The organism is Aeromonas caviae (assembly GCF_000819785.1).
Classification (GTDB): Bacteria; Pseudomonadota; Gammaproteobacteria; order Enterobacterales; family Aeromonadaceae; genus Aeromonas; species Aeromonas caviae.
The window spans coordinates 1,264-54,998 of the sequence record NZ_CDBK01000004.1 but is presented as its reverse complement, the minus strand read 5'-3'; the positions used below and the strand labels follow the sequence as shown (position 1 = coordinate 54,998).

Below are 53,735 nucleotides of genomic sequence, written 5' to 3'. Positions count from 1 at the left end.
GGAACTGCCCAAACCGCCGCCCCCGAACCGCCCGCCGCCCCCGCCCGAGATGGAGGTGGCGAGCACGGACAGGCCGCAGATGGAGAGCTCCCCCATGGACATGCCCAAACTCGACATCCCGGTCAACATCGGTGGCGGCAACGCCCTGGGTGCCTACAGCACCGGCGGCGGTGGCGGCGGCATGGGTGGCAACAACGGCGCCATCCCGATGGCAACCTTCGAGCCCATGATGCCCCGCAAGGCGGCCCTGGCCGGTCTCGCATCCGGCAAGGTACTGGTGGAGTTCACCGTCACCGAGCGCGGTACCGTGAGCAACATCCGCATCGTCAAGGAAGAGCCCCGCAGCTATGACCTCGGCAAGGCGGCGCGCCAGACCATTGCCAAGTGGACCTTCAAGCCGGCCATGGTGGACGGCAAGCCGCAGGCCAGTCGCATGCAGCAAGAGATCGAGTTTGCGACCAACTAAGGAGGGTGGCGATGAAAAAGTTACATACCCTGATCCTCGCCCCGGTGGCCATGGCGGTACTGCTCAGCACCGCCACCTGGGCCGCCGAACAACCCGCCCTGTCTGACCGCGCCTACCGCGCGGTCAACAAGGCCCAGGCGTTGATCACCGAGAAGAAATACGGCGAGGCCAATGCCAAGCTGCAGGAGGCGCTGTCCGGCGCCGGCGAGCGGGTCTACGACAAGGGGGTCATTTTGCAGACCCTGGGCTTCGTGGCGGCGCAGCAGGAGAAGTACGGTCAGGCGACCAAGTACTTCGCCGACGCCATCGCCACCGGCGGCCTGCCGCCCCCGGTGGCCCAGCAGGTGCGCTACAACCTGGCCCAGCTCTACATGGCGGAGGGGAACTTCAAGGGTTCCATCAACACCATGAAGGAGTGGTTCGCAAACCTCGGCAAGGACGAGAAGCCGACCCCGCACGCCTACATCACCCTGGCCAACGCCCATGTGCAGCTCAAGCAGTACCGGGAAGCCATTCCGGCGGTGGACAACGCGATCAAGCTCTCCGCGGGCAAGGCGCCGGAGTCCTGGTACCTGCTGAAGATGGCGGCCCACTACGAGCTGAAACAGTACAAGCCGGCCACCGAGGTGCTGACCGCCCTGGTGGACCGCTACCCGGAGAAGAAGAAGTACTGGACCCAGCTCTCGGCCATGCACATGCAGGCGGGCAACGATGCCAAGGCCCTGGCGGCACTGGAAGGGGCCTACAACCTCGGCATGCTGACCGAAGCCAACGAGTTGCAGCGGCTCGCCAACTACCTCGCCTTCGCCGGCATTCCCCACCGCGCCGCCCGCGTGATGGAGAAAGCCATGAAGGAGGGGCAGATCGAGAGCACCGCGGCCAACTACAAGACGCTGGCCAACTACTGGCATCAGGCCAAGGAGCTGGACCCGGCCATCGACACCCTGGCCAAGTCCTACAAGCTGGCCCCCAATGCCGAGCTGCAGCTCAAGATGGCGCGCATGATGATCCAGAGCAAGCGCTACCAGGATCTGGTGGCCTTCGCCGCCAAACCTGCCGCCAACGCCAGCGGCGAGCAGCGGGCGGACCTGAAGTTCCTGACCGGGGTCGCCTATTTTGAGCAGCAAAAGCCCAAGGAGGCGCTCTCCGCCTTCACTCAGGCCGCCCAGAATGGCAATGTCAGTGGTCGCGCTTCCCCCTGGATCAGCTTCTTGAAAGAGCAGCAGGGCGGCGCCGTCACCCAATAAAGCTGCGCGGCCCGGCTGGCGGGGCGGGGATCTCCCCGACTCGGCATCCGGGCCGCGACACATCGACAAGGGGGTCACCCCGCAGATTGCCTTGGTGGCAATTGGCCGCTCTTCGGAGCGGTCTTTTTTATGGCACCGCCCCTGCCCTTTCCCCCCCTTCTCCTGATACAAGGCACAAAAAAATCCGGAGCCTGGGCTCCGGATTGGGTCGTTGCGTTGCGAGAAAACAGGCCATGCAAAGTGCCGGCCTGCCGCTCAAACGGTCATCAGTAGCTGCACACCAGCTTCCAGCTGCCGTCGCCCACTCTGAGTTCGCTGCTGGTATAGCAGCCTGGACAACTCAGTAGCTGCACACCAGCTTCCAGCTGCCATCGCCCGCCTTGGGCTCGCTGCTGGTCCACCAGTTGGCCTGCCACACCGCCTTGCCGTTGGTCATGCGGTCGTTGCCATTGGCGTGATCCCCGCGCGGCCAGGTCGGATAGGCATTGTAGTCCGCCGGGTTGACGTTCTGGCTGGCACAGGTGGTGCCACCGCTGCCGCCGTCACCACCGCCACTGCTGCCCAGCACCGCCTCGGCCAGGGCCGGGAAGTCGGACTTCAGGCCTATGGTCTGACTGCCGGCAATCAGGCGCATGCCACTCGGCACGCCAGCAGCCGGCAGGTAGTAGGTCATGGCCACTTCCACGTCGGTGCCCGGCGTCCAGGCTTTCCAGGCCGGCAGCGTCAGAGCCACCTTGTGGAAGTCCTTCTCATTGGCGATGCCGTCCGAGTTCTGGTTGCCACCGCTCTCCACCACTTTCAGCCCCATGCCGCTCTGGTCGGTGATGGTGTCTGAGGTGGAGGTGGGGACCAGGAACTCGATGCGGGTACCGCCCGGAATGGTCTGGGTCGACTTGTTGGTGAGCTTGAGGGTCGGGTTGATCGGGTAGTTGGAGTCCCCTTCCTTGAATCCGGAGAGGCTCACGCCGATGTCGAGCTGGGCAGCCGGAGCCGGCAGATCATTCTGCTTCAGGGCCGCCTTGTCGGCCTTGCTGAACTTCTCGTAGGCGAGGCTGGTGAGGGTGCTGCCCATCACGTACTCGTTCTTCGCTGCGTCGAAGTCATAGTCCCCCGCCATCTCCCAGAACATGACGCCCCCCAGGCCCCGCTTGACGATGTAGTCGAGCTTGTGACCCATGGACTCTTCATCTTCGGTGGAGAGGAACACCTTCTTCTGCTCGTTCCAGAGCCAGGGCGCATGGGCCTTGTCGTCGTAGTAACGCACATACTGGCCTTGCATCACGTGGGCCGGGTTGTTGGGATCCAGACCCCAGGCCTGGCCGTAGCTCGGCAGGGTGGTGATGCCGAGGCTGGCCGCATGCTCCAGGTTCTTGGCATGCCACATGGGCACGGCGCCACCGCCAATCTCCTTGCCGTTCTTGTCAAGGTCATGCCAGATGTTGTCGATGCCCACCGCCCCGTTGCCGCACGGAATGGTGCTGCCACCGGTGCCCGGCTGGCAATCGCTCTGGCTCGGCAGCGCCGCCTTGCCACCCAGACCGTGGGTGCCACCGGTGACCCCCTGCCAGCCACGGGTGTAATAGGGCACCCCTATGTTGATCTTGCCCGCCGCCAGGGCACCACGGAAGTAGTGGGCCGCCCAGGCGGAGTTGAGATAGCCGATGCCGCCAAACTGGGCCTGGGTGTAGACACCCCACTGGGACAACTCGGGATCCGCCTTGTTGTCGAACAGGGCGGCGTTGTGACCGACGAAGTGGTTCCAGGCACCGTGGAAGTCATAGGTCATCAGGTTGACGTAGTCGAGGTACTGGGTGACCTGGAAGTTCTCCATGCCGCGCAGCAGGTAGGCCGAGGCCGGCGAGGCGATGGTCAGCATGTACTTGCGACCGTCCTCGGTGCCGGCGCTGTCGAGCTTGTTGCGCAGGGTCTTCATCAGCACTTCATAGTTCGCAAAGAGCTTGCCGCGACACTGGTTGGAGAGCGGGAAATCGTTGGGGTTGCCCGCATCCTTCATGGAGGTGGGGTACTCGTAGTCGATATCCACCCCATCGAAGCCGTACTGGCGGATGAAGCCCACCGCCGAGTCGGCAAAGGCGTTGATGCCGGCGGTGTTGACCGAGCAGTCGCCCTTGGTGGTGGCGGCGTAGAAGCCGCGGGTATCGGCCCAGCCCCCGACGGAGATGAGGGTCTTCACGTCCGGGTACTGCTTCTTGTACTTCGACAGCAGGTTGAAGTGACCCTGATAGGCAAACTCCGGATCCATCTCGGCGCCCGGCACCCCGTTCCAGGTCAGCTTGGTGGCGGCGTCATCCACCTTGATGGTGTGACTCTGCTCGTCCACCGCCGCGAAGGCGTAGTTGATGTGGGTGATCTTGTCCCAGGGAATGTCGCTCACCAGGTAGGCGGGCAGGCCGTTCTTGCCGGTGCGCCAGGAGGTGAAATACCCGATGACGCGGCGGCCGTGGTCATCCCCCATGCACTCGCTGCCGTCAGCGCGGTAGATCTGGCGCACGTCGCAGGAGAGGTTGCCGCCGGTGGGGGGCAGCGCCGCCTCTTCCACCTGCACGTCCACCTGGGCCGACTCGCCAGAGCGGTTGGTCTTGTCGGTCGCCACCAGCTTGAGGCCGGTCAGCCCCTTGTTCTGGGGCGTCCAGCTCAGCTGCCAGGGGGCGCTGGTGTCCTCGCCCACCTTCTGGCCATTCACGAAGAGCTCGACCTTGGCGACGTCGTCATTGGCGTCGGTGACATTGCCGCTCACGGTGAGGGCGCGGCCCAGGGTCACCCTGGCACCGGCGGCCGGGCTTGCGATGCTCACCCTGGGCGCCTCCGGCGCCACCACGGCGGCGACCTTGAAGCTCGAATCCGCCTCGCTCAGCACCTTGCCGTCTTTATCCAGCGCCCGGGCCTTGAGGGCGTGATTGCCCGCACCGGCGGCAGACCAGCTGGCACTCCAGGGAGAAGCCGTGGCGGTGGCGACCAGAGCGCCGTCGATGAGGTATTCCACCCGGGCGAGCGCCGTGACCGGGCCGCTCAGCGTCACCGCCAGGGCCACACTGGCCCCCTCGCTGACGCTGGCACCCACGGCGGGGGAGCCGATGGCGACGACCAGGGCCGGCGGCGGCACCTCGCCACCATACAGCTTCCAGGCATCGGCCCAGACCACCCCCACCCCGGGGGCGTAGTGGTAGGGGGACGCGCCGCACCAGCCGGAGTAAGGGAATTCCTTGCATTCATAGAGGGCGCCTGCGTTGCTGACGATGTCGCCAGCCTTGTAGGCTGTGCCGGCCTGATAGGCGGGGTAAGCGGCCTGCGCCCAGGCAGGGACGGCCGCAAGGGCGACCAGCATGGCAAGCCTGCTGGGCCTCAAGATCTGTTGCATATTGTTATCTTCCTTGTTTTGTCTTGGCTTCAATACCGGGAAAAGCGCAATCGCAACAGGGAACAAGGGAGCGACAACAGGCCATGGACGGGCCACAAACCCTCAAGTCACCCTGGGTAACCCCGCTGTCTGGCCCGGATGGGACAGATCGGAGGCTTTGCGTCCCGGCATCACTGCCGGTTTGCCCTTTGCCTGGGTTCCGTGAGGAACGGCTCGAGTATAGGAAGCAAGTGACCACTGCTCAATCTTTATTCTCGAAGGAAAATATGTGAATGCTGGCCGCCTCACACTTTTCGCTCCCACCTGATGACAAATAGATCATCAATATCAAACTGTTAGCCACGTCAAAAAATGGCAAATGGGCTCCTTTGTCTCCTCATAATGTGCGTTGGTTCACTGGTCAGAGCTGCCAGAAATGTGACAATGCGCGCCCTTGGCCACGATGCCAAGGCTATGGAAACACTGGCAAAAATAAAAAAGGAATACCCATGAAAGGAACACCTACCCTGCTGTCGCTGGCCGTGGGGCTCGCGCTCGCGTCCCCGTCTCTCTACGCCGCCAGCTTCAGTTGCCCGGCCGACAGTGCCCTCACCCCCATCCCCGCCATCCAGGGCAGCGGCGACAAGAGCCCCCTCGTCCCGGACGATCAGTTCGAAAGCGCCCAGAGCGTCTCGGTCAAGGCGGTGGTCTCGGGTCTGGGCGAAAGCCTCAACAAGGGCTTCTACCTGCTGGATGTGCAGGGGGACGGCAACCCCGAGACGTCGGACGGCATTTTCGTCTACCTCAACGACAAGAACTTCGCCAGCAAGTACCCGGACATCCAGCCGGGCGCCCTGGTCTGTCTGGAGGCCAAGGTCGAGGAGTATTACGGCCACACCCAGCTCAAGCCCCTGTTTGACGGCAGCACGCCGCGCCTGACGACCCTGGCCCAGGGCGCCGCCCCGGCCGCCAGGGCGCTGCGGGTACTGGAGGGGGAAACCCTGGCCCGAGCCCTGGAGCGTCACGAAGGGATGCGGGTACGCCTTGACGCCGACAGCGCCCTCAAGATAAGCCGCAACTTCAGCTACGACTATGCCGCCCGGCGCAACAACCTGGTGCTCGCTCACGGCGCCCCGCTGATGAAGCCGACCCAGCTCCATGTGGCAAGCAGCCCCGAGGCCGTCGCGCTGGCCGAGGCCAACGCCAGCAACCGGGTCTTCCTCGAGTCGGACGTCAAGGCGGGGGACGGCAAGCTCCCCTGGCTGCCCGCCTGGGAGCCGGAGCAGGGTTACCTGCGCATCGGCGATGCCCCGGTCAACCTGGAGGCCATGGTCGGCTACAGCTACAACGAGTACCGCCTGATCGTGCCCCGGGATCAGACCATCACCGCGGGGGATCTGCTGCGCACCGGCGACAACGACCGCCAGAGCGCCCCGGCCCGCCTGGATGGCACTGACCTTCGCATCGGCAGCTTCAACGTGCTCAACTACTTCACCAGCCACTCCAGCGTGGGGGGTGCCCTCAACGTGCTCTGCGCGGATCAGGCGGATGCGGACAGCGCCAAGGGCTGCAACCGCGGCGCCAAGAGCCTGGAGGAGTTCCAGTTGCAGCGCGCCAAGATCGTCAACGCCATCACCGAAATGGACGCCGACCTGCTCGGCCTGATGGAGATGGAGAACAACGGCTTTGACGAGCACGCCGCCCTCCACGATCTGGTGGAGAGCCTCAACGCCAGGCAGAAGGAGGCGAGCAAGCACTACGCCTTCGTCACCCTGCCCAAGGCCCTGCTCACGGAGGATCGCTTCTTTGGCGGCGACGCCATCATGGTGGCCATGATCTACCGCCCCGCCCTGCTCACCCCGAGCGGGGATGCCGACGTCATCCCCCTGCCCCAGCAGCGCTACACCACGGGCGGCGTCACCAAGAGCGCCGGTCAGCGGGACTCCCTGGTCCAGCGCTTCACTGTGGCGGGCAGCGACGCCCCCCTGACCCTGGTGGTCAACCACCTCAAGTCCAAGGGGTCGGGCTGCTATGAGAACGGGGATGGCAAGACGGAGCCTGCGGATCTGCAGGGCAAGTGCACCGAGTTTCGGGTGAGCGCCGCCAAGGTGCTGGGGGAGGCGGTGAGCAAGATGCCGGGGCAGGTGCTGCTGGTGGGGGACTTCAACTCCTACGCCAAGGAGGATCCCATCCGGGTGCTGACCGACTATGCGCCGGTCGCGGGGGAGCGCCAGATCCGCTCCGCCTCCCACACCTACATCGGCGACAAGCCCTATGAGCAGATGGGCCAGACGGTGGCCAAGGGCTACGGCCTGGTGGATCTGAACGTCAAGTTCAACCAGGAGAAGGCCATCTCCTACAGCTACGAGGCCGAGCTCGGCACCCTGGATTACGCCCTCGCCAACCCGGCGCTGGCAGACAAGGTGGTGGCGGTGGCCGACTGGCACATCAACTCGTTCGAGAGCAACCTGTTCGAATATGGCAGCGCCTACACCGGCGATCTCATCAAGTCGGACAACCCCTTCAGCGCCTCGGACCACGACCCCGTCATCGTCGACCTCAAGCTCAAGGAAGCGAGCAAGGGGGGTGGCGGCGCCATGGGCGCCCTGCTGCTGGCCCTGTTGCCGCTCGCCTGGCGGCGTCGTCGCTAAGACGCGGCATCCTCGATGCCAGGTGCAAAGCCCGCGATGATCGCGGGCTTTTTTTGTGCCAAGGCCATTTGAAAAACAAATGTAAAAGGCCACATCATGGGATGAATAAATGCCCTGTTGCCCCGCCTCACCCCTTTCCCAGGGGGCTGGCACCCTGCCGACGGGGAAACCCGGTGCTGACACCAGGGGCCGGATAGCATATCCCGCAGGCTGCCGAACGAGCCAACCGCCACGCGGCAGAGGATGGCACCGCGCAGCCCGCGTCATGGCCATGGCGGCATCGGCGCCAATCCCCACCCTCACTCCCGTCAGCGGCGGCCAGGGCCGCTGATGCCCTCGCGGACAGGGTGAAGCACCATCACAGGCTGCCGAACGAACCAACCGCCACACGGCAGAGGATGGCATCGTGCAGCCCGCGCCGTGGCCATGGCGGCATCGGCGCCAATCTCCACCCTCACCCCCGTCAGCGGCGGCCAGAGCCGCTGATGCCCTCGCGGACAGGGTGAAGCGCCATTTGCCAGACAAATGCAAAGGGCGAGATCATGGGAAATCCAAATGACAGGCAAACAAAAAGGCCACCGCGATGCGGTGGCCTTGGTGCTTTCTTGCGAAAGATGGTGGAGCTACGCGGGATCGAACCGCGGACCTCTTGCATGCCATGCAAGCGCTCTCCCAGCTGAGCTATAACCCCGATGTGTGTGAGTGACGCTGAATCACTCTGAATTTGGTGGAGCTACGCGGGATCGAACCGCGGACCTCTTGCATGCCATGCAAGCGCTCTCCCAGCTGAGCTATAACCCCAAATTCGGTACTCAATGAATGGTTCTGGCGGCCATTCATCCTCAATAATGGTGGAGCTACGCGGGATCGAACCGCGGACCTCTTGCATGCCATGCAAGCGCTCTCCCAGCTGAGCTATAACCCCACAAAGGTCGGCCTGGGTGATACACACCGCACTGCCCTGGGTACTTCATGTCAATCGGGAACCTGGTGGAGCTACGCGGGATCGAACCGCGGACCTCTTGCATGCCATGCAAGCGCTCTCCCAGCTGAGCTATAACCCCTTGGATTCCAGATTGTTCGAGGAGAATTTGGTGGAGCTACGCGGGATCGAACCGCGGACCTCTTGCATGCCATGCAAGCGCTCTCCCAGCTGAGCTATAACCCCAACTCACCTCGGCGCTACCAAAGTTATCTCTGGCAACGGAGGCGCATGATAGGCATCACCCGCTTTGCTGTCAACCCAAAATTCTCGCCCACTGGAGCGTTTAGTCAAAATTCAGGCAGTTAGCTGTTTTTACCGCCAACCTCATCGCTATGTCGCTGTTTTACGTCGCAAATCCGCTTGAGGCCAAAATACGAAGGGCCCCGTCAGGGGGCCCTTTTCATGCCATGGCCGATGTTTACTCAGCGGCCATGCGCGCTTCGATATACGCCAGGGCGCGATCGATACGGGCGAGGACCCGCTCCTTGCCCACCAGCGCCATCACGGCATCGATGGCAGGGGAAAGATGACCCCAGACCGGTGACGGCAATGTGCGGCGGCAAGCTTACTCGGCGGCCATGCGCGCTTCGATATACGCCAAAGCGCGATCGATGCGGGCGAGGACCCGCTCCTTGCCCACCAGCGCCATCACGGCGTCGATGGCAGGAGAAAGACTACCCCAGACCGGTGACGGCAATGTGCGACGGCTAGCTTACTCGGCGGCCATGCGCGCTTCGATATACGCCAAAGCGCGGTCGATACGGGCGAGGACCCGCTCCTTGCCGACCAGCGCCATCACGGCATCGATGGCAGGGGAAAGATTACCCCAGACCGGTGACGGCAATGTGCGACGGCAAGCTTACTCGGCGGCCATGCGCGCTTCGATATAAGCCAGGGCGCGGTCGATGCGGGCCAGTACACGCTCTTTTCCGACCAGCGCCATCACGGCGTCGATGGCAGGGGATTGACCCAGACCGGTGACGGCCACACGCAGCGGCATACCAACCTTGCCCATGCCCTGACCCAGCTCGGCGGCGGTCGCTTCAATCAGCTCGTGCAGCGCTTCGGTAGTCCAGCTATCCAGTGCAGCCAGCTTGGTTTTGGCCAGCGCCAGCGGCTCGGCAGCCACGCCGCGCAGGTGCTTCTTGGCAGCGGCTTCGTCAATGGCCTCGTACTCTTCGAACAGGTAGCGGCTCTGGGCAGCCACCTCCACCAGGGTGTTGCAGCGCTCGGCCAGCAGGGTGACCACGTCGGCCAGCGCCGGGCCATTGCTGGTGTCGATCTTCTGGTTTTCCATGTGCCATGCCAGATGCTTGGCAACATAAGCCGGATCCAGGCTGCGCATATAGTGGTTGTTCAGCCACAGCAGCTTGTCGGTGTTGAAGGCAGAGGCAGACTTGGAGATGGCATCCAGGCTGAACAGCTTGATCATCTCTTCCAGGCTGAAGATCTCCTGATCGCCGTGGGACCAGCCCAGACGCACCAGATAGTTCAGCAGCGCTTCCGGCAGGTAGCCGTCGTCGCGGTACTGCATCACGGAGACGGCACCGTGGCGCTTGGAGAGCTTGGCACCGTCGTCACCCAGGATCATGGAGACGTGGGCAAATTCCGGTACTGGCGCGTTCAGCGCCTTGTAGATGTTGATCTGGCGCGGGGTGTTGTTGATGTGGTCTTCCCCACGCACCACGTGGGTGATCTCCATATCCCAGTCATCGACCACCACGCAGAAGTTGTAGGTCGGCGCGCCGTCGGTACGGCGGATGATCAGATCGTCCAGCTCGGTGTTGGCGAACTCGATGCGGCCACGGACGTGGTCATCGAACACCACGGAGCCTTCGGTCGGGTTGCGGAAGCGGATCACGTGCGGCGCATCGGCCGGGTGATCGTGGGCGCCATCCCGGCACTTGCCGTCATAGCGGGGCTTCTCGCCGTTGGCCATCTGGCCTTCACGCAGCGCTTCCAGCCGCTCCTTGGAGCAGTAGCACTTGTAGGCGCGGCCGTCAGCCAGCATCTCGTCGATGAGGCCGTTGTAGCGATCGAAGCGCTTGGTCTGGTAGTAGGGGCCCTCATCCCAGTTCAGCTCCAGCCATTCCATGCCCTCAATGATGGCGTCGATGGCCTCCTGAGTGGAACGTTCCAGATCGGTATCCTCGATACGCAGCACAAACTCACCGCCCTGGTTCTTTGCAAACAACCAGGAATAGAGTGCGGTACGGGCACCGCCGACATGCAAAAAGCCGGTCGGGCTGGGAGCAAAACGGGTTTTGACTTTCATCTTTAAGCCTTGTGTAGAGGGCCTTGGGCCAATTCGTTAAAAAAACCGTCGCATTTTAGCACCGACAATGACGGATGGGAAAACCATGGCGAGGCAGAGGGGAAAATAGGGTCTATTCCCGCAAAAACCGCTGTTTTAGAGTGATGTCTCAGAATTTTCCCTTTTTTCCCGCTTAGCTAGGCGAGGTCGCTGGAGAGATCTCCCGCACAGCCGATACTTCAGTCACCCCGTCAACGAACCCTCAACGATACAAGGAACGCGCGATGCAGTTTCGTTCTATCCAGAATCGTATCCTGGTACTGGCCGGTGTCGCCATGACCACGGCCCTGGTCATCCTGATCCTGCTCAACCAGTATTCAGGCCGGCAGACCCAGCAGCTCACCATCGACTCCAGCCGCGCCGCCCTGCAACAGGAGGCGTGGCAGAAGGTGAGCGCCAACGCCCGTGCCGAGGCCGCTACCATCACCCAGCTGCTGCAAAAGGGGCTCTCCTACACCCAGCAGATGGCCAGCGTCTTCGCTCGCCAGCAGGAGGGCAAGCTGCCGCTGGATCGCCAGCAAGCCACCGACCTGCTCAAGGCCCAGCTTGCTTTGGAGCCCCAGCTCTATGGCGCCTTCGCGGGCTTCGAGCCCAACGGCTTCGACGGCCAGGACGAAAGCTTCGCGGGACAGGCAGCCCTTGGCAGTGACGACAAGGGGCGCTTCGTTCCCTACTTCTACCGCGACAAGGATCAGATCGGCAGCGATCTGCTGCTCTCCATCGAAAAGAGCGATCCGGACGAGTTCGGCAACCCGGCCAACGACTACTACGCCTGCCCGAAACGGGAGGGGCGCCCCTGCCTCATCGATCCCTTCAAGGTGGACATCAACGGCCAGCAGGTGCTGGTGAGCACCATCACCACCCCCATCCTGGTGGATGGCCGGTTCAAGGGCATCGCCGCGCTGGATCTGGCGGTGGACTCCATCAGCCGCCAGGCCCAGTCCCTCAACAGCAACATCTATGACGGCAAGGGGGAGACCCTGATCGTCAGCGCCGCCGGCGTCATCACCGGTACCAGCGGCGACGCCAGCCTGCTCGGCAGCCGCGCCGACAAGGTGCTCGGCAACGGCTGGCAGCAGTACCTCAAACCGGACGTGCAGCGCCAGGAGCTCACCGACGCGTTTCGCATCTCGGTGCCCATCGCGGTGCCCGGCATGGCCCGCAACTGGGCCATCATCGTCACCCTGCCCTACAAGGTGGTGCTGGCGGGAGCGGACGAGCTGGCACGCCAGCTTACCGACATGAACCGCGCCGCCATGACCCAGCAGCTCATCGGTGCCCTGCTGGTGCTGGTGCTGGCCCTTGGCACCATGCTGGTCATTGCCCGCAGCATCACGGGCCCCATCCGCCAGATGGTGAGCCTGGTGGATGACATCGCCGACGGCGAGGGGGATCTCACCAAGCGTCTGGAGAGCCGCTCCCGGGACGAGCTGGGGGCCCTGGCCCGGGGCATCAACCGCTTCATCGACAAGCTGCAGGCCCTGCTCGGGGATGTGCAGAAGACCGCCAGCGAGGTCCATCGCCACGCTGGGGATACCGATCGCATCGCCGGCCAGACCGACAGCAACCTGCAGCATCATCAGGCCGAGATGGAGCAGATGCTGACCGCGGTGCAGGAGATGTCCTACGTCAGCCAGGAGGTGGCCACCCACGCCAACAACACCGCCGACTCCGCCAAGCAGGCCCAGAGCGCGGCGGACGAGGGCAAGGTACGCTTCCAGCGGGTGATCCACTCCATGCACAAGGTGGCCGCCGAGGCGGGCAAGGGCGCCGAAGTGGTGGAAGGGCTGGCTCACGACAGCGAGCAGATCACCAGCATCCTCACCGTCATCCAGGGGATCGCCGATCAGACCAACCTGCTGGCGCTCAACGCCGCCATCGAGGCGGCCCGGGCCGGCGAGCAGGGGCGCGGTTTTGCGGTGGTGGCCGACGAGGTGCGCAAGCTGGCGGGCAACACCCAGCAGGCGGTGCAGAATACCCAGGAGCTGATCGACAAGATCCGCCACAGCTCCACCAACGCGGTCAACGCCATCCAGCAGAGCCAGCAGCTGACCCATCAGGCGGTGGGGGAAGCGGATCAGGCGGAGGCGGCCCTCGGCAGCATCTTCCAGGCCATCGCCACCATCAACGACATGACCTACCAGATCGCCTCCGCCGCCGAGGAGCAGAGCTCGGTTTCCGAGACTGTCTCCGGCAATCTGTCAAAAACCAGCGCACTGGCCAACGACATCGCCAGGGACGCCACCAGCACGGCCAACGCCAGTCAGGCCTTGCGTCAGGCGGCGGAACGTTTGCAGCAATTGTTGGGTCAGTTTCGTCTCAGCTGATAATTTTCATGCTCCGGACTCTCCCCCTCGGGGACGAGTCCGTTTACCATAGGCGGCATATTTGCCTGATGGCAGGCAATGTAGTGAGAGGTAAATGCCGTGCCCACCCCGGACCGTCGCCCACGTGGCCATAACAGACGAGCCCAGCAGCGTCGCCAAGACGAATCACAAGGAACCCTGCTCCAACGTATCAACGCGGCTACCCTGCCCCTGCGCCAGCGTCTCGGCCAGGGCATGAGTGGCCTGGGTCAGCGCAACAAGGAGCCGAAGGCGGCCTCGTTCAAGCTGGCAAGCCCCCTGCCCCGCAAACACACCATAGGGTTGCTGGTGCTGATCCCGCTCTGGCTGCTGGTGCTGGCCTGGGAGCCCGCCCCCGCCGCCCCGACCACGGCGCCATCAGGCTCTCTGGCTGTGCCCCTGGCCGTGCCGGCCCAGGCCCTGACCGTCGGCAACGCCGGTGAGCCCCAGGCCGCCAAGCCCGTCGAGGAGAAAGTGGATGGCACCTGGTTGCAGCACGACGTGCAGGCCGGTGAAACCCTCTACTCCATCTTCCGCAAGTTCGAGCTGCCGGGGGCCGAGCTCAGCCGGCTCATCGCCATCGAAGGGCCGGACAGGCCGCTGACCCGGCTGCAGTCGGGCAAGTCGGTGTTCATCCTGGTGGACACCAGCCGCCGCATCCAGCGGGTCGAGGTCCGCTCTCTCGGTCAGGTCAGCTACCGCTACGACCGCCAGGGGGAAGGGTTCGCCCTCAAGGAATAAGGGGGCTCGACCACCCCCTTATGCAGACGGGAGGCCATGGCCTCCCGTTTTTTTTGATGTGAAGCATGAAACAAGCTGCTGACTTCACAATACTTTTAGCTCGCTCAAAAAATGAAAAGTGCCAAATTGACAAGGGATCGGGCTCCAGTACAATCGGTCAGGCTTTAGACAGGGATTGTGCTACATGCTACTGGGACAAAGAGACGTGGTCAGTCATGCTTCAACCCCTGACTTCCAGGCAAATGCTGCCCAACCAGGCTTAGTTTCATTTTGTTATAGATAGGACTTACCACATGTCTGACATTCGCACCGGCCAAGTAAAATGGTTCAACGAAACCAAGGGTTTTGGCTTCATCGAGCAATCCCAGGGACCGGACGTTTTCGTTCACTTCTCCTCCATCCAGAGCGCAGGTTTCAAGACCCTGGCTGAAGGTCAAAAAGTCCAGTTCACTGTGACCCAGGGCAAAAAAGGTCCTCAGGCCGAGAACGTCACCGTTATCTGAGCCAGCGCCAGTGAACCCGTAGGAGGAGCCATCGCCCCTCCTATTTTTTTGCCCGCAATTTCCCCTCCTCGATCGGCAGAGCTCTTGCCGGGCTTGCCATCCCCACCTGCAAGCCGTTTATGGCCGCCACCAGCCGCTATAAATCAAAATGATGAGTTTTGGTTAAATGCCCCGGTTTTAACTTATACCGAGCCACTGTCTGTCATTCAGGCCCTGCCAAGCCTGTTAGCCGACCGCAAAGGGTTGTACCCGATCTCCGGGAGGCTATTAGCAAGCAATACATTTTGGTCTTATGACTTGGGATGTGCGGGGAAGAGAGAAATCAGGCAAACGCCGGATACGACAAATCATCGCAGCGCGATGTGATGGGCAATTCAAAGGGATTATGAGGACGTCGAAGAGAGATTGGAGCGGGAAACGAGACTCGAACTCGCGACCCCAGCCTTGGCAAGCGCGGATCATGCTCTACCAACAGGACGCGGCAGTGATGGTACTGAGAAACTGGATTCGTGTACTTGGGGGAGAGATTGAATTCGAAGGGTTCGAAGAGAGATTGGAGCGGGAAACGAGACTCGAACTCGCGACCCCGACCTTGGCAAGGTCGTGCTCTACCAACTGAGCTATTCCCGCAACAGGATGTCATCTGCAAGTGATTGGAGCGGGAAACGAGACTCGAACTCGCGACCCCGACCTTGGCAAGGTCGTGCTCTACCAACTGAGCTATTCCCGCAACGGAATGTCACTTACACATATCTACCGGACACTGTTTGGAGCGGGAAACGAGACTCGAACTCGCGACCCCGACCTTGGCAAGGTCGTGCTCTACCAACTGAGCTATTCCCGCAACAGAATGTCATCTGCAAGTGATTGGAGCGGGAAACGAGACTCGAACTCGCGACCCCGACCTTGGCAAGGTCGTGCTCTACCAACTGAGCTATTCCCGCATCGGAATATCACTTACATATTTTTGGAGCCAGCAACGAGACTCGCGCTCGCTACCCCGACCTTGGCAAGCACTGAACATGCTCTACCAACGCGGTGACTCCGGCACTGCATATTGGAGCGGGAAACGAGACTCGAACTCGCGACCCCGACCTTGGCAAGGTCGTGCTCTACCAACTGAGCTATTCCCGCAACATGGATTGTCTTGAGGCTGTGCTGATGATTGGAGCGGGAAACGAGACTCGAACTCGCGACCCCGACCTTGGCAAGGTCGTGCTCTACCAACTGAGCTATTCCCGCACCGGAACGTCATCAGCAAACATTTTGGAGCGGGAAACGAGACTCGAACTCGCGACCCCGACCTTGGCAAGGTCGTGCTCTACCAACTGAGCTATTCCCGCAAAACCTGAAAACAGACCGTACAGCATTTGGTTGCTTGCGCTACTGTACGGGAGCCGAATTATAAGAGCAGACATTCCAATTGCAAGGGCTTTTTTGTCTGGTTGCAGCCGTTCGCTCAAAAGCTGGCCGAACTGCTGATTTTAGCAACCGAACGACGGCAAACCCTTGCCAGCCACTCAGATTTTGAAGACGTGGGCGCGGTAGAACTGCAGTTCGGCGATGGATTCGCGGATGTCGTCCAGCGCCTGGTGGGAGCCGCTCTTCTTGAACTGATCCAGCAGTTCAGGCTGCCAGCGACGGACCAGCTCCTTGATGGTGCTGACGTCCACGTTGCGGTAATGGAAGAAGGCTTCCAGATCGCTCATGTGCTTGACCATGAAGCGGCGATCCTGGCCGATGCTGTTGCCGCACAGGGGGCTGGTGCGCTCCGGCACCCACTGGCGAATGAAGGCGAGGGTCTCGGCAACGGCCTTGGCCTCGTCGTATTCACTCGCCTTGACCCGGGCCACCAGCCCGCTCTTGGTGTGGGTGTTGACGTTCCAGTCATCCATCTTGCCCAGCTCTTCCTCGCTCTGGTGGATGGCGATGACCGGCCCTTCGGCCAGCACGTTCAGGTCCTTGTCGGTGACGATGGTGGCGATCTCCAGTACCACGTTCTCTTCGGGGTCCAGACCCGTCATCTCCATGTCGATCCATACTAGGTTCTGCGCGCTGACTGTCATGATTGCTCTCTCTATTGGGAGGAATGGCGGAATTTTGCCAATTTGCATGTATCATACTGGCTTTGAATCTGTTCATAAACTGGCAAACCCCGTGGCAAAGAAAGCAAAACTCAATCTGGGTCAACAAAGGCGCGTCCAGGCCAACCGCGAGCGGCGGCTGCAAAAAGAGCACACCACAGTGGTAGATGACACCCTGTTCGGCCCCGCCATCGAAGGGGTGGTGATCAGCCGTTTCGGCCAGCACGCGGATGTCGAGGCAAGCGATGGTGCCATCCACCGCAGCAACCTGCGGCGCAGCAGCATCAGCAGCCTGGTGTGCGGCGACAAGGTGGTGTGGCGCCCCGGCCTCAATGCCGCGACTGCCGGCGTCATCGAGGCGGTGCACCCGCGCCACTCGGTGCTGACCCGGCCGGACTTCTACGACGGGGTCAAACCCATCGCCGCCAACATCGACCAGATCATCATCGTCTCGGCGGTGATGCCCGAGTTCTCCACCAACATCGTCGACCGCTACCTGGTGGCGGCAGAAGATGTGGAGATAGCGCCCCTCATCGTGCTGAACAAGGTCGACATGCTCGATGACGCGGCCCGCGCCCGTATCGAGCATCAGCTCGAGACCTACCGCAAGCTCGGTTACGAGGTGCTGCTGGTGAGCTGCGAGAGCGGTGAGGGCATCGACGCCCTCAAGGCGGCGCTCACCGACAAGATCAGCATCTTCGTGGGCCAGTCCGGGGTGGGCAAGTCGTCCCTCACCAACGCCCTGATGCCGGGGCTGGACGTGCTCACCGGCGAGATCTCCGAGAACTCGGGGCTCGGCCAGCACACCACCACCACGGCGCGGCTCTACCACTTCCCGAGCGGCGGCGATCTCATCGACTCCCCCGGGATCCGCGAGTTCGCCCTCTGGCACCTGGAAGCCGACCGCATCACCTGGTGCTTCGTCGAGTTTCGCGACTACCTGGGTGGCTGCAAGTTCCGCGACTGCACCCACAAGGATGATCCCGGCTGCGCCCTGCGCGCCGCGGTCGAAGCGGGCGCCATCAGCGCCGATCGTTTCCACAACTACCACCGCATCCTGGAAACCATGCAGGAAGCCCGCCACGGTCGCCAACAGGCGCGGCTGTGACCCGTTCAACTCATTCCCAGATGAAGATCATGAGCATCACTGACAACCTGAAAATTGCCGGTCAATACTGCCTGCCCAAACACGCCCTCTCCCGCCTGGTGGGCAAACTTGCCGCCGCCGAAGCGGGCAACCTCACCACCAGGGTGATCGAGGCCTTTATCAAGCAGTACCAGGTCGACATGAGCGAGGCGCTGCACGAGAGTCCGGCCCACTACAAGAGCTTCAACGAATTCTTCACCCGCGAGCTCAAACCCGGCATCCGCCCCGTGGTGGAAGACGCCATGACCCTGGCCCTGCCGGTGGATGGCACCGTCAGCCAGCTCGGGCCCATCAGCCAAGGTCGCATCATCCAGGCCAAGGGCCACGACTACAGCGCCCGCGAGCTGCTGGGGGGCTATGAGGATCTGGTGGCCCCGTTCAAGGATGGCGACTTCGCTACCATCTATCTGGCACCCAAGGATTACCACCGCATCCACATGCCGCTGGACGGCGTGCTGGAGAGCATGGTGTTCGTGCCGGGGGATCTCTTCTCCGTCAACCCCCTCACCGCCGAGAACGTGCCCAACCTGTTTGCCCGCAACGAGCGGGTGGTGGCCACCTTCCGTACCCCCCACGGCCCCATGGCCCTGGTGCTGGTCGGTGCCACTATCGTCGCGAGCATCGAAACCATCTGGGCCGGCAACATAGCGCCGACCAAAGAGAAGAAGGTGGTGCGCTGGGACTACACCGGCGATGAAGCCATCACCCTGCAAAAGGGGGCCGAGATGGGCCTGTTCAAGCTGGGCAGTACTGTCGTCTGCCTGTTTGGCCCGGGCATGCTGGCCGGTTTCGAGCCGCACCTGGCCAACGGGGTCACCACCCGCATGGGTCAGCCCTTTGCCACCCTGGCGGCGCAAGCATGAGCGATCAACCCGCTTCCCAGAAGAACAACCCGCTGCACGGGCTGACCCTGGAGGCCATCGTCACCGCTCTGGTCGCGCACTATGGCTGGGAAGCGCTGGGGCAGCAGATCAATATCCGCTGCTTCACCGATAATCCCAGCATCAAGTCCAGCCTGAAGTTCTTGCGCAAGACCCCCTGGGCCAGAGAGAAGGTCGAAAGCCTCTATCTGTACGTCCAGCGCAAGCAGGCCAAAGAGAAGGAGTGACGCCATGGCGTTCAAGATTACCTACACCTACAAGAAGCAGGCCAGGGAGATTGGCTACGCCAATGACAAGTTCAACAGCATCTATGATGCCGTTGCCGCCGCCGAGGGGATCGATCTGACCCGCTTCCACGCCATGGAAGAGCAGTTGGCCCAGGTGTGCCGCCGCGACAAGAAGAGCGTGAAGGATTACCGGGAGAACTACTTCAAGGAACTGGGCTTCTCCAACATCGTCATCGAACGGGACGCCAAGGAGTAACCATGCGCACCCTGACCCTGATGGCGGCCACCCTGCTGCTGGCCGCCTGCAACACGACACCGAAGGAGCCCCTGGTCGGCGCGGATCGCGACGAACATGGCTGCATCGGCAGCGCGGGTTATCAATGGTCGGCGCTGGCAGGCCAGTGCGTGCGGCTGTTCGAGCAGGGCATTCGCCTCAATCCGACCGATGCCGGTCAGACCGTCAGCGCCTTCGTGCTGTTCAATGCCGATCAGAGTCAGGCCGAGCTGACCCTGCCAGAGGGCGAGCCGATCCGGCTGATCCGCCAGGGCGAAGAGGGCAACTGGTCCTGGCAGGGCGGTGGCTATCAGCTCTTCCCCTGGAAGGGCTATGTGCTCAAATCCGGCGACCATGTACTCTATCACGGCGATCTGACCCCCTGATCCTCGTCATCCCTCCCCTCACGCCCTGATGGGCGCGGAGCAGGCATAAAAAAACCCCGTTGCACGCAACGGGGTTTTTCATGATACCCGGCAGGATCAGTTGCCGAGGGTGGAGAACAGGCTCTGTTCCAGGCTGCCGCGGGAGACGCACACCGGGGTGATGGAGGGAGCCAGCACTCGCTCGCCGGAGGACTCGACGAAGTAGAGCTGGGTATTGCCCTTGACATTCACGGTGGCGACGCTGTTGTTGCCGCTCTGGGTGATGATCAGGTTGATCTGCAGGTTGGGGTTGCCCAGCGCCACCTTGGACCCCATGGTGCCGCAATCCAGCCACTCCAGACCATCGGCCGAGTTTTCCACGTTGGCGGTCATCAGACCGGCACCACGCTGGCTGTTCTCGATGTTCAGGCCGTGATCGCCGAACCACTTCTCGGCACGGGCCCACACCAGATCCACCGGGATCGCCATCTCCTGGGTGTTGTTGGTTGCCTTGGCAACCGGCGGGGTATAGCGATACTGCTCGCCGCCGTTGTTGTCGCTCGCACAACCCACCATCAACAGGGCCAGGGCGCCCCCCATTATCTTCTTCATGCTGCTTCTCTCATCCATAAGGCCATAGGCCAACCGGCGGCTATTATGGCGATCGCGACACAGGCTGTCAGCAGGGATCCGCACAAATGGCGTACTCTTAACCCAGGCTTTACAAAACCCACCTGTTATCATAGATTTGCTCGAAGTCTCCCCCGTGAGTGCTCTCGTGACTTCTTCGCTCTCCCTGGCGCTGCTGCAGCAGATCATCGACCAGTTACCCATGAATATCTTCTGCCGGGACAAGCACGGACGGTACCTGTTTGCCAACAAGGCATTCGCCAGAGAAGCCGGCCTGCAAGACCCGAGCGAACTCATTGGCAAGAGCGATGCCGAGATGCCCTGGGGGGATGTATTCCGGGAGGAAGATGACCGCCTGCTGGCCGACGGCAAACCCCTGCTGCACCAGCAGCTCCATTGCCACAGCGGCGAAGGCGCCAGCTGGATGGAGATCAACAAGGTTCCCCTGTATGACGAGCACGGCGATCCCATCGCCCTGTTTGCCATGGTCAGCGCCATCGATCAGCGCAAGGAGCTGGAGCAAACCTTCCGCCAGCAGCAGTTGCTGCAACGCCGCCTGCTGGATGCCATTCCCGACCTCATCCGTCTCGAGGATCACCAGGGCGTGCTCATCGACTGCAACCAGGCCTTTCTCGACTTCATGGGGCTGGTGGCAAGCGAGGCTCTGGGTCGGCGCGTCCCGCCCCGGCTGCCCGTCGAACAAACCCTGGGTCAGGGGGAGTATTGCGTGGTGGATGCTCAGGGCAGAGGCCGCCATCTGGAGGTCACCCGGGTCGAGGTGCCGGATGACGAGGGCAACTCCCTCGGCATCCTTACCCTTAGCCGCGACATCACCGGGCTGCGCACCACCCAGGCCCAGTTGCAGCAGGAGCAGCACTACGACAGCCTGACCGGCCTGCTCAAGCTCTCCCACTTCCTCCAGACCAGCCGTCATCTGGGCGCCCGCAAAGCCAGCCTGCTGCTGGTGGATCTGCAACATTTTCGCGAGATCAACGATCGCTTCGGCATCCGGGTCGCCGACCGCCTGCTGAGCCAGGTGGCCCGTCGCCTGCAACGACTGGCGCCGCCCCAGTCCCTGCTCTGCCGGGTCGCGGCGGATGACTTCGCCCTGCTGCTGCCCGAGCTCCCCCTCTCTCTGGATACGTGGAGCCGCAACCTGCAGCAGGAGCTGATGACGCCCTATCAGGTCGAGGAGCACAGGATCCAGATCCCGGTGTTCCTCGGCATCGCCCATGGCAAGGCCAAGGATGCCGAGCGTCTGCTGAGCCACGCCGAGGCCGCCCTGGCCCAGGGCAAGCGCCAGCAGCAGCACTGTACCCTGTTCGACCCCGCACTCGATGCCAAGCTCAAACGCCGCCAGCTCATCGCCGCCCAGTTGCCACTCGCCATCAAGTCCGCCGAGCTGACCGCCGTCTACCAGCCCATCATCTGTACCCACAGCAACCGGCTGCACGGGGCAGAGCTGCTCTGCCGCTGGCCCCATCCCGAATTCGGCATGATCTCCCCCGACGAGTTCATCCCGCTGGCGGAGGAGCTGGGGCTCATCGGCCAGCTCGGCCAGCTGATGCTGGAGCTCGGCTGTGCCCAGCTTGCCCGCTGGCAGGTGGCGGCCCCGGACCTGGTGCTCTCCATCAACCTCTCGCCCCTGCAGTTCCGCGATCCCGAGCTCTGCCCTCAGATCTTCGACTGCATCGCGCGCCACGGGCTCGCCCCCTGGCAACTGGAGCTGGAGATCACCGAAGGGGTGCTGATGGAGAATGCCGACGAGATTGAGAGCAACCTGGCCAGCCTCATCGAGGCGGGCTTCCAGCTCGCCATCGACGACTTCGGCACCGGCTACTGCTCCCTCGCCTACCTTCCCAGGCTGCAGGTGGCGACCCTCAAGCTCGACAAGAGCTTCACCCAGGGGCTGGCCACCAACCAGGCCACCACCGCCATCGTGCGTTCCGTCATCGGGTTGGGCCATGAACTTGGCATCAAGATCACCGCCGAAGGGGTGGAGACGCCGGAGCAGCAGGCCTGGCTGGTGCAGGTCGGTTGCGATCGGCTGCAAGGCTATCTGTTCAGCCGCCCCCTCCCACCGGCCGAGTTTGCCCGCAGCTACCAGCTGCCGGAGCAGTAAGCCAGCAACAACAAGGCCACCCGAGGGTGGCCTTGTTGTTTTTGCAAAGCGTGCGTGATCTGGCGCACTTACTCCTGGAAGTAGGTACCCCAGCCGTCGTAGTCCACCCCGTATTTCTCGAGGATGGGCAGCATCTTCTCGATGTCGGCGACGATGGTGTCGATGTCCAGCTTGCACTCCACCATGGCGTCGAAGCAGAAGATGGTAGCGCCGTCGTCCAGCTCCATCTCCTCGGCGTCGGTCACTTCGAAACCGGCCTTGAACAGATCGACCGCCGCCTTCTCCAGCAGATCGAACTTCTGGCAGGCAAAGTGGTGCTCAATCTCGTAATCCAGATCCGGGTTGCTGCCATCGGCCAGCAGCTCGTTGACGATGGCGGCGGTCTCTTCGCGCCACTCTTGCATATTGGTATTCATATAAACCCCAGGCGGTGTTGGATGGATGTCACCCCTGCCAGCCGCGTCGGCCCGGACCATGGCCAGGGGATGAGTGCGGCAAAGCATACCCGCAGAGCGCGGCAGGCTCAATCGATGGGCCAAGATAACTGGCGCCTCTTCCGGCTTGGCGCCAACGGGCAGCCCTCGGCACGTCAGGCAGCCCGCCATCCTTCATGATGTTCTGCTGGCCGTCGGCCCGCCCTGCCGCACAGGCGCCCCTCTTTTCATGGTTAAAACCGGGAAACCGGTCCAATCACGGGAAGATTGCTCGGATATCGAGCGAACGGTACATCAATCTGCGGCCTGTGGTTGACACCCCAGTCCAGAAAGGGTTTGATGCGCGCCGTTGCCCAGATAGCTCAGTCGGTAGAGCAGGGGATTGAAAATCCCCATGACAGATTCCATACCACAGCTCTGGACAGCACACCCTACAAGGCTTCGCTTACAATGCGAGGCCTTTTTGTTATGCGCCTCTGGTCAATCTCTGGCAAGGTTGCTCACCGAGCTCGGGACTAATAATCCCCACCCCCCTGCTCCGCTGCTTCATCTGACAACAGATAGCAAGATACGTACGCCCCCTCCTCCGTAATGACCTCCACTTCCCACGAACAGCTCTTTCCCTCGCAGCCAACTCTTGCGTGATACAGGTTGTGTCGTGAGCCGAATCCCCGTTATTATCGGCTCACCATGTGAGCCAAATACGCATCCAATTTGGCTCGCATACTGAGCCAAATATGCATTCGATTCGGCTCATCGGTGACGTTGCTTTGTAACAATAAGGGGATGGGCAAGCAGATGGCTGAAAATTGGATCTGGCAACATAAGGGCTGGCCACACTTTTGCTGGCAAGATGAACCGCTACAGCCACGGCTACGCACCGCGCAACGCAACCTGGGGATCCTGCTCGGCACCCATTCCGTTCACGGCTCTACGCAAACGCAGCAAGCCCAGGCGCTCGATACCCTTCTGGCAAATATCCTCGCCTCATCGGCCATTGAAGATGAACGGCTCAATGCCCAATCGGTGCGCTCATCGCTGGCCCGTCGCCTCGGCGTATCCGAAGAACAGCCCTACCCCATCTCGGATCGCTCCGAAGGCCTGGCAGCCATGATGCTCGATGCCATCGACAATCGACATCAGCTGCTAACGCTAGAACGCCTGTTGCAATGGCATCACTGGCTATTTCCTGCCGACGACTGGACATTACAGCGTGTGCGAGTGGGCCAGCTACGCGGTGAAGAGCCGATGCAGGTGGTATCCGGGCGACTGGATCGGCCCACAGTGCATTTCGAGGCCCCGCCACGCCAGGGTCTGGAGCAGGCACTCACCTGCTTTATCGACTGGTTCAATGCTAGCCTGAACGACCCCAGCCAAGATCCACTGCTGCGTGCCGCCATCTGCCACCTGTGGTTTGTCACCCTGCACCCGTTTGATGATGGTAATGGTCGCATCACCCGTGCCCTCACCGATCTGGCGCTCTCTCAGGCCGACAGCCAGAGCATCCGCCTGTATGCCATGTCGGTGGCGATCCTCGAACAACGAGCCGATTACTATCGTGCTCTGGAACAAACCCAGAAAGGCGGACTGGATATCACGGCTTGGCTTGTCTGGTTTCTGGATACGCTCAATGCCACGTTGGAGCAGGCCCAACAAGCGATCACCCGAACCTTGGCCAAGAGCCGTTTCTGGCAGCAACAAGGCGGCGAGCCGCTGAGTGCCGAGCAAATCAAGGTGTTGAACAGGATGCTGGACGGCGGCGAGAACGGCTTTTTGCAGGGTATCAGCGCCAGCCAGTATCAGAAGGTGGCCAAGGTTAGTAAAGCCACCGCGACCCGCCATCTGGCCGACTTGTTAGAGAAAGGCTGCCTTGAAAAAATGCCTGGGGGCGGTAGAAATACCCGTTATCAGATCAAGTTGGCGCCGTCAGGATTGTGATTTTGGTCAATGTGCGTGTTCTAAACCGAAGAGCATCCGAGCCTGGCGCGTGACGGACGAGCAGTGGTAGGCATGTCCCTCAAGGAGGCCGGGCAGCGATATTGGAGGGCAGAAGCGCTTGATATGGATGTGAAATCTGGCAAGTATGAGTACCAGTTGCTCCGGCGCAGGCTTGCCGGGGAGAAGCGATTTTGCACCTGGATGACCAACTTACCACGAGAGGCATGGCCGGCTGGACGGGTGATGAGTCTGTATCGCTGCCGCTGGCAGGTGGAGTTGCTGTTCAAGGAGGGCGTTAATGGGATGGTCGAAATCGTGAACTCCAAACACTAAATGATTAATGTGATCGAGTTTGCATCGTGAACAGTGCTTAGCCATGTAATGCTTTTATATCAACGGAATCAATAATTTTAATTAAGTCACGGGACGGAAAATGGACAGGACCACACAGGGGTTTGCATCATACTGGCGCAACTCCTTAGCCGATGCCGAATCTGGTAAAGGGGCATTTGAGCATAAAAATGCGGATAATTTCACCCAGTGGATGGACATTACTTCAGGGCAGCTGAATAAGGAAATTGTTCATGCGTTCTTTGAGGGGGAAGGCGAGGCGGTTAAAACAGTCGAGGTGTTGTTACGACCAAAAGTTTGGCTCCGCCGACTAAAGCATGGCAAAGAGCGGATGGCAGGTGCGCCAGGTATAGTGACACCGCTGGTGACCCCCGCTCTCCTGAACCGCGACGGTTTCTTGTTCCCCACCGCGCCAACCACGATCCCACGAGACCTGCTCGAACCGCTCCCGAAAGGTACTTTCTCAATTGGTGAGATGGCTCAGTACGACAAATACAAAACCACGCATAATTCGACCACCTTTGAAGTCGATGACGAACCACAATGCCACGCGGAAGATGACGAGCAACGGGCAGAGCGACATGCTCAGTATCAACAACGCTGGCAAAAATATCTTGGCGAGGCCGATGCTCTCTTAAACAATGTTGCAGGGGTATGGAGCACAACTCACGAGCAATACGAGCTGGCCGGATATGGCTATCTTATCAAAGCAAATCAACCAGGCGGGGCCAGTCGCCATATTATTGCCCTTTACGATCATCTGCTGGTGTGTAAAAAGGAGGTTCCGCTGTTGTCGCGCTTTGCCTCAACAGTCCGCCCCCCCATAGCGCCGCTTCTTTCCGCTAATGCGAAATTCAGTGATCGACTAGGTCATTCCGGAGATGAATTCCCGCTGGCTGTGGCGCAGCGCGATGCTCTGAGTCATTATCTTACCCTGCAACAGGGTGAGATCCTCGCAGTCAACGGCCCACCGGGAACCGGAAAAACAACCCTGATTCTCTCTATTATTGCCACCGAGTGGGCAAGAGCTGCACTTAACAAAAGCGAGCCACCGGTCGTGATAGCTACCTCGACCAACAATCAGGCCGTGACCAACATCATTGAAGCCTTCGGGAAAGACTTTGCCACAGGTTCTGGAGTAATGGCTGGACGCTGGTTGCCAGAACTGAAAAGTTACGGTGCTTATTTCTCATCCCAAAGCCGTAAGGCCGACGCCGCGAAAAAGTACCAGACTGATGATTTTTATAACCGCGTTGAATCAATGGAGTACGTTGAAGATGCGCTGGTTTATTATCTTGAGAAGGCAAGGCTGGCTTTCCCGGCAGAGGAATGCACCACTCCCGAGCGTGTTGTTGACCTATTGCATAACCGCTTAAGCGCGTTGTTCGCTCAGCTCTCACAGATGGAACAAACTTGGGACAACCTGAACCGAGCCCGGCAGGAACGGAGTGCTATTAGCGAAGATCTCGACCAATATATTCTGAATAAAAGCAAGTTATTGCAAGAAAGTACGAATGAACTCGCGCTGCTATCACTGGGCAAAAAGCAGTGGCAGCAGTATCGCGCCAGTGAATCACTGGTATATACATTCTTCTCCTGGATCCCTGTCGTCCGCACGAAACGACGTTATCAAATAAACCTCTTTCTGGACACCACCTTTGGTACAAGAATCATCGTGGACCAAGACTCCATGCCGGAAAGCATTGATGCATCTATAGACGGTCTTATTGCTCAGATGAATAAAGATCAGGAGGAGTATCAACAGCAAATCGCACTGGCCCGAGAGGTTTCCCGCCGCGAAAGTGAGGCCCTTCAGCAATGGCTAGACTTGATTCGAGTATTGGGACATACAGGCGAAGAAGAGCTGAGCCTGGCCGAGGCAGACATGCTTGCCGATACGCAGATCCGCTTCCCGGCATTTCTACTGGCGACCCACTATTGGGAAGGCCGCTGGTTCATGGACATGGCCGCTATTGACGATCTTCAAAAAGAAAAAAAACGCAATGGGGCGAAAGCTGTTAAGGCCCGCTGGCAGCGTAGAATGAAGCTCACGCCCTGCGTAGTGATGACCTGTTACATGCTGCCTCGCCATCTAGTCATTAGTGAACATGTTGGCGGGGCTAAGAAATTTGAACCCGGATACTTCTATAATTTTGCCGATTTGCTGATCGTCGATGAAGCGGGGCAGGTGCTCCCAGAAGTAGCAGCAGCCTCCTTCGCACTAGCTAAAAAAGCGTTAGTGATTGGAGATACGGAACAGATTGCGCCCATCTGGAACAGTTTGCCCAGTATTGATATAGGCAATATGGTGGAGGAGAACATTCTCCCTGGCGGCACCCAGGAAGAGCTGATGGATGCCTATGCAGCGATATGTGATTCAGGTAAAAGTGCGGCATCGGGCAGTGTCATGAAGATTGCCCAGATTAACTCGCGGTACCAATATGATCCTGACTTGGCTCCTGGAATGTACCTGTATGAACACCGTCGCTGCTTCGATAACATCATTGGCTACTGCAACGCACTCTGCTATCACGGTAAGTTGCAACCCAAACGAGGTACGGGTAAAGAGACGCCCTTCCCTGCAATGGGTTATCTGCATGTCGATGGTAAAGGCGTGCAGGCAAAGGGCGGAAGCCGTTACAACTCCTTTGAAGCTGAGACAATAGCTGCATGGCTAGTTGCTCATAAGGAGAAGATTGAGCTCCATTACGGTAAAGAGTTACATAAACTGGTGGGAATCGTTACGCCATTTTCGGCACAGGTTAACGCCATCAAAGCTGCATTGTATATGCTCGGCATTAGCTGTAGCGGTGATGAAGATTCGCTGACGGTTGGAACCGTACACTCCCTACAGGGTGCGGAAAGAGAGATCGTGCTATTTTCCCCGGTCTATTCTAAACACGAAGATGGTGGCTTTATCGACAGTGATAGCAGCATGCTGAACGTCGCGGTCTCCCGAGCCAAGGATAGTTTTCTAGTTTTCGGCGATATGGATCTTTTTGAAATCCAACCGGCATCCTCACCAAGAGGATTATTGGCAAAATATCTTTTCGCCTCTGAATATCATGCCTTGCAGTTTGAGTATAAGGAACGTAAGGATTTAGGTACCGCGCAAACCCAGATTTATGCCCTGCACGGTGTTGAACAACACGATACGTTTCTCAACCAGACTTTTGGCTCTATCGAAAAGAGTATTACCATCGTCTCTCCTTGGTTAACTTGGCAAAAACTGGAACAAACCGGATTTATTACGTCGATGGTTCAAGCGCGCTCGCGTGGTATTGACATAACCGTGGTGACAGACAAAAGTTACAATATTGAACATATCGATTACGAAAAACGCAAAGAAAAACAGCAACGTCTTCAAGCAGCATTGGAAAAGCTAAACGAGATGGGTATATCTACGAGGCTAGTCAATCGCGTACACAGTAAAATTGTGATTGGTGATGAAGGACTGCTATGTGTCGGATCGTTTAACTGGTTCAGCGCTGCGCGGGAAGAGAAGTATCAGCGGTACGATACGTCGATGGTGTACCGTGGTGAAAGCCTCAAGAGTGAAATCAAAACGATTTATACCAACCTGGAGCAGCGTTAGCTGTGAGCCTGGACGCGGGTAGAGGCCTCAAAGCTCCGATAAGATAAATGAAGCTCACTCAACCTTTATAACGCCATAATAAAAATGAGGCCCTCCTCTTTTAAAGAGGAGGGCCTGTGTTTATGACTGCAGACTGATTTCGACTGAATCGCCCCGGCTTCTCTAGACACTTTCGAGCCGCTCGAAATATTGCTTTTCACACTCTACTGGCGATAGCCCATGGTTGAAACTGTGCCGGCGCTTGGGGTTGTAAAACATTTCAATGTAATCGAACACATCCTGCCGGGCTTCCTCGCGATCCGCATAGGTTTTACGTCGGATCCGCTCGCGTTTTAGGAGCTGGAAGAAACTCTCCGCCACCGCGTTATCATGACAATTGCCACGTCTGCTCATGCTGGCCTTGAGCCGGTGCTCCCGCAAAAAATCCTGCCAGTCATAGCTGCTAAACTGGCTCCCTTGGTCAGAATGAACCAGCACTTCCTGCTCGGGTCGCCGTCGCCACACTGCCATCAGTAACGCGCTGATGGCCAGCTCTCGGTCGATACGTGGCCCCATTGACCAACCAATGACTTGTCGTGAGAACAAATCCAATACCGCGGCCAGATAGAGCCGACCTTCATGGGTTCGGATATAAGTGATGTCTGTTACCCAGACCTTATTTGGCTCAGTCACATCGAACTGGCGTTCAAGATGGTTCGGTGCAACCACCGTTGGCCGGCCACCATAATGACCGGGACGGCGGCGATAACCGGTTTGTGAACGTAAACCTTCATGACGCATTAATCGCGCCACCCGGTGTTTCCCACAGGTCTCGCCCATTTCTCGCAGGTCATCCCGGATCTTGCGATAACCATAGATGCCCCCGCTTTCTAGCCAACATTGCTTGATCTGGCCAAGAAGGCGTTGGTCTTCCAGGGCTCGGGCAAATAAAGGCTGGTGCTGCCAGGCGTAATAACCGCTCAGGTGGACATTCATCATCCGACACAGTCTGCGGATGGGATGTGCGGACGCGTGCTCCCGGATGAAGGCGTACCTTACCCTGACAGCTTGGCAAAGTACGCGGCGGCCTTTTTTAAGATATCTCGCTCATTTTAAGATATCTCGCTCATCGGTGACGCGACGCAGTTCAGCCTTGAGGCGCCGAATTTCGGCTTGCTGGCTGGAGTCATCCTGTTGCTGCGCTTCGGGTTGGCTGTAGCGTTTGATCCAGACATAAAGACTGTGGCTGGAAATACCAAGTCGTTCAGCGACCTCTGCTACTGGGTAATTGCGCTCAGTCACCTGCTTGACGGCTGCCAGTTTGAATTCTTCCGTGTAACGTTGCTGCTTGCTCATAACACCTCCTGATTGACCTCAGTTTGAGGCTCTTGAGGTGTCTAGGAAAGTAGGGGCGATTCAGAGAGAGCGAAAAGGCAATTCTATAAAGGGAAAAATCCTCGATAGGAGAACCTACCGACAACCGGATCCCGGTGTGGAGTCAGGGGCTCCTTGCACACTATCTCGCCACTTGGTTCACCCTATGCAAAAACATGCCAGAAACTGGGGCTGCAAGGTTGACACCCCAGTCGAGAAAGGGTTTAATGCGCGCCGTTGCCCAGATAGCTCAGTCGGTAGAGCAGGGGATTGAAAATCCCCGTGTCGGCGGTTCGATTCCGTCTCTGGGCACCAACTATTCCTCCTTAGTTCAGTCGGTAGAACGGCGGACTGTTAATCCGTATGTCACTGGTTCAAGTCCAGTAGGAGGAGCCAAATTCGAAAGGCCCGCTCAGATGAGCGGGCCTTTTTGCATCTGTCATTTACTCACATGCCGGGGCTAGTAGTGGTTTTCGTCCCCATGCCATACGTGTCCGGCCGAGCAGGCCCGGGCGACTTCGTGGCAAGGGTCGTCCGCATGGCGGCGGAAGAAGTGCTGATCCTGTTGCAGCAGGAGCGAACTCATCGAGTGGCTCATGCCAGCCAGTGCCTCGCCGGCGGTCAATCCTGCAACCCGGTGATCTGTGGCCAAATGAGCCAGGACTTTTTCACGACTGTTCATGATCGCCTCCCTCTGTGGATCCGGTCGTAAATTGACCATAGCAGCCGTACTCTGCATACCGCAAACCCGCGCCAGCAAAGGGCTACAGGCAGGTCCCGACCTTCTGCTCCGGCATGAAAAAACCCGCTCATGACAAGCGGGTCTGTTTCACTCAGCTAACCGCCATTGCAGGCCGCCAGCAACAGAGTGGCACCACAGGTGGCGCTGAACACCAGCAAACCCACCTGCAGCACCCCCTCCGGATCCCTCTGTGTGCGTCTCTTGCGAACACGTATCCATCTCGGCTTCATCGAGCCAACTCCATCCAGTTTCCTGCACCCGGGGTGCTGACCTATCCCTGCCCATCCCGGCAGGCGGCTCATCTTTGTCCAGTTGCAGCCCGCCGTCAACCGCGGCGAAACCACACCTTGTACGACACCAACCTCAGGCTCCATCTCTGTTAACAATCTGGAAAACCGGCGTGACCCGCTCCTGCGCCAGGGCTATGATGAGACCGACGATTTTCCTACCCTCAGGGAGACCCCAGATGAGCAGCCCCTTGCACTATGTGCTGGATGGCATCCATTGCGAGCCACACTTTTTTACCGTGCCCCTCGACCACCAGCATCCCGACGAGGAGGCGACCCTCACCCTGTTTGGCCGCACCCTCTGCCGCAAGGACAAGCTGGATGATGACCTGCCCTGGCTGCTCTATTTGCAAGGGGGCCCGGGCTTCGGCGCTCCTCGCCCGACCGCCGATGGCGGCTGGATCAAGCGGGCCCTGCAGGAGTTTCGGGTGCTGCTGCTCGATCAGCGCGGCACCGGCCACTCCACCCCCATCAGTGCTGACGCCCTGGCGGGGATGACCCCAAGTGAGCAGGCGGATTACCTCGGCCATTTTCGCGCCGACAGCATAGTGCGCGACGCCGAATGCATTCGCGAGGTGCTGAGCCCGGGGCGCCCCTGGAGCCTGCTCGGCCAGAGTTTCGGCGGCTTTTGCAGCCTTACCTATCTCTCGTTGTTCCCGCGGAGCCTGCACGAGGTCTACCTCACCGGCGGCGTGGCACCCATCGGGCGCAGTGCGGATGAGGTCTACCGCGCCACCTACCAGCGGGTGGCGGACAAGAACCGCGCCTTCTTCACCCGCTTCCCCCATGCACAGGCCCTGGCCAACCGGCTGGCCAATCACCTGCACCACCACGACGTGCGCCTGCCCAACGGCCAGCGCCTGACGGTGGAGCAGTTGCAGCAGCAGGGGCTGGATCTGGGGGCCAGCGGCACCTTCGAGGCACTTTACTACCTGCTGGAAGACGCCTTCATCGGCGAACGCCTCAACCCCGCCTTCCTCTATCAGGTGCAGGCCATGCAGCCGTTCAACACCAACCCGGTGTTCGCCATCCTGCACGAGCTCATCTATTGCGAAGGGAGTGCCAGCAACTGGGCGGCCGAGCGGGTGAGAAGGGAGTTCCCTGCCCTGGCCTGGACGCCAGGCAAAGATTTCGCCTTTACCGGCGAGATGATCTTCCCCTGGATGTTCGAGCAGTTCCGCGAGCTCATCCCGCTCAAGGAAGCCGCCCACCTGCTGGCCCAGAAGGCGGACTGGGGTCCCCTCTACGACCCGGCGCAGCTGGCCCGCAACACTGTGCCGGTGGCCTGCGCCGTCTATGCCGAGGACATGTACGTGGAGTTTGACTACAGCCGCGACACCCTGAAGGGGCTTGGCAACAGCCGCGCCTGGATCACCAACGAGTACGAACACAACGGCCTGCGGGTCGATGGCGAGCGGATCCTGGACCGGCTCATCCGCATGAACCGGGATCGCTGATCCCGCCGGGCGCACGCCTGCAGCAAGACAACAAGTTCGAGGGCGGCCCATGAGCCGCCCCGCCCATGGAAGCAACACAAAACAACAAGGACACCCATTGGATCATCCGGAAATCTCGGCCGGCTGGCTGAGTCGCCTCTTCTATCGCTGGACCGGCCCGCTGCTGCGCAAGGGGCTGACCCAGCCCCAGGTCAGTCTCGACGATCTCTATCCCCTGCTGCCGGAAGACAGGCGCGACGGCCGCGCCGACGCCTTCCTCGCGCTCACCGCCCGCCAGCCGGTGCGCCCCTGGCCCCTGACCGCCTTTATCTGGCGCCATTACAAGGGACGGATTGGCCTGCTCACCCTGCTGCAACTGCTCGGCATGCTCGCCACCCTGACCAGCCCCTGGCTGCTCAACCACAGCATGACCCAGCTCGGCATCGATGCCACCACCGGCCACAAGCTGCTGCTGGCCCTGGCCCTGTTCGCCTCCGTGCTCGCCGCCGGCATGCTGGCGGAGCACTCCCTGCAACTGGCCCTCAAGATGCACGTGCCCATCCGCCGTCTGCTGGCCGAATCCCTGCTCGCCAAGGTGATGAAGCAGGGTGGCAAGAGCTTCGACGACAGGGCCGGCGGCCGGGTTCAGAACCTCATCAACCGGGACGTGTGGGACATTACTTGGATCCTGGCTGACCCCGCCATGCCGGTCACCATGGCGCTGCAACTCATCGGCACCATCGCCCTGCTGGTGTGGCAGGTGGGCAGTGCCGGTCTGGTGGGCTTCGCGGTGCTGGCCCTGCTGCTGCTCATCTCCACCCGGGTGGTACGGCGCATGAACCAGCAGGAGCAGCAGCTCAAGCGTCAGCAGGACGAGCGCAACGGCATCCTGGCGGAATACATCAAGAAGCTGAGGCTGGTGCGCCAGAACGGGCTTGGCCCCTTCTTCACCCGGGCGGCCAACACCAAGCGCCAGCAGGAGTTGGGAGTGCTGGGCCGGGTGCTCAGGCTCGATGCCATCAACGAAGGGCTGATGCTGAGCACTCCCCTGCTGGTGACCCTGGCTACCTTCACCACCTACCTGGCGTCGGGCAACACCCTCACCCTGCCCCAGGTGTTCACCACCATCGCCCTGTTTACCGTGCTGCGCATTCCCATGATGCGACTGCCCTACCTCATCCGCACCCTGATCAACTTCAACACCGGCTTCAACCGGCTGTGCGAGTTCCTGAACAGCCCGGAGCAGCATCGGGAACTCGATGATCCCGCCCTGCCGGCGGGGGCCCTCCACCTGGAAGGCGTCAGTGCCCTGCACCAGCAAAAACCGGTGCTCGAGGGAGCCAACCTCGCCATCGCACCGGGGGAGCTCGTGGGGATCACCGGGGCCACCGGGGCGGGCAAGAGCTGCCTGCTGCATCTGGTTGCCGGCTTTGACAGCGAGTTTGCCGGCAGCATCCGTCGCCACGGCCGGGTTGCCCATCTGGGCCATAAACCCTGGCTGATGAACGACACCATCCGCAACAACATCTTGTTCGGCCAGCCCTGGCACGCCGAGCGCTATCGTTGGGTGCTCGGCGCCTGCGCCCTCACGGCCGATCTCGCGCTGCTCAGCCACGGGGATCAAACCCTGGTGGGCGAGCTCGGCACCCGCCTCTCCGGCGGCCAGCAGCAGCGGGTCGCCCTGGCTCGCGCCCTCTACGCCCGGGCCGATATCCTGCTGCTGGACAACCCCTTGTCTGCGCTCGACCCCATGGTCGCGGCCCAGGTACTGGAGCAGGGGCTCGTCTTCAAGCCGGGGCCGACCCGGCTCCTGGTGAGCCACGACCCGGATGTGCTGGCCAGGTGCGATCGGGTGATCCGCATCGAGCAGGGGCGCCTGGTGGAGCTCGATGCCCACCAGTTGGCGGATCTTGTCCAGCATCCCCAGCCCGCCCCGCCGGTGCCCCCTCAGGAGGCGGAGCAGTTCAGCGAGGAGAAAGTGGTGGAGGGCAAGGTGGACTGGGGACTGTTTGGCTTCATGTGGCAGCGCCTCGCCGCCCCCGGTGCCATCCTGCTCGTCCTGCTGCTCACCCTGGGCCAGGAAGGGCTGCGCATCGCCTCGGATCTCTGGCTCGGCGGCAAGGCCGAGGTGAGCGACGTCACGACCCTGCTCGGCATCTATGTGCTGCTGGGGGCGGGCTCCCTCGCCTGCATCATGGCGGTGCGAGTCATCAACTACAAACTCGGCCTCAAGCTGGCCTGGACCCTGTTTGACGGCATGCTGGGGCGCATCAGCCGCGCCCCCATGGCCTTCTTCGACAAGGTGCCCCAGGGGCGCATCCTCAACCGCTTCGACCGGGATCTGGGGGAGGCGCAGGAGATGCTGCTCTCCATGCTGGTGGGACTGTTCGGCATGCTGGTGTCCGTGGCCTTGCAGGTGGTGGTGATCGGCATCAATATTCCCCTGCTGCTGCTCATCGCCCCCCTGGTGGGATGGGCGCTCTATGTGTTGCAGCGCCGCTACCGGGCGGTGCAACTCAAGCTGCGGCGCCAGTCCTCGGTGCTGCGCTCTCCGCTCTACATCAGCATCAGCGAGACCATCCGCGGCGCCCCCGCCCTGCGCCTGGCCGGGGCCGAGCGTTTCGCGCTGGACCAGGTGCTGCACCACTATGACAACAACCTGCGCAGCTGGTACACCACCACCTCCATCAACCGCTGGCTCGGCATGCACCAGACTCTGCTCTCCGCCGCCCTGGTGGGGGCCGTGGCACTCATGGTGGCCTTTGGCAACAGCCCGCTGCTGGGGGCGGTTGCCATCACCTATGCCTTTACCGCTTCCGCCATGCTCAACTCCCTCATCCGCACCTTTGCCGAAGTGGAACAGGTGATGAACGCGGTGGAACGGGTGCGCGAATACAGCGAAATAGAGAGCGAACGCCAGGAGGGAGAGGCCCTCGCCACCCCTCACCCCGCAGTGCGCTTCGACAACCTGGGGCTGCGCTACCCCCAGACCAGCCAGTGGGCACTGCACAAGGTGAACTTCGAGCTGGCCCCCGGTGAAAAGGTGGGTGTGTGCGGGCGTACCGGGGCAGGCAAAAGCTCCCTGCTGGGGGTATTGCAGGCCATGTATCCCGCCTCCCAGGGGGAGATCTTCTACGGCAATCAGCCACTGTCACGACTTGCACCGGAGGCGGTGCGCGATCTCTACGACACCGTCTCCCAGATCCCGCTCACCTTCTTTGGCTCCTTGCGGGCCAATCTGGCGCCCCTGACCGAGCATGACGACGCGGCACTGGAGCAGGCACTGGCCCGGGTAGGGCTGGCCGAGCGCTGCGCCGGCCGGCTGGACGAGGATCTCGACAGGCTGCAACTCTCCGCTGGCGAGACCCAGTTGCTGGTGATCGCCCGCATCCTGCTGTCGCGCCGCCCGCTCATCGTGCTGGACGAGGCCACCTCGGACCTCGATCACGGCGGCATGCGCAAGATGGCGGAGCTGCTCTACCGCTACCGGCCGGAGGCCAGCTATCTGGTGATCGCCCACCACCTGGAGCCGCTCTTGTCGGTGGACAAGGTGGTGGTGATGGAGGCCGGCACCGTGGTGGAGCAGGGTTCGCCGGTGAGCCTGCTGGCCAACTCCCACTCCCGCTTCCACCAGCTGTTTGCCGGCCAGGTCAACCGTCAGGTGCCCCAGACGGCATGAGCACCAACAATAACAAGGGCTGCCCGCGGGCAGCCCTTGTTGCTTGAGGAGAGCCTCAACGCTCCATGATCTGGGTGATGTCGTCCTTGTTGATATGCACTTCCCTCCCCTCTTCATCGTAATAGCGATACATGCCTGTGGTCTCGTCCAACCTGGGTTTGCTGTCGGTGGCAATCATCTTGCCATCCTTGGTGCTCATGATGTATTGGGAGCTACACCCCGCCAATCCCAACAGACAAATCAGCATCATCACAGCTTTCATCACTCTCCCCTTCTTCACGCTCACCCTGGCGGTGATAGGTGAAGCCTAGCTCAGTATGGGTTTCTGACTGCAGCAGCCATAAAATTAGAGCAAAAAGTCAACCCTGCCAGACACGCCTTATACGACACCCTGGTCAGGCGCCAGAAACAAAGCCATAACATCCGACATGCTGAGTTATCAACATGCGGTCTTATACCCAGCCATTTATTGTGCCTTCTGATCAAACAAAGGAATAATCCGATATCAGCCGTAGGAATTGTCTGATATATGTTGCAAAAAAATACACTTTTGATAGATTTCCGCGCGGAAAACAAATGTCATTGTCATTGCCAACACAATCAATAATTTGACGCCTTGACCATCGGGTGCGACGCACACTGTCAGTCAGCCTGGAAAAATAACAAAAAATACACATCCCATGCCGATTTGCCCTTCGGATGCGGTAGCCATGTCTTTTTACTCCCGACCAGCATGGACGTTGTGACACTCATAATGAGCGAAGACACAATAATTACCGTGCACGGGGCAACACGCTGACGCCAAGTACCAGTCATGCCATCCCTGCCCCTGCGGGTGGTTTGCTCCTCATGCTGACAACACTGAGCATACCCGGACCTTCCATATACCTGGGTGCCTTGCATATAAAAACGTCACACAAGCATGTTCTAATATACGGGGCTTGTTATTTTTTCACGGATATATAAAGAAAGTCTAATTTACTCGATGACCGAGTAAACACCCTATTTATTACTCACCATCTTCAGCAATCTGAACAAACACATTGCAAGGCTTTACCTAAAATGAAATTTATAACAGCGCCATGGATATTAGCTGCGATTAGTTTAAATGCATTCGCTGCGCCGCAAATCAGCCCGCAGATGATGGAACAATTCAAGCGCCTCCCCGCTGATCAGCAGCAGGCTCTGGCCAAGCAATATGGTATTTCTGTCGACCAGTTCCAGAATGCCAGCGCCATGACCCCTGTCACCCCGTCAACGCCGGTGGCGGCGCCACGGGAGGTCGACTATAGCCAGGTATCCCAGCGCCCGCTGATCGCAGGAGTCGCCCAGCCAGGGGAGCTCCAACCATTCGGTTACAATGTGTTCGCCGGTGAACCCATTCTGGATGCCCCGGTGACCGACATGCCCGTTGCTGATGATTATGTCATTGGCCCGGGGGATGAAATCCATGTGCAGCTGTATGGCAAGGAAAACGCGGTCTATGACCTGAGTGTCGGTCGCGAAGGCTTCATCGACTTCCCCAGTCTCGGTCCCATCTCTGCCAGTGGATTGACCTTCCAGCAATTCAGAAGCGACCTTGAAACCCGGATCAAGGAGCAGATGATAGGCGTCAACTCCTTCATCAGCTTTGGTTCCATGCGCGCCATGCAGGTTTTTGTGATGGGGGATGCCTATCGCCCCGGTGCCTACAATGTCAGCGGCATGGCCACCGTCACCCAGGTCTTGCAGGCGGCAGGCGGCATCGATACCGTCGGCTCCCTGCGCAAGATCCAGGTCAAGCGGGCCGGACAGAAAGTCATCGATGTGGATCTGTACAAGATGCTGGTCTGGGGGGATACCAGCCAGGATATTCGCCTGCAGGCGGGAGATACCGTCTTCGTCCCGGCCAAAGGCAGTGAAGTGTCCATCAGCGGACTGGTCAAGCGCCCCGCCATCTACGAATTGAGAAATTCTGCCCCCCTGGCGGACGTGCTCGCCCTGGCCGGTGGCGTAAAGGCGTCAGCCTTGCAGGAAGTCTCGGTAGAACGTCATACAGACACCGGTCTGAAGGTCTTCAACCTGACGCTGGCCAATGGCCATGATCGTCAGTTCAGCATCCGGGACGGTGACAAGATTTCGGTCAAACCGAGCAGCACCGAGTACAGTCAGGCCATCGTCGTCAAAGGGGCCGTAGTACGTGATGGCGTCTACAGCTATACCCCGGGCACCCGCATCAGCAACCTGCTCAAGAGCGTTCAGCGGGATCTCATCTCCGCGACCGATCTGAGCTATGCCCTGGTCGTCAGGGAAGTGGATTCCCAGCGCAATATCAGCGTGATCCAGTTCAACCTGGGCAAGGCGCTGCAACAGCCGGGCAGCAAGGACGATGTGGTACTCCAGGCCAGGGATCAGGTGCTGGTGTTCCGCAACGATGCCACTGACCGGCTCAGAGAGACTGCCGCGACCTCGACCAGAGTGAAGGATCTCAAGACCAAGGCAAGAGAGCTGGACAACGCCGCCATGATGCGGACCGATGTCTCCACCGGCGCCGATGTCAAGAGTGACGAGCTCAGCAATGACTCTCAGATCAAGCTCTCCTCCCTGTCCGACAAGACCGCCACGGACGCAGTGGTCGCCGATTCACGGCAAGCCCTTCTGGCGCCTGTCATCGAGCGCCTGAAGGCACAGTCTACCCTGGGTCAGCCGGTGAAGATCATGGAAGTGCGTGGCGAAGTGAAATACCCGGGCCTCTACCCGCTGACCGACAACAGCCGCATGTCCGATGCCATCCTGGCCGCCGGCGGATTCAACGAGCAGGCCAACGTGGTCGAACTCTCCCGCGTCAATGAGCGGGGCGACAGCATCCTGGTACAGAACGAGCGATTCTCGCTGGATACCGCCAACAGCCCTTACGGTTCACCGCTGCTGCAATCCAAGGACAACATCAACGTCCTGCCCCATCCCCAATGGCGGGAAGAGGCGACCGTCCAGGTCTTCGGTGAAGTGAAATTCCCGGGCACTTACACCGTGCGCAGGGGAGAGAGCCTGCACGATCTGATCGAGCGCGTGGGTGGCATCACGACCTACGCCAACCCCAACGGGGCCATCTTCGCCCGCAAGGCCCTGCGCAAGCAGGAGGAAGAGCGGCTGGTGATGCTGCGCGATGAACTTCGCCAGGAGATCTCGACCATGACCTTGCGCAGACAGAGCACCATTGCCAACTACAGCAGCTCCCCTGCCGAAGCCATGTCGGTGGTCAACCAGCTGGAAAACAGCAAGGCCATCGGACGCATGACCATCGACATGCCAGCCCTGCTGGCCGGAGAGAAGCAGTCGGACGTCCTGCTTGAGGATGGCGACAAACTCTATATCCCGACCATGCAGAACGTGGTCTCCATCGCGGGCATGGTGCAGTTCCCCTCTTCCCATATCTACAAAGAGGAGACCAGCATCAACGAGTACATCAGCCTGGCCGGTGGCACCAAGAAACAAGCCGATACCGATCGCGTCTATGTCATCAAGGCCAACGGCAGCGTGATGCTGCCCAATGACAGCTGGTTTGGCGGACGCAAGAGCCTGGAGCCGGGGGACACCATCATAGTGCCGGTGGATTCCGACTATCTGGACAACCTGAGCATCATGTCTTCGGCGACCCAGATCATGTATCAGTTGGGCGTCGCCTGGTCCGCCATCAAGTAACGCGCTGGACGCGTCCAGTCATATTCCATAGGACTCATCAAATCATCATGGAAGCACAAAAAGCGAACGTCATTCCCTTGCCGAGGGATCTTGCTCCGGCAAGCGATGAAATCGACCTGCGAGAGCTGGCTATTGCCCTGTGGCAAGGCAAGTGGTGGCTCTTTGCTACCACATTGATCGCTACCTGTCTCGCCGTTGCCTTCGCACTGTGGAGTCCCAACATCTATCGTGCCGAAGCGCTCCTGACCCCCTCCCTTGAACAACAGGGGGGAGGACTCTCCGCGCTGGCCTCCCGCTTCGGCGGGCTGGCCAGTCTGGCCGGGGTCGATCTGGGCAATAAAGGAGGAGACAAGGCTTCCATCGCCATCGAGGTGGGCAAGTCGCGGCTGTTTCTCGGGGAGTTCATTCGCCGCCATCAACTGGCCGTCCCCCTGATCGCCGCCACCGGCATGGATAAAACCACGGGGGAGCTGCTCATCGACCCCAAAGTCTATGACACCCAGTCCCATCAGTGGGTCCGCGAGATGCCGCCCGGCAGGTCTCCCGAGCCCACTGACTGGGAGCTCATCAAGGCGTTCAGGAGCCTGGTCAATCTCAACAGCGACCCCAAGACAGGGCTGCTGACCGTCAGCGTCGACTTCTACTCCCCGCAACTGGCAAAACAGTGGGTGGACTGGTTGATCGACGATCTCAACAGCACCATGAAACAGCGGGATCAGGAGGAGTCAAAACGCAATATCGCCTATTTGACCGAACAACTCTCCAAGACTTCCGTTGCCGATATGCAGAAAGTCTTTTATCAATTGATAGAAGAGCAGACCAAAACCTTGATGCTCGCCGAAGTCAATCAGGAATATGTCTTTAAAGTGCTTGACCCTGCCGTTATCGCCGAAGAGAAAATAAAGCCGAAACGGGCACTCATCGTCGTATTGGGTGCCCTCTTGGGCGGCATGTTGGGGGTGATGATAATTTTGGTTCGATTTGCATTCCGTCATGATAAAAAATAATGGATGCAAATTGATCAAAAACGATGGCTTGCCATCACAATAGAGTAGAACGATCGTCGACTATTCTGATTTTATAAGGGAAATATATGAAGAAGAGTGTTTTGATTATGACTGCACTGCTGGCCCTGTCCAGCCCGACCATGGCTGCAGAAACAGTCGCTGCTGGCGCAGGCGCCAGCACTGGTGGCGCCGCTGCCGGTGCCGGTGCTGCTAGCGCTGCTGCTGTCGGTGGCATCACCGCTGGTGCCATCGCCGTTGGCGTAGCCGCTGCTGCTGCCATCGGTGTTGCCGTTGCCGTTGCCAGCAACAACAACGACGACAACCCCTCGACTGTCACCAGCACAGCTCGTTGATATAATGAAATAAAGACTGTCTCAGGGCAGTCTTTATTATTTTTCTATTTATTCAGTGATGCTTTCATGCTAATCAAGCGCATTCTTTTATTGCTATCAATGTTGTTGTTTGGCTGTGCAGACAGCAACGTTGATAGCTATCAACAGCTCAAATATATCTTCACTGCGGATGATGAGATAACCATTACCCCGGAAGCCATCGAAAAGCTGCCCTATGCCAGTGCATTGCTCACCGTTGACGACAGACCACCTGTATTGCTCGTGCTCGCCTTTGCCGAGGGAGATCGCCTCTCCTGGGTCAGCAGCGACAGAGGCTTGATAGTGACCGAGCATGGTCGAATTACCAAGACGCTCAAGCTGGATAATGATCTTCGCTATTTCGCAGCCACCATGGCGGATCCCTTGAGTCAGGCCGTCATTCCAGGCGATGCCCAATTCAGTTATCTGGCTGAATGGGTGCAACTTCGCCACAGCGGAAGAAACCTCCACACCACCTTCAAACAGCTGGTCGATGAAAATCTGGATATCAATGGCGCCGTGCTGACAACCTCCCTCTACGAAGAGACGGTCCAGTCGGTGAAGGATGACCTGACGTGGCGGAATTATTACTGGCTGGACAAAAAGACGGGCTTGGTCAGAAAAACCATTCAGCACATCGGCCCTGACAACAGCACCATCGAGATGGTCTTCACCAAGCCCTATGCACCATGAAAAAAATCATACTCTCGCTTCTGATTGGCTATGCCCCATGGCTTCATGCCGACAGCATCACCCGGGTGATGGTCGGCCATGCCAGCAAGACCACCATTTCCCTCTCCGATAGCCAGCGTCTGGAACAACTGTTGAATGCGCCCGGCTTGCCCGGCGACGTCTACTGGCCTGCCGCCATCATCTCCTCCCCCGCCCAAGATGAGTCTGCACAGCAAGCCAAAGAACAGCTGCTCAGCGATCTGAAAGCCCTCCAGGTTCTCTGGATGAGAGCGCATCAGGGCGGCCTGGTTCAGGCCACCCAGCAACTGCTGCGCGAGCTGGATCAGCTCGATGTGGCCGGCCGGATTGACATCAAGCTGGATCCGGATCTCAGCAGAGTGGAGCCTGCAAACAACCCTCGTCTGTCTGGCGACTATTCTCTCTATCTCTCTCGCAGACCATCCAGCCTCTACCTGCTGGGATTGATCAACAGTCGCAGGTCCATGCCCCATGAACCCGCCAAGGGGCTGGCTGAATATTGGCAGGGCCACAGCCTGCTACCCGGCGCCAACCCTGGCGAGGTCTATCTCATCCAGCCGGATGGCCGCGTCCAGTTGTCCCCCGTCGCGGTGTGGAACGAATACCATATCGAGCCCATGCCGGGTGCAACCCTGTTTGCCGGTTTCGATCCGGCGCTGTTGCCTGCCCAGTTCAAGAACATCAATCTCCGTATTGCCGACATGATTGCTAATCGGATACCCGAGTAATGCTGACCAGAATCGCCACTCTCTCGCTGCTTGCCTCCCCCTTCGCGTTTGCCAACACGGACAGCTTCTCGCCTCTCCTCCCCACCCAGAGTGATTTTGGTGGCGTGGGCCTGCTCCAGATGCCGACGGCACGCATGGCTCCGGAAGGCGAGTTTTCATTCAACTACATGGATGACCAGGAATACCGGCGCTGGTCCATCTCCATGCAGCCATTCTCCTGGCTGGAAGCCACCCTGAGATACACCGACATTCGCACCCGGCTCTACAGCAATGACGAGAATTTCAGTGGCGACCAGACCTACAAGGACAAGGGGCTGGATGTCAAAGCCCGACTCTGGACCGAATCCACCTGGCGCCCACAGGTCTCTGTGGGACTGCGCGATGTGATGGGGACCGGGCTCTTTGACAGCGAATACATCGTCGCCAGCAAACGCTACAAGAACCTTGATTTCACCCTGGGAATGGCGTGGGGAAACATGGGTCAGAGCGGCAACATCAAGAACCCCTTCTGTGAAGTCCGTGAAGGCTGGTGTCAGCGTGATGACGGCTTCTCGGGCAGCGGCGGCAAGTTTGAATTCGGCAGCCTGTTCCATGGCCCGGCGGCCCTCTATGGAGGGATAGAGTACCAGACCCCCTGGCAGCCCCTCAGGCTCAAGCTCGAATACGAGGGCAACGACTACAGTCACGAGTCGGCGGGGGCCATCGTTCAGAGCACTCCCATCAATGTGGGCATCGTCTACCAGCCTTACGATGTGTTCGACATGCACCTCAGCTATCAGCGCGGCAATACCCTGATGTGGGGGCTGACATGGCATACCAACTTCAACGACCCTTCCCTGTCGCTGCCCAAGGTCATGGATCCCCCCGTTCCGGCCTATCAGGCCAGCCAGGTCGACTCCCTGGAGCAGGTCGACTGGTCAACGCTCTCTTCCCAGCTGGCCAGCAATGGGGGCTGGCAACAGGCCTCACTCTACAGTGACAAGGAGACCCTGACGCTGGAGGCAGAGCAGACCCGATACAGGGATCAGGCCCAGAGCGAGCAGAGAGCCACCCTGCTGGCCGTCAATGCCCTGCCTTCCACGGTGAAAGAACTGCGCATCATCGAGCAGAAGCAGGGGATGCCCCTGCAAGAGAGCCGAGTCGATCTCGACTCCGTGCGTCGTGCCAACAGCGATCTCCCCCTCGGCCAGACACAAGAGATCGAGGTCAGCCGCCAGCCACCGGCCCCCGTCGAAGGCACACTGCGCCATGGAGCCGAACCCCGCTCATGGGATTTCAAGATAGTGCCCAAGCTGAGCCAGTCCATCGGGGGAGCCGAGAGTTTCTACATGTACCAGCTCGGGTTGAATGCCAACACCGACTGGCACATGACCGAGCACGACTGGGTGAGCAGCACCGTCTTCGTCAACCTCGTCAACAACTACGACAAGTTCAATTACACCGAGCCACCGCCCGATGGAGAGGCCCTGCCCCGGGTCCGTACCTGGGTGCGGGAGTACGTGACGTCATCGAATGTGCTGCTCAACAACCTGCAGCTCACCCACATGGACAAGTTTGCCGATGGCTGGTACGGCCAGGCCTATGGCGGTTATCTGGAGATGATGTATGCCGGTGTCGGCGGGGAGGCCCTGTATCGCCCCTTCAACCGCAACTGGGCCATCGGTGCCGATCTCAACCTGGTCAGGCAGCGGGACTGGGAGAACACCCTCCAGCTCGCCGATTACCAGATCGCCACCGGCCATGTCACCACCTACTGGCAACCGGCGTTTCTGGACAAGGTGACCGCCCAGATTTCGGTGGGTCGCTATCTCGCGGGGGACTATGGCGCCACGTTCAACTTCGCCAAGACCTTTGATTCGGGGATCAGCGCCGGTTTCTTTGCCACCTTCACCAATGTGTCGGCAGAAGAGTACGGCGAAGGGAGCTTCACCAAGGGCCTCTACATCACCATCCCGTTCGACCTGATGATGTTCAAGTCCACCATCGACAGCGCCAACATCAGCTGGGTCCCCCTGACCCGGGACGGCGGCCAGATGCTGTCGAGGAAGTACGGCCTCTACGACCAGACCAACGTGGCCTCCTTCTGATCCCGGTTCACGATGCCTTGCAGACAAAAAAAGCACCTTCCATGAAGGTGCTTTTTTATTTCCGCTGCTCGGCATTGCCGTCTCAGTTGCCCGGCTTGCGCTCGCCGGTGACGGTGGGGTTGGCCGGATCCATGCTCCACTCGAACCAACCGCCGTCGTAGACGCTGATCCGCTTCCAGTCCATCAACCAGGCGTAGAAGAACGCCTCGGAGGCGCGCCAGCCGGTGCCGCAGTAGAAAGCGGCCTGCTGGGTCGGCTCGATATTCCACTCATCCCACATGGCGAGGATCTCGCGGGCGGGCTTCATGGTGCCGTCCGGGTTGTGGAAGTCGCTCATGCTGTTGGCATCCACCCCGCCATGACCCCATCTGGCCCCGGGAATGTCCCCCTTGGGCTTGATGTAGCTGTAGCCCGAGGTATTGCCCACGAACTCGTCCCAGGTGCGCACGCTGACCAGGGCGCCGTCCGGCTGCTTGAGCAGGGCCTTGGCCTGGTCAAGGGTGGTGTAGTACTCGGGATGGGCCGGGATGGCCACGCCAAACGCCTTGGTCGGGGTGAACTTGTTGGCCAGCCCGGTCTCGGTGCGCAGATGCTGCACGAACCAGGCCTCCAGCCCGCCATCCAGCAGCCGCACATCCTCGACCCCCGCATACATCATCAGATGGGCCGCACGGGCCGCCGCCATGGTGTTGCGGCCATAGAGGATGACGGTGGTGTCATGACGGATGCCGTTCTCCAGCAGCAGCGCCTTGAGCGCCTCGTCAGAGACCTTGTTCCACAGCGGCTCCCCTTCCAGCCGGTTGGTGTCGATGTAGCCGGCTCCCGGAATGTGGCTCAGCAGATAGGCCTTGGGAGATCCCCAGTCCACCTCGAACACCTTCCACTCCCCCTTGGGGGCGGCGATGACCGGCTTGCCTGCCTGCAAGTCTGCCAGCCAGAGCGGATGGACCAGCTGCTGCCAGCGTGCCAGGTGCTCCCGGGGCGCCTCTTTCCATTCCTGCAGCTCGAACAGCTGCTTGATGCCCTGCAGGCGCAGCAGACGGGCCACCTCGGCCACCTCGCGAGGGGTGCCATAGAGGGCGACGGGTTTGTCGGCCTTCAGCCCCTTGCTCGCGAGTGCCGCAGGCCACTCCTCGTCGCTGTATTTCCACTCTGCGGAGAGCAGCTCGGCACCGGCTACATGGCCCCCCTGCTTCTCCCCGTCCATGGGCCAGCCCTGATAGAAATAGCTCGGGCGGGTATCCAAGATCACCGCCTCCTTCCCCTTGGCATCCGCCAGGGAGAGCGGGGGCAGCTCGGCGGCCAGCGCGGGCCAGGCACACCAGAGCAGCAAGGCGGTCAGGCAGCTTCGCCACAGTCCAGTCATTCGTTTCATGATGTCGTCTCGATGCATAGTGAAGAGAGTTAAAAAATGGAGCGGCCCAGGCGCTCGGCCAGCAGCTCCAGCGCCGCCGTCCCGGCCAGGGAGTTGCCCGCCTTGTTGAGCTCGGGTGACCAGACGCAGATGGAAAGCTCTCCCGGGATCAGCGCCATGATGCCGCCCCCCACCCCGGATTTCCCCGGCATGCCGACCCGGTAGGCGAAGTCGCCCGCCTCGTCATAGAGGCCGCAGGTGGCGAGCAGGGCATTGACCTGCTTGGTGGTCCGGGCTGGCAGCAGGGGCGTGCTCTCGCCAAGAGGGACACCCCGGTTGGCCAGATAGACGAAGGCTCGTGCCAGATCGACGCAGCTCATGCGGATGGCGCAGGCATTGAAGTAGCTCTGCAATACCTTGTCCACCTCGTTCTCGAAGTTGCCATAGGCCTTCATCAGATAAGCGATGGCGGCATTGCGGGCGGAGTGCTGGTACTCGGAGCGCGCCACCACCTGATCCGCCATGATGGCCGGGTTGCCGCACAGGCGGCGCACCAGCTCCAGAGTGCGTTGGCGAGGAGCGGTGAGCCGGGTTTCCAGCAGATCGCTCACCACCAGGGCACCGGCGTTGATGAAGGGGTTGCGGGGAATACCCTGCTCGAACTCCAGCTGGACGAGGGAGTTGAACGGCTGGCCGGAGGGCTCCTTGCCCACCCTGGCCCAGATCTCCTCCTCCTGATAGAGGGTCAAGGCCAGCGTGAGGCTCAGGGCCTTGGAGATACTCTGGATGGAGAAGGGCTCGAAAGCGTCACCTGCGGTGAACAATTCCCCTTCAACGGTACAGACCGCGATCCCCAGCCGGTCGGCAGGCACCTGGGCCAGGGCGGGAATGTAATCGGCCACCTTCCCCTGCCCGAGCAGCGGACGCACCTCTTCCAGGATGCCGGCCAGTAATTCGGATGACAACACCATTGGCTATTCCATGACGTGAAACGAGGCGGGGCCAGCCCACCGACAAAAATCCCGCCGGCGGCGGGATTTTCTATCTGCCCGGGAGGCAGTCAGATATCAGGCCGGCTCACCGTACCAGAGATCGAACAGCTCGGTGACCACCACGGCCTCCAGCCCTTTGCCTTGCAGCCAGGTCTGAACGGCGGAACGGTCTTCGTCGGTGCACTTGCCGAGCTGCTGGGTGCAGATCATCCCTTCCCAGGCCAGGTGACCCGAGCCGGCGAAGGCCAGCTTGCGAGGCTCAATCACCTCGTCGATCAGCGCATCGACCACGGCATCAATGGTCTCTTCGGCGGTGCCGACCGGGAAGTTGAAACTGATGTCGAACCCCATTTCCTGGAATTCATCGACGCGCAGTTTCTTACGCAGACGGCGGCTACGGTTGGCCATGATAGCTCCTTAGTTGATACGTTGACTCAGTTGACTCGTTTGAAAATCAGATCCCAGACACCGTGGCCCAGACGATGGCCACGCTGCTCGAATTTGGTCAGGGGGCGCCAGTCGGGACGGGGCACCCAGTTGCCAGTGGCGGAGGTGTTCTCGTACCCCTCGGCGGCACTCATCACCTCCAGCATGTGCTCGGCGTAGTTCTCCCAGTCGGTGGCCATGTGGAAGACGCCACCGATGGCAAGCTTCTGGCGGATGTCCTGGGCAAAGGCAGGCTGCACGATGCGACGCTTGTGGTGGCGGCTCTTGTGCCAGGGGTCCGGGAAGAAGAGCTGCAGGCAGGAGAGAGACCCGTTCGGGATCATGTGCTCCAGCACTTCCACCGCATCGTGGCAGATGACGCGCAGGTTGGTGACGCCCGCCTCCTGGGCGGTGCCAAGGCAGGCGCCCACACCCGGAGAGTGCACCTCGATGCCGATAAAGTTCTTCTCGGGGGCGTTCTTGGCCATCTCCACCAGGGAGGCGCCCATGCCGAACCCGATCTCCAGCACCACGGGTGCCTCGCGGCCAAACAGGGCCACCATGTCGAGCGGCTCTGGTGCGAAATCGATGCCCATGACCGGCCAGAGCTCTTCCAGGGCCTTCTCCTGCCCTTTGGTCAGGCGGCCTTCGCGACGGACGAAGCTGCGGATCTTGCGCATGAACTTGCCGTCTTCGTTAAACACATCTTGGGTCACAGACATAGTAAATTGCTCGTTATTGCATCGCTCTGGAAGAGAGCCGACATAAATGGATCGCTCGTTATTGCATCAGTTCGCAAAAACAGGGGAGCGAATTATCCCAAGATAGGCACAAGGCGCAAGTGTTTCCCACAACAAATCCCCCGGGACTGCCCACATCCACCGGCAAGGTTGACAAATGCCACCCCCTTCACAGAATCTGCCGGACGTCGGGTTCATCCTGACGCGGAAAAATAAAACCATATACAACAAAGGATTGCAGTATGAAGAAAACCCTGTTGGCCCTCGTCCTGCCTGCCCTGCTGGCCGGTTGCAACCCCTCTGACAACGACTCCCAACCCCCTGCCCCCGCGGCTCAAGCCCATGAATTTCTGGTGCAACTGAGCTCTGGCGCAGAAGGGATAGGCGCTCGTCCCACGGGCACCGAGGCCGAAACCCGCGCCGCCGCCTGGATCCAGGATCACCTGGCCGGTTGGGGTTACGAGGTGCAGAACCAGCCATTCACCTACACCCGGGGCGGCACAGACCGAACCTCCCAGAACATCGTCGCCGAGCTCAAGGGTCAGAGCGACAGGGTGATCCTCATCGGTGCCCACTATGACAGCACCGGCGAGAAGAAAGGATCCGAAGGTGCCACCGACAACGGGGCCGGCGTCGCCGCCCTGCTGGCAGTTGCCGAGGCACTCAAGGGAGAGACCCTGCCCTACACGGTGCGTTTCGCCTTCTTCGGCGCCGAGGAAAACGGCCTCAACGGCTCCAAAGCCTATGCCGCCAGTCTCGACACCGACGCCGTCGCCAAGCTGCTGGCCATGGTGAACTACGACACCATCGCCGGGGGCGACATCGTCTATGTCCACTCGGCCCACTCCGACGTGGCCGAGTACAACTGCGCCGACCCAAGCCGCTACAGCTTCGATCCCAAGGTGCGCGATCGCCTGCTGGCCATCTCCCAGCAAACCGCCACCCCGTTCGCCATCCACCCCAGCTACAGCGGTTACCCGGAAGGGGAGACCGGCAGCTGGTCCGATCATGCGCCGTTCGCCTGCCTGGGGGTGCCCATCGCCTACGTGGAGGCCACCAACTTCACCATCAACGGGGAAGATGGCTATGACGGCTACTCCCAGAGCACCAATCCGGCGCTGTGGGACTGCTACGACGACGCCACCAAGAGCGCCTGCGACCGGGACAGCGAGACCCAGTGGGGCAAGATCTGGCACACGGAGCATGATCGCCTCGACAAGATGGCCGAGCTCTTCCCGGGCCGGATTGAGCAGCAGCTCGGGGCCAATACCGACCTGATGATCCGCTTCCTCAAGGCGCCGGGACTCTGACCCCCATCCCGCCCGATGTCCCCCTGACAGGGGTTTTTGCGCCCCTGACCGGGGTCGGGACGATAAAATTCGGGCAGGTGCCAAACCTGCCCTTTTTTATGGATTTTTGTGACAGCCATTGCCTCATTTCTGAAATCTGATACAAACGGATAACCTGGCGGTTGAATGGAGCGACCGCCACCTAGTCAGAGAGAACCCTATGCAGCCGTTTTTTGCCCAGCGCTTCGAGAAGGTCGAGCCTTCCTTTATCCGCGAAATCCTCAAAGTTGCCGCCAATCCGGAGATCATCTCCTTCGCCGGCGGCCTGCCCAACCCCCATCTGTTCCCGGTCAAGGCCATCGAGCAAGCGTGCCAGGACGTGCTGCGCGAGCAGGGAGCCGCCGCGCTGCAATACGCCACCACCGAGGGCTTTGCCCCGCTGCGCCAGTTCATCGCCGACCGCTACCTGAGCCGCCACGGCATGACCGTCAATCCTGACAACATCCTCATCACCAGCGGCTCCCAGCAGGCGCTGGATCTGCTGGGCAAGGTGCTGGTGAACGAGGGGCAGGATCTCATCATCGAAGAGCCGGGCTACCTTGGCGCCATCCAGGCGTTCTCCGTCTATCAACCGAATTTCAAGCCCATCACCCTGGCGGAAGAGGGGCTGGATCTGGCAGCGCTGGATGCGCTGCTGGAGCAGGGCTCCAGCGCCAGGCTGCTCTACGGCGTGCCCAACTTCCAGAACCCGAGTGGTGTATCCTACAGCCGCGCCAACCGGGAAGCCCTGGCGGAGCGCCTGGTGCGCCACGATCTGCTGATGGTGGAAGACGACCCCTACGGCGAGCTGCGCTTCGAAGGGGAGCACCTGCCCCCCATCGCCAAGCTGGCCCCCCACAACACCGTGCTGCTCGGGTCCTTCTCCAAGACGGTCGTGCCAGCCTTCCGCCTGGGCTGGATGGTGGTGCCGGACTGGCTGCGCAAGAAGGTCACCATCGCCAAGCAGGCCACCGACCTGCACAGCAACGCCTTCAGCCAGCAGGTGCTGCACCGCTTCCTGACCGACAACTCCCTCGACGCTCACCTGGAGAAGATCAAGGAGGTCTATGGCCGCCAGCGTGCCGCCATGGAAGCCGCCCTCGCCCGCCACTGTCCGCCCGGCGTCAGCTACACCCGGCCCGAGGGGGGTATGTTCCTCTGGCTGACCCTGCCGCCCAGCGTCAGTGCCATGGCCCTGTTCGACGAGGCCATCAAGGAGAAGGTTGCCTTCGTGCCCGGCGCCCCCTTCTATGTGCGCCCCGAGATCCAGAACACCCTGCGCCTGAGCTTCTCCTGTGTGGATGAGGCGACCACGGAAGAGGGTGTTCAGCGTCTGTGCCGCGCCCTGGCCCGCATGCTCTGAGCCATCCGGCCATAAAAAAACCAGCGACCCGGTCGCTGGTTTTTTTTGCCTCGCGCTTTCCCCTCAGCGCCCCTGGCCGGCCAGCTGGCTGACAAACTCCTTCATGGGCATGGGCCTGCCAAACAGGTAGCCTTGCAGGAAGGTCACCTCGCGGGCCTTCAGATAGTCGGCCTGCACCTGATTCTCCACCCCTTCCGCCACCAGTTGCAGACCGAGCCGGGTCGCCAGATCGATGACGTTCTCCACGATGTGGCTGGAGAGCGCGTCCGACCCAATCATGCCGACGAAGCTCTGATCGATCTTGAGGAAGTCGACCTGGAAGGTCTGCAGGTAGGTCAGGCTGGAGTGGCCGGTGCCGAAATCGTCGATGGCGATGAAGACCCCGAGGGCATGCAGCTCGGCAAAGAGCCGGTCCGTCGTCTCGTCCGCCACGATGAGCTCGCGCTCGGTCAGCTCCAGCACCAGCTTGATGGGATTCCCCTTGAAGGCGTTGATGAAATCCCGGCAATCTTCCACCAGGCTCAGATCCTTGCAGTGGCTGGCGCTGATGTTGAAGCCGAAGTGGAACCCTCGCGGCAGATGGTGCGCCTTGCCCGCAAACTGTTCGCGCACCTGCGCCATCAGCAGCCGGGTCATGGGCACGATGAGACCACTGTCCTCTGCCAGGGGAATGAAGCGATCCGGCGAGATCATCCCCTGACGGGGGTGTTGCCAGCGCATCAGCACCTCGCAACCGCTCCATTGGCCGTCCTCCCCGTTCACCACGGGTTGCAGATAGGGGATGAACTCCTGCTGGGACAGTGCCCGTTTCAGCTCCTGGGCCGGCGAGGTCGAACGACCCATCAGCCAGAAGACCGCCACCCCGAGCAGCAGGCTCAGCAGAGGATAAATAATGACGCCCACCTTGGAGTAGTCCCAGATGTGGGCACGGTACTCATCCACCGACACCGTGGTCACTACCTTGAACGGGTACCTGGTCGAGACCTGTTCGAGATAGCCACTGCGGTCCTTGGGGATCAGCTTGTCGGTGAGCTCGCTGTTTCGCAGCAGCATCTCGTTGCCGACCACCAACCCCAGTGGGGAGTTGCGGCTCAGCATGTCCAGGATGTTGAGCAGGTAGTAGCCGTCGACCCCCACCAGCACGCTGAACTCGCCCACCTCTTCCCGGTAGGCGATGAGGGGGCGATTCGGGGTGACCGGGTTGCCCTTCATCAGGTCGAGCCTGCCCCCGACATAGTCATCCAGTTTGATGCCGCCATCGACCGGGCCATAGAGGGAAGAGCAGTAGATCCGATCCCCCCTGGCCAGGTTGACGCTGCGCACATCCGGCACCGTGGCCACCTGATCCCTGAGCCCCTGCACCACCTCGAGACAGGGCCTGCCCAGGCTGCCGGTGAGGGCCGACGCCGCCAACTGGGCATTGTCCAGAGTGCGGTCAAACATGACCCTGGCATGTTCCAGGCGCGCCACCGCATCCTGTTTCACGCCGGTGGCGGTCTGCCAGATGACGATGACGAGCCCAAGGAGCATGGGCAACAGACCGGCCAGCAAGGCACAGAGCAGCCGGACATAGAATTGACGCACCTTCAAACGTCGAAATGGCATAACGGCCCTCATGAACATGGCGAAAAAGCGCTCGAGTTTACCCGCTGGCGCCCGTTTGGCAAGCCGGAATGAGCCCCTGATACCGCCGCGCCACGGCGCCCCCCGTGGTCGCAACGCCCGGCAACCCCGTGGATAAAGGGGGCGGCGTCTTGGGAGACAAAAATCATAATGCTCATAAAAACAGGAGCTTGTCCATCGGGCACCCAGGCTCTAGAGTAGACCCTAGAGCGTCAGGGAGGCAGGACATGAAGATACTGATCACGGGGGGCACGGGGTTTATCGGCCGCCGTCTGGTGGCACACCTCAAGGTAGCGCACGAAGTAGTCGTGCTGACCCGCCAGGGCAGCCGGGCCTACGAGCTGCTCGGCCACGATGTCACCCTGCTGGACAGCCTGGACAGGCTGGATCACCTCAATGACGTGGACATCGTCATCAACCTGGCCGGCGAACCCATCGCAGCCGGACGCTGGAGCGAGTCCCGCAAGCAGTTGCTCTGCAACAGCCGCTGGCTGCTGACCGAACAGCTGGTGGATCTCGTCAAACTCTCCAGCACGCCCCCCAGATTGCTGCTCAATGCCTCCGCCATCGGCTGGTATGGCCGCCAGGATGACGCCCCTCTGGATGAAACATGCCAGAGCCCTCACGACGAATTCACCCACCGTCTCTGTCAGCAGTGGGAGCAGCTTGCCCAGCAGGCCCGCTCGGCCCAGACCCGGGTCTGCATCCTGCGCATCGGCCTGGTACTCGGCATGGAGGGGGGCGCCTTGCCCAGGATGCTGCCCCCTTACCGCCTCGGCCTCGGCGGCCCCATGGGCAGCGGCACCCAGATGATGAGTTGGATCCACGTGCAGGATCTGGTGCGGGCCATGCTGTTTCTCATCGAGCACGGCGAGTGTGACGGCATCTTCAACGGCACGGCCCCGCAACCGGTCAGCAATCGCCGGTTCAGCGAGACCCTGGCCGCCACGCTCCATCGCCCGCATCTCTTCTTCGTACCAGCCCCCCTCCTGCGACTCCTGATGGGAGAGGCGGCGGATCTGCTGCTCACCGGACAGCAGGTACTGCCCGCCCGCTTGCAGCAGGCCGGTTTTCACTTCAGCTTCCCGGCCCTGCCCGGCGCTCTGGACAATCTGCTGCACTCACCCCGTTGACCCAATGACACATCCCGACCTAGGTCGGGATGTGTC

At 60.5% G+C, this 53,735-nt stretch carries 37 protein-coding genes, 14 tRNA genes, 4 pseudogenes and 1 riboswitch; of the genes and pseudogenes, 28 read left to right on the top strand and 27 right to left on the bottom strand.

Features of this window, described 5'->3' with window-relative positions; genetic code table 11:
• Both BN1120_RS00780 and BN1120_RS00775 read left to right on the top strand, forming a co-directional pair.
• On the top strand, nt 1–466 hold a 466-nt coding region (locus tag BN1120_RS00780; RefSeq protein ID WP_042014301.1), incomplete at its 5' end, for an energy transducer TonB.
• A gap of 11 nt (nt 467–477) precedes the next feature.
• Nucleotides 478–1,713: a tetratricopeptide repeat protein gene (locus BN1120_RS00775; protein WP_042014300.1), complete on the top strand. Its 1,236-nt coding sequence runs from the start codon at nt 478–480 to the stop codon at nt 1,711–1,713.
• 340 nt (nt 1,714–2,053) lie between these two features.
• On the opposite strand, the gene BN1120_RS00770 is transcribed toward BN1120_RS00775, so the two are convergent.
• Nucleotides 2,054–5,092, bottom strand: a complete 3,039-nt coding sequence (locus BN1120_RS00770; RefSeq protein WP_052455389.1) for a glycosyl hydrolase family 18 protein — start codon at nt 5,090–5,092, stop codon at nt 2,054–2,056.
• A 112-nt stretch (nt 5,093–5,204) separates the two neighbouring features.
• Nucleotides 5,205–5,288, bottom strand: a riboswitch (cyclic di-GMP riboswitch).
• Nucleotides 5,289–5,580: 292 nt separating this feature from the next.
• Between BN1120_RS00770 and BN1120_RS00765 the strand changes: the two genes are divergently transcribed.
• Entirely contained in the window at nt 5,581–7,722 is a 2,142-nt protein-coding gene (locus BN1120_RS00765) for an ExeM/NucH family extracellular endonuclease (RefSeq protein WP_042014299.1), read from the top strand.
• A gap of 615 nt (nt 7,723–8,337) precedes the next feature.
• On the opposite strand, the gene BN1120_RS00760 is transcribed toward BN1120_RS00765, so the two are convergent.
• The 8 genes and pseudogenes from BN1120_RS00760 to gltX all read right to left on the bottom strand — a co-directional run bounded on the left by BN1120_RS00760 (nt 8,338) and on the right by gltX (nt 10,982).
• A tRNA-Ala gene (locus BN1120_RS00760) sits at nt 8,338–8,413 on the bottom strand.
• Nucleotides 8,414–8,447: 34 nt separating this feature from the next.
• Nucleotides 8,448–8,523: transfer RNA gene (locus BN1120_RS00755), tRNA-Ala, on the bottom strand.
• A 48-nt stretch (nt 8,524–8,571) separates the two neighbouring features.
• Nucleotides 8,572–8,647, bottom strand: a tRNA-Ala gene (locus BN1120_RS00750).
• Nucleotides 8,648–8,710: 63 nt separating this feature from the next.
• A tRNA-Ala gene (locus BN1120_RS00745) sits at nt 8,711–8,786 on the bottom strand.
• A gap of 28 nt (nt 8,787–8,814) precedes the next feature.
• Nucleotides 8,815–8,890 (bottom strand) — tRNA-Ala (locus tag BN1120_RS00740).
• 235 nt (nt 8,891–9,125) lie between these two features.
• Nucleotides 9,126–9,261: pseudogene (locus tag BN1120_RS21640) on the bottom strand (glutamyl-tRNA synthetase); the annotation flags it as partial.
• Between the two features lie 158 nt (nt 9,262–9,419).
• A pseudogene (locus BN1120_RS21935) lies at nt 9,420–9,524 on the bottom strand (glutamyl-tRNA synthetase); the annotation flags it as partial.
• A gap of 42 nt (nt 9,525–9,566) precedes the next feature.
• Nucleotides 9,567–10,982 (bottom strand): glutamate--tRNA ligase, encoded by a 1,416-nt coding sequence (gltX, locus tag BN1120_RS00720; protein WP_042014298.1) that lies wholly within the window; start codon nt 10,980–10,982, stop codon nt 9,567–9,569.
• Between the two features lie 263 nt (nt 10,983–11,245).
• On the opposite strand from gltX, the gene BN1120_RS00715 reads away from it, so the two are divergent.
• From BN1120_RS00715 to BN1120_RS00705, 3 genes are all read left to right on the top strand, one after another.
• Nucleotides 11,246–13,348, top strand: coding sequence for a methyl-accepting chemotaxis protein (locus tag BN1120_RS00715; RefSeq protein ID WP_041215716.1), 2,103 nt, complete (start codon nt 11,246–11,248; stop codon nt 13,346–13,348).
• Nucleotides 13,349–13,447: 99 nt separating this feature from the next.
• Complete coding sequence (locus tag BN1120_RS00710; RefSeq protein ID WP_010675484.1) at nt 13,448–14,107, top strand: LysM-like peptidoglycan-binding domain-containing protein; 660 nt, start codon at nt 13,448–13,450, stop codon at nt 14,105–14,107.
• A 293-nt stretch (nt 14,108–14,400) separates the two neighbouring features.
• The gene (locus tag BN1120_RS00705; protein ID WP_005297820.1) at nt 14,401–14,610 is read left to right on the top strand and encodes a cold-shock protein; all 210 of its coding nucleotides are present in this window, start codon (nt 14,401–14,403) and stop codon (nt 14,608–14,610) included.
• Between the two features lie 554 nt (nt 14,611–15,164).
• Here BN1120_RS00705 and BN1120_RS00700 read toward each other — a convergent pair.
• The 8 genes from BN1120_RS00700 to orn form a co-directional block, all read right to left on the bottom strand.
• Nucleotides 15,165–15,240: transfer RNA gene (locus BN1120_RS00700), tRNA-Gly, on the bottom strand.
• Between the two features lie 24 nt (nt 15,241–15,264).
• A tRNA-Gly gene (locus BN1120_RS00695) sits at nt 15,265–15,340 on the bottom strand.
• Between the two features lie 38 nt (nt 15,341–15,378).
• Nucleotides 15,379–15,454, bottom strand: a tRNA-Gly gene (locus BN1120_RS00690).
• Between the two features lie 24 nt (nt 15,455–15,478).
• Nucleotides 15,479–15,554 (bottom strand) — tRNA-Gly (locus BN1120_RS00685).
• Nucleotides 15,555–15,668: 114 nt separating this feature from the next.
• A tRNA-Gly gene (locus BN1120_RS00680) sits at nt 15,669–15,744 on the bottom strand.
• A 32-nt stretch (nt 15,745–15,776) separates the two neighbouring features.
• Nucleotides 15,777–15,852, bottom strand: a tRNA-Gly gene (locus tag BN1120_RS00675).
• Nucleotides 15,853–15,877: 25 nt separating this feature from the next.
• Nucleotides 15,878–15,953, bottom strand: a tRNA-Gly gene (locus BN1120_RS00670).
• 177 nt (nt 15,954–16,130) lie between these two features.
• Entirely contained in the window at nt 16,131–16,676 is a 546-nt protein-coding gene (orn, locus tag BN1120_RS00665) for an oligoribonuclease (protein WP_042014296.1), read from the bottom strand.
• A 91-nt stretch (nt 16,677–16,767) separates the two neighbouring features.
• Between orn and rsgA the strand changes: the two genes are divergently transcribed.
• From rsgA to BN1120_RS00640, 5 genes are read left to right on the top strand one after another with little or no spacing between them, the layout of a single operon-like run.
• Nucleotides 16,768–17,802, top strand: a complete 1,035-nt coding sequence (rsgA, locus tag BN1120_RS00660; RefSeq protein WP_039040203.1) for a small ribosomal subunit biogenesis GTPase RsgA — start codon at nt 16,768–16,770, stop codon at nt 17,800–17,802.
• A gap of 29 nt (nt 17,803–17,831) precedes the next feature.
• Nucleotides 17,832–18,704 (top strand): archaetidylserine decarboxylase, encoded by an 873-nt coding sequence (asd, locus tag BN1120_RS00655; protein ID WP_042014303.1) that lies wholly within the window; start codon nt 17,832–17,834, stop codon nt 18,702–18,704.
• On the top strand, nt 18,701–18,949 hold the full coding sequence (locus BN1120_RS00650) for a VF530 family protein (RefSeq protein ID WP_041212447.1): 249 nt from the start codon (nt 18,701–18,703) through the stop codon (nt 18,947–18,949). The genes asd and BN1120_RS00650 overlap by 4 nt, the downstream gene beginning before the upstream one ends.
• Nucleotides 18,950–18,953: 4 nt before the next feature.
• Nucleotides 18,954–19,205 (top strand): DUF2960 domain-containing protein, encoded by a 252-nt coding sequence (locus tag BN1120_RS00645; protein ID WP_010675489.1) that lies wholly within the window; start codon nt 18,954–18,956, stop codon nt 19,203–19,205.
• Between the two features lie 2 nt (nt 19,206–19,207).
• On the top strand, nt 19,208–19,609 hold the full coding sequence (locus BN1120_RS00640; protein ID WP_042014295.1) for a hypothetical protein: 402 nt from the start codon (nt 19,208–19,210) through the stop codon (nt 19,607–19,609).
• 96 nt (nt 19,610–19,705) lie between these two features.
• Here BN1120_RS00640 and BN1120_RS00635 read toward each other — a convergent pair whose 3' ends face one another.
• A complete protein-coding gene (locus BN1120_RS00635; protein ID WP_029314787.1) occupies nt 19,706–20,200 on the bottom strand; it encodes a hypothetical protein in 495 nt (164 codons plus the stop codon).
• A gap of 166 nt (nt 20,201–20,366) precedes the next feature.
• Here BN1120_RS00635 and BN1120_RS00630 point away from each other — a divergent pair, with 166 nt between their 5' ends.
• A complete protein-coding gene (locus tag BN1120_RS00630; protein ID WP_042014294.1) occupies nt 20,367–22,340 on the top strand; it encodes a sensor domain-containing protein in 1,974 nt (657 codons plus the stop codon).
• Nucleotides 22,341–22,408: 68 nt separating this feature from the next.
• On the opposite strand, the gene rraB is transcribed toward BN1120_RS00630, so the two are convergent.
• On the bottom strand, nt 22,409–22,744 hold the full coding sequence (rraB, locus tag BN1120_RS00625; RefSeq protein WP_010675493.1) for a ribonuclease E inhibitor RraB: 336 nt from the start codon (nt 22,742–22,744) through the stop codon (nt 22,409–22,411).
• Between the two features lie 816 nt (nt 22,745–23,560).
• Between rraB and BN1120_RS00620 the strand changes: the two genes are divergently transcribed.
• The 3 genes and pseudogenes from BN1120_RS00620 to BN1120_RS00610 all read left to right on the top strand — a co-directional run bounded on the left by BN1120_RS00620 (nt 23,561) and on the right by BN1120_RS00610 (nt 28,658).
• Nucleotides 23,561–24,712, top strand: coding sequence for a Fic family protein (locus BN1120_RS00620; RefSeq protein ID WP_231959396.1), 1,152 nt, complete (start codon nt 23,561–23,563; stop codon nt 24,710–24,712).
• 25 nt (nt 24,713–24,737) lie between these two features.
• Nucleotides 24,738–25,003 (top strand): annotated as a pseudogene (locus tag BN1120_RS00615) (transposase); the annotation flags it as partial.
• Nucleotides 25,004–25,145: 142 nt separating this feature from the next.
• On the top strand, nt 25,146–28,658 hold the full coding sequence (locus BN1120_RS00610; RefSeq protein WP_042014292.1) for an AAA domain-containing protein: 3,513 nt from the start codon (nt 25,146–25,148) through the stop codon (nt 28,656–28,658).
• Nucleotides 28,659–28,820: 162 nt separating this feature from the next.
• Here the strand turns inward: BN1120_RS00610 and BN1120_RS00605 are convergent.
• A pseudogene (locus tag BN1120_RS00605) lies at nt 28,821–29,993 on the bottom strand (IS3 family transposase).
• Between the two features lie 257 nt (nt 29,994–30,250).
• Between BN1120_RS00605 and BN1120_RS00595 the strand changes: the two are divergent.
• Both BN1120_RS00595 and BN1120_RS00590 read left to right on the top strand, forming a co-directional pair.
• A tRNA-Phe gene (locus BN1120_RS00595) sits at nt 30,251–30,326 on the top strand.
• Between the two features lie 5 nt (nt 30,327–30,331).
• Nucleotides 30,332–30,407 (top strand) — tRNA-Asn (locus BN1120_RS00590).
• Between the two features lie 64 nt (nt 30,408–30,471).
• Here BN1120_RS00590 and BN1120_RS20500 read toward each other — a convergent pair.
• On the bottom strand, nt 30,472–30,693 hold the full coding sequence (locus BN1120_RS20500; protein WP_010675494.1) for a hypothetical protein: 222 nt from the start codon (nt 30,691–30,693) through the stop codon (nt 30,472–30,474).
• Between the two features lie 526 nt (nt 30,694–31,219).
• Here BN1120_RS20500 and BN1120_RS00580 point away from each other — a divergent pair.
• Together BN1120_RS00580 and BN1120_RS00575 are read left to right on the top strand one after the other, a co-directional pair.
• Nucleotides 31,220–32,497: an alpha/beta fold hydrolase gene (locus tag BN1120_RS00580; RefSeq protein ID WP_042014289.1), complete on the top strand. Its 1,278-nt coding sequence runs from the start codon at nt 31,220–31,222 to the stop codon at nt 32,495–32,497.
• Nucleotides 32,498–32,594: 97 nt separating this feature from the next.
• Nucleotides 32,595–36,155: an ATP-binding cassette domain-containing protein gene (locus BN1120_RS00575; protein WP_042014288.1), complete on the top strand. Its 3,561-nt coding sequence runs from the start codon at nt 32,595–32,597 to the stop codon at nt 36,153–36,155.
• Nucleotides 36,156–36,210: 55 nt separating this feature from the next.
• On the opposite strand, the gene BN1120_RS00570 is transcribed toward BN1120_RS00575, so the two are convergent.
• Nucleotides 36,211–36,417: a YgdI/YgdR family lipoprotein gene (locus BN1120_RS00570; protein ID WP_010675497.1), complete on the bottom strand. Its 207-nt coding sequence runs from the start codon at nt 36,415–36,417 to the stop codon at nt 36,211–36,213.
• Between the two features lie 878 nt (nt 36,418–37,295).
• On the opposite strand from BN1120_RS00570, the gene BN1120_RS00565 reads away from it, so the two are divergent.
• The 6 genes from BN1120_RS00565 (at nt 37,296) to BN1120_RS00540 (ending at nt 44,740) form a co-directional block, all read left to right on the top strand.
• Entirely contained in the window at nt 37,296–39,836 is a 2,541-nt protein-coding gene (locus tag BN1120_RS00565; RefSeq protein ID WP_052455388.1) for an SLBB domain-containing protein, read from the top strand.
• A gap of 47 nt (nt 39,837–39,883) precedes the next feature.
• The gene (locus BN1120_RS00560) at nt 39,884–40,843 is read left to right on the top strand and encodes a Wzz/FepE/Etk N-terminal domain-containing protein (protein WP_042014284.1); all 960 of its coding nucleotides are present in this window, start codon (nt 39,884–39,886) and stop codon (nt 40,841–40,843) included.
• 107 nt (nt 40,844–40,950) lie between these two features.
• Nucleotides 40,951–41,196: a hypothetical protein gene (locus tag BN1120_RS00555; protein WP_154676070.1), complete on the top strand. Its 246-nt coding sequence runs from the start codon at nt 40,951–40,953 to the stop codon at nt 41,194–41,196.
• Nucleotides 41,197–41,262: 66 nt separating this feature from the next.
• Entirely contained in the window at nt 41,263–41,907 is a 645-nt protein-coding gene (locus BN1120_RS00550) for a YjbF family lipoprotein (RefSeq protein ID WP_080767828.1), read from the top strand.
• The gene (locus tag BN1120_RS00545; protein ID WP_042014281.1) at nt 41,904–42,653 is read left to right on the top strand and encodes a capsule biosynthesis GfcC family protein; all 750 of its coding nucleotides are present in this window, start codon (nt 41,904–41,906) and stop codon (nt 42,651–42,653) included. Before BN1120_RS00550 ends, BN1120_RS00545 begins: the two co-directional genes overlap by 4 nt.
• Nucleotides 42,653–44,740 (top strand): YjbH domain-containing protein, encoded by a 2,088-nt coding sequence (locus BN1120_RS00540; protein ID WP_042014280.1) that lies wholly within the window; start codon nt 42,653–42,655, stop codon nt 44,738–44,740. Before BN1120_RS00545 ends, BN1120_RS00540 begins: the two co-directional genes overlap by 1 nt.
• A gap of 82 nt (nt 44,741–44,822) precedes the next feature.
• Here BN1120_RS00540 and BN1120_RS00535 read toward each other — a convergent pair whose 3' ends face one another.
• The 4 genes from BN1120_RS00535 to trmB form a co-directional block, all read right to left on the bottom strand.
• Nucleotides 44,823–46,106 (bottom strand): sulfurtransferase, encoded by a 1,284-nt coding sequence (locus tag BN1120_RS00535; RefSeq protein WP_407923538.1) that lies wholly within the window; start codon nt 46,104–46,106, stop codon nt 44,823–44,825.
• 38 nt (nt 46,107–46,144) lie between these two features.
• On the bottom strand, nt 46,145–47,065 hold the full coding sequence (gene glsB, locus BN1120_RS00530) for a glutaminase B (RefSeq protein ID WP_010675499.1): 921 nt from the start codon (nt 47,063–47,065) through the stop codon (nt 46,145–46,147).
• 96 nt (nt 47,066–47,161) lie between these two features.
• Nucleotides 47,162–47,494 (bottom strand): YggL family protein, encoded by a 333-nt coding sequence (locus tag BN1120_RS00525; protein WP_039040181.1) that lies wholly within the window; start codon nt 47,492–47,494, stop codon nt 47,162–47,164.
• Between the two features lie 26 nt (nt 47,495–47,520).
• Nucleotides 47,521–48,234: a tRNA (guanosine(46)-N7)-methyltransferase TrmB gene (trmB, locus tag BN1120_RS00520; RefSeq protein ID WP_010675501.1), complete on the bottom strand. Its 714-nt coding sequence runs from the start codon at nt 48,232–48,234 to the stop codon at nt 47,521–47,523.
• A 260-nt stretch (nt 48,235–48,494) separates the two neighbouring features.
• Here trmB and BN1120_RS00515 point away from each other — a divergent pair, with 260 nt between their 5' ends.
• Both BN1120_RS00515 and BN1120_RS00510 read left to right on the top strand, forming a co-directional pair.
• A complete protein-coding gene (locus BN1120_RS00515; protein ID WP_042014277.1) occupies nt 48,495–49,562 on the top strand; it encodes a M28 family metallopeptidase in 1,068 nt (355 codons plus the stop codon).
• A gap of 199 nt (nt 49,563–49,761) precedes the next feature.
• Nucleotides 49,762–50,943, top strand: a complete 1,182-nt coding sequence (locus BN1120_RS00510) for an aminotransferase-like domain-containing protein (protein WP_041212430.1) — start codon at nt 49,762–49,764, stop codon at nt 50,941–50,943.
• Between the two features lie 63 nt (nt 50,944–51,006).
• Here BN1120_RS00510 and BN1120_RS00505 read toward each other — a convergent pair whose 3' ends face one another.
• Complete coding sequence (locus tag BN1120_RS00505; protein WP_041212429.1) at nt 51,007–52,548, bottom strand: EAL domain-containing protein; 1,542 nt, start codon at nt 52,546–52,548, stop codon at nt 51,007–51,009.
• A gap of 245 nt (nt 52,549–52,793) precedes the next feature.
• Between BN1120_RS00505 and BN1120_RS00500 the strand changes: the two genes are divergently transcribed.
• Nucleotides 52,794–53,699, top strand: coding sequence for a TIGR01777 family oxidoreductase (locus tag BN1120_RS00500; protein ID WP_041215747.1), 906 nt, complete (start codon nt 52,794–52,796; stop codon nt 53,697–53,699).
• Nucleotides 53,700–53,735 lie beyond the last annotated feature (36 nt).

Bases quoted from the DNA above. Each gene is read 5' to 3' on its own strand.
- BN1120_RS00645 (WP_010675489.1), top strand. From the start codon at position 18,954: ATGGCGTTCAAGATTACCTACACCTACAAGAAGCAGGCCAGGGAGATT.
- BN1120_RS00765 (WP_042014299.1), top strand. From the start codon at position 5,581: ATGAAAGGAACACCTACCCTGCTGTCGCTGGCCGTGGGGCTCGCGCTC.
- BN1120_RS00580 (WP_042014289.1), top strand. From the start codon at position 31,220: ATGAGCAGCCCCTTGCACTATGTGCTGGATGGCATCCATTGCGAGCCA.
- glsB (WP_010675499.1), bottom strand. From the start codon at position 47,065: ATGGTGTTGTCATCCGAATTACTGGCCGGCATCCTGGAAGAGGTGCGT.
- BN1120_RS00650 (WP_041212447.1), top strand. From the start codon at position 18,701: ATGAGCGATCAACCCGCTTCCCAGAAGAACAACCCGCTGCACGGGCTG.
- BN1120_RS00535 (WP_407923538.1), bottom strand. From the start codon at position 46,106: ATGACTGGACTGTGGCGAAGCTGCCTGACCGCCTTGCTGCTCTGGTGT.
- BN1120_RS00540 (WP_042014280.1), top strand. From the start codon at position 42,653: ATGCTGACCAGAATCGCCACTCTCTCGCTGCTTGCCTCCCCCTTCGCG.
- BN1120_RS00555 (WP_154676070.1), top strand. From the start codon at position 40,951: ATGACTGCACTGCTGGCCCTGTCCAGCCCGACCATGGCTGCAGAAACA.
- BN1120_RS00610 (WP_042014292.1), top strand. From the start codon at position 25,146: ATGGACAGGACCACACAGGGGTTTGCATCATACTGGCGCAACTCCTTA.
- BN1120_RS00620 (WP_231959396.1), top strand. From the start codon at position 23,561: ATGGGCAAGCAGATGGCTGAAAATTGGATCTGGCAACATAAGGGCTGG.
- BN1120_RS00635 (WP_029314787.1), bottom strand. From the start codon at position 20,200: ATGAAGAAGATAATGGGGGGCGCCCTGGCCCTGTTGATGGTGGGTTGT.
- BN1120_RS00560 (WP_042014284.1), top strand. From the start codon at position 39,884: ATGGAAGCACAAAAAGCGAACGTCATTCCCTTGCCGAGGGATCTTGCT.
- trmB (WP_010675501.1), bottom strand. From the start codon at position 48,234: ATGTCTGTGACCCAAGATGTGTTTAACGAAGACGGCAAGTTCATGCGC.
- asd (WP_042014303.1), top strand. From the start codon at position 17,832: ATGAGCATCACTGACAACCTGAAAATTGCCGGTCAATACTGCCTGCCC.
- BN1120_RS00705 (WP_005297820.1), top strand. From the start codon at position 14,401: ATGTCTGACATTCGCACCGGCCAAGTAAAATGGTTCAACGAAACCAAG.
- BN1120_RS00515 (WP_042014277.1), top strand. From the start codon at position 48,495: ATGAAGAAAACCCTGTTGGCCCTCGTCCTGCCTGCCCTGCTGGCCGGT.
- BN1120_RS00570 (WP_010675497.1), bottom strand. From the start codon at position 36,417: ATGAAAGCTGTGATGATGCTGATTTGTCTGTTGGGATTGGCGGGGTGT.
- orn (WP_042014296.1), bottom strand. From the start codon at position 16,676: ATGACAGTCAGCGCGCAGAACCTAGTATGGATCGACATGGAGATGACG.
- BN1120_RS00500 (WP_041215747.1), top strand. From the start codon at position 52,794: ATGAAGATACTGATCACGGGGGGCACGGGGTTTATCGGCCGCCGTCTG.
- gltX (WP_042014298.1), bottom strand. From the start codon at position 10,982: ATGAAAGTCAAAACCCGTTTTGCTCCCAGCCCGACCGGCTTTTTGCAT.
- BN1120_RS00505 (WP_041212429.1), bottom strand. From the start codon at position 52,548: ATGCCATTTCGACGTTTGAAGGTGCGTCAATTCTATGTCCGGCTGCTC.
- rraB (WP_010675493.1), bottom strand. From the start codon at position 22,744: ATGCAAGAGTGGCGCGAAGAGACCGCCGCCATCGTCAACGAGCTGCTG.
- BN1120_RS00525 (WP_039040181.1), bottom strand. From the start codon at position 47,494: ATGGCCAACCGTAGCCGCCGTCTGCGTAAGAAACTGCGCGTCGATGAA.
- BN1120_RS00770 (WP_052455389.1), bottom strand. From the start codon at position 5,092: ATGCAACAGATCTTGAGGCCCAGCAGGCTTGCCATGCTGGTCGCCCTT.
- BN1120_RS00510 (WP_041212430.1), top strand. From the start codon at position 49,762: ATGCAGCCGTTTTTTGCCCAGCGCTTCGAGAAGGTCGAGCCTTCCTTT.
- BN1120_RS00565 (WP_052455388.1), top strand. From the start codon at position 37,296: ATGATGGAACAATTCAAGCGCCTCCCCGCTGATCAGCAGCAGGCTCTG.
- BN1120_RS00640 (WP_042014295.1), top strand. From the start codon at position 19,208: ATGCGCACCCTGACCCTGATGGCGGCCACCCTGCTGCTGGCCGCCTGC.
- BN1120_RS00775 (WP_042014300.1), top strand. From the start codon at position 478: ATGAAAAAGTTACATACCCTGATCCTCGCCCCGGTGGCCATGGCGGTA.
- BN1120_RS00715 (WP_041215716.1), top strand. From the start codon at position 11,246: ATGCAGTTTCGTTCTATCCAGAATCGTATCCTGGTACTGGCCGGTGTC.
- BN1120_RS20500 (WP_010675494.1), bottom strand. From the start codon at position 30,693: ATGAACAGTCGTGAAAAAGTCCTGGCTCATTTGGCCACAGATCACCGG.
- BN1120_RS00545 (WP_042014281.1), top strand. From the start codon at position 41,904: ATGAAAAAAATCATACTCTCGCTTCTGATTGGCTATGCCCCATGGCTT.
- BN1120_RS00550 (WP_080767828.1), top strand. From the start codon at position 41,263: ATGCTAATCAAGCGCATTCTTTTATTGCTATCAATGTTGTTGTTTGGC.